The sequence below is a fragment of the Mordavella massiliensis genome (genome assembly GCF_016902415.1).
GTDB classification, from domain to species: domain Bacteria; phylum Bacillota; class Clostridia; order Lachnospirales; family Lachnospiraceae; genus Merdimonas; species Merdimonas faecigallinarum.
The window spans coordinates 1-47,244 of sequence record NZ_JACJLV010000020.1 but is presented as its reverse complement, the minus strand read 5'-3'; the positions used below and the strand labels follow the sequence as shown (position 1 = coordinate 47,244).

Below are 47,244 nucleotides of genomic sequence, written 5' to 3'. Positions count from 1 at the left end.
GGGTGGGCATCTGCGGCGAACTGGGAGCGGATCCTGCGCTGACCGGAACATTTCTGGAGATGGGCGTGGATGAATTGTCAGTGACTCCGGCCAGTGTGCTGCAGATCCGGAAGATAATCCGTGCGATCTAAAATGATTTTCTGCTTTTTAACGATAGAGGGACTATCTGGATGATAATTCATTCAGTAGTTCCTTTAATTTTTGGATTTCCTCTTCCTGTTTATGAATGGTTTCCTTTTGTGCGTCAATCTCTTCCTGCATTTCATCAATCATATATTGAACTGTGTTCTTATCCAGTTCCTGCAATTCTTTTGAAAACATATCCATCACCCGCTCTGTATTCTGGCACAGCGTATAGATCTCTTCATAGTAGCAGCGAAACTGAGGATAAGAAAGAATCAGCTTTTCTATCATTTCAGGTTCATCTGTACTTAGAAATGTAAGCCATGCTTCCAACTGGTTTCTGATACCTTTATTGTGCAAAATCCGGTAGAAGATGTCAAGCGGGATGAATACATATTCCTGAAGCAGATCAATGGAGATGCCGGTATCTGACTGTTGGGAAAATCGATGAATATAATTTTCGGGAAATTGATGAAATTCAGACGTGCTTTTTTCATATAACACAATAGTGTAGACTTTTTTAATATCCTTATAACTGAAAGATTTTGATTTTTCATTCCGCATTCGTTTATACTGTCGAAGGAGAAGATCGGCAGAGTAACAGGCGGAGCGCTGCCCTGGAAATCGATAGCCGAGCTTTTGGACTTCAATATTGACGATACTTCCGGTCTCTAATTTTACAACCAGATCCATGACGATTAGAGAATGTTCGTCTCCGATACGTGGGGATTCCAGGGGAAGTATGTGGAGAATTTTAATATGTTCTCCGAGAATCAGTGAGAGTAGTTCTTCTACACGTCCAGGGGAAAGCTCGGGATTCAGAATTTCTTTAAAGACCGGGTCGTGTAATATATGAAGCCCTTTTTGACCAGTGCAGTATGCAAGAAAAGCATCCTGTTGGTCTTTGTCCCATTTTTGAAAAGCAGAATATAGATCAGGAGTTGTAGTAATTTCCTGTAGGATAGCTTCCCTGGTTCGGATCATAGGGAAATACTTTTGTAAGACAGATGACATAGGCAAATCCTCCTTGCAATATAAAATAAATGATAGAATGGTGATGGCTCCGAACAGGAGCATTTGGAAATAAAGATATTTAGTAGATAAGGAAATAAGAGTGACTCTGATTCCACTGAGAATAAAATAAGGATAGCATAAAAGAGTAAAAAGCGCAATCGAAAGGAAACCCTTGTGCCTCTTTTTCGTGGATGATATGATATTTCTATCAGAAGCGAAAAGAGGCACTTTTTATGTTGACAGAAAAGAACATGCGGGTGGTGGTGCGAGGAGGCGGCGACCTTGCCAGCGGCGTGATTGCAAAATTATATCACAGTGGATTTCAGGTGGTTGTTCTGGAGTGCAGGATGCCTGCAGCTATCCGGCGTACGGTTTCCTTTTCAGAAGCGGTATATCAAAAAGAGGTGACAGTGGAAGGGATCACGGCAAAGCTTGCGGATGAAGAAATCGTAGAAAGAATATTGGCGGAAGAGAAAATCCCGGTGCTTGTGGATCCGGAAGGGGACTGGATCCGCAGATGGAATCCGGACATTGTGGTGGATGCCATCCTGGCCAAGCGCAATCTGGGAACCCGGATAGAGATGGCGCCTGTTACCATCGGTCTTGGCCCCGGCTTTGTGGCGGGAAAGGACGTGCATGCGGTGGTGGAGACCAAAAGAGGCCACGATCTGGGACGGATCTATTACCGGGGAAGCGCCATTCCCAATACAGGAGTTCCGGGTGTGATCGGCGGCGTTGCCGCGGAGCGGGTTATCTACGCGCCGGCAGAAGGGATCCTTACAGGCTGCCGGACGATTGGAGACCTGGTACACAAAGGAGAGGTCATAGCCCGGATCGGAGACTGCCCGGTACAGGCTTCCATCGACGGGATCTTAAGAGGAATACTGCCGGACGGCTTTCCGGTAAAACAGGGGTTTAAGATGGCAGACATTGATCCCAGACTGGAGGAAAGAGACAACTGCCGGAGCATTTCCGACAAAGCCAGATGCATCGCCGGCGGGGTGCTGGAAGCGGTCCTGCACCTGCAAACCCTGGAAGAAGCATTTTCCCTGAGAAACATTCTGAAGATCGATCCGGGGAAGCACCGGCTGATCGCCGTTACCGGAGCCGGAGGAAAGACGACGCTGATCTATGAACTGGCAAAAGAACTGCGGAGCGCGGGATACCGGACGGTAGTTGCCGCCACGGCTCACATGTGGAAAGAAGGCCGTTATGGATTTACGCCCATCGGCGGCGGATATGAGGGGGACAAGATCACAGGACTTGCGCCCGGGGAGCCAAGAAAACTGCTGGATGAATATGATGTGGTGATCGTAGAGGCGGACGGAAGCAGGGGACTCCCTCTGAAATGTCCGGGAGACCAGGAGCCGGTGATCCCGGATGGAACGGATCTGGTGATCGGCGTAGCAGGTGCCACAGCCATCGGACAGACCTTCCGGGAAGCCTGCCACCGGTTTCCGGTTGCCTGCAGGTATCTTGGACGATCCCCGGAGGAAAAGATTACGGCAGAAGATCTGGCGGTTTGCCTGACCAGTGATGTTGGGCAGAAGAAACAGGTAGCCTGCGAATACCGGTATCTGGTAAATCAAGCGGAAGAGCTGGATGAAGAGACCAGAGAAGCATTATGCCATTTGCTGGAAAAGGGGAAAGATTACGGCGCGGCCGTATCATTTTTCCAGAAAAGATGGTACAATGATTCCACGATACAAAAAACAGAAGTCAATGAGGAGAAGAGATGCTGAAAATAAAGAATTATGTAAAAGCAGAAAGTCTGGAACAGGCTTATGAACTGAATCAGAAGCGTTCCAACCGGATCCTTGGCGGAATGCTCTGGATGAAGATGAGCAATGCTCAGATCCAGACAGCCATCGATCTGTCAGGGCTTGGCCTGAATGAGATTGAGGAGACAGACGAATCCTTCCGCATCGGATGCATGGTAACCTTAAGACAGCTGGAACTCCATGAGGGGCTGAATACGTGGTTTGACCATATGATGCAGAACAGTGTGAAGGATATCGTGGGCGTTCAGTTCCGCAATCTGGCAACGGTGGGAGGAAGCATATTCGGACGGTTCGGATTTTCCGATGTACTGACCGCGTTCCTTGCCCTGGATACGGAAGTGGAACTTTTCCACGCCGGGATCCTGCCTTTAAGAGAGTTTGTAACTATGCCAAGAGATAACGATATTCTGGTGCGTCTGATCGTAAAGAAGACGCCGGGCGCTTATGCGTATCTTTGCCACCGCAATGTGCGGACGGATTTTCCGGTGCTGGCGGCAGGATTTGCCTGCACCAAAGAAGGCGTGCGTATTACAGTAGGGGCAAGGCCGAAGAAGGCCATGCTTCTGACGGTTTCGGAAGATATGGCGGCAAAGATCCGGGAGGGCGTCTGTTCAGAGGAAGAGATTGCCAGGATCGCTGCTTCGCTGGCAAAGGAAGTCCCCATGGAAAGTAATCTGCGGGCTGGAAAAGAATACCGCAGCCACCTGGCAGAGGTTCTGATCTGCCGGGGACTTGGAATATTACAGGAGAGGGGGCCGAAGGAATGAAGATCAGTCTGATGTTAAATGGAACAAAGATCGAACGGGAGATCGCTCCGGATCTTCTGCTCATTGATTTTGTAAGGGAAGAAGGCTGCTACAGCGTCAAACGGGGCTGTGAAACTTCCGGCTGCGGCCTGTGTACAGTATTTCTGGATGAGAAACCGGTCCTGTCCTGTTCCGTGCTTGCGGCAAGAGCGGACGGGCATGCAGTGACAACGCTGGAAGGACTGCAAAAAGAAGCAGAGGAATTTGGCGCATTTATCGCCGACCAGGGCGCGGAGCAGTGTGGATTCTGCAATCCCGGCATGATCATGAATGCCATAGCCCTTTTCCGGGAGAATCCGGATCCGACAGAAGAAGAGATGAAGGAATATCTGGCCGGAAATCTCTGCCGCTGCTCCGGATATGAGGGACAGCTGCGGGGAATGAAAGCATTTCTGGAATATAAAAAACAGGGAGGTGCGGTATGAAGACAGTAGGTCAGCCGATCAGAAAAAAAGACGCCATGGCGCTGGTGACAGGCCAGCCGGTATTTACCGATGATATCGCGCCGAAGAACTGTCTGATCGTAAAAGTATTGCGAAGCCCTCATGCCAATGCCATGGTCCGTTCCGTGAAAAAGGATCTGGCAGAGAAGGTAGAGGGGATTGAAGCGGTTTATACCTGGGAGGATGTGCCAGATGAGCGGTTTACGCTTGCCGGACAGACCTATCCGGAAGCCAGTCCTTATGACCGGCTGATCCTGGACCGCCATGTCCGGTATGTGGGAGATCCGGTGGCAATCGTGGCCGGCCGGGACGAGGCTTGTGTGGATCAGGCTCTGAAACGGCTCAAAGTGGAGTATGAGATCCTTCCTGCGATCCTGGATCTTCACGAGGCGAAAGACAGCGAGATCCTGGTGCATCCGGAAGAAAACTGGAAGGCCCTCTGTAAGGTAGGGGCGGATAATAAGAGAAACCTGTGCGCCAGCGGCGAAAGCCATGACGGGGATGTGGAAGCTGTGCTTCAGGACTGCGAGGAAGTGGTAGAAGGCACTTATCATGTGAAAGCCAATCAGCAGGCCATGATGGAAACCTTCCGCACCGTCTGCTATCTGGATCCGTACGGGCGGTTAAATGTAATGAGTTCCACTCAGATTGTTTTTCATGTGAGAAGGATCCTTTCCAATGCCCTTGGAATTTCCAAATCCAGGATCCGGGTATTCAAGCCCAGGATCGGCGGCGGATTCGGGGCAAAACAGACGTCTGTATCCGAGATTTATCCGGCGTTTGTGACCTGGAAGACCGGCAAGCCTTCCAAGATGATCTTTACCAGGGAAGAATCCCAGATCGCGTCCTCGCCCAGACATGAGATGGAAGTCTCGGTCAGAGTGGGCGCGGACAGAGACGGCAGGATCCGTGCGATAGATGTGTATACCTTATCCAATACAGGAGCCTATGGCGAGCACGGCCCCACAACGGTGGGACTGTCCGGCCACAAGTCGATCCCCTTGTACGGGTCCCTGGAGGCCCATCGGTTCCGCTATGATGTGGTTTATACCAATGTCATGTCTTCCGGCGCTTACCGGGGGTACGGCGCGACCCAGGGAATCTACGCAGTAGAAACGGCGGTCAATGAACTGGCCGAGAGGCTTCACATCGATCCTGTGGAACTGCGGCTGAAAAATATGGTGCGGGAAGGCCAGATCATGCCCGCCTACTATGGAGAACAGACCAACAGCTGCGCTCTGGACCGCTGCCTGAAACGTGCGGCAGATATGATCGGCTGGAAAGAGAAATATCCCTGCAGGGATATGGGAAATGGCAAAGTAAGAAGCGTAGGTGTGGCCATGGCCATGCAGGGGTCTGGAATTTCCAATGTGGACGTAGGGTCTGCTACCATCAAGCTGGAGGAGGACGGAGTCTATGCGCTCTCCATCGGCGCTGCGGATATGGGGACCGGCTGTGATACGACTATGGCCCAGGTGGCTGCAGAATGCCTGGATTGCTCCATAGAGCAGATCATTGTCTCCGGGGCGGATACAGATACTTCCCCTTATGACTCCGGTTCCTATGCGTCCAGTACGGCCTACATCACCGGAAAAGCCGTAGAAAAGGCCTGCCGGAAGCTGCAGGAGAAGATCTGCGAAAAAGCGGCATCCATGCTGGGATGCGAAGTGGACGCCGTGGAATTTGACGGACATACCGCTGTGGACCGGACAACCGGAAAACAGGTGACCTTAAAAGAAATCGGCACAGCCGGACAGAGCGGCAATGCAAGAAGTCTTCAGGTAACAGAGACCAACAGTTCTCCGGTATCCCCGCCGCCGTTTATGGCGGGCATGGCGGAGATCGAAGTGGACAAGGCGACCGGCCATGTAGAACTGCTGGATTATGTGGCGGTGGTGGACTGCGGAACCCCGCTGAACCCCAACCTCTGCCGCTGTCAGGTGGAAGGCGGCCTGGCACAGGGCATCGGCATGGCGCTCTATGAGGACGTCCGGTATTCAGCCAGAGGCCAGATGCTGAACAATTCTTTCATGCAGTATAAGATCCCCACCCGTCTGGATGTAGGAACCCTGCGTGTAGAATTTGAAAGCAGTTACGAAGAAACCGGCCCCTTTGGAGCAAAATCCATCGGGGAAGTGGTGATCAACACCCCGGCGCCGGCGCTTACGCATGCGGTGGCAAACGCGACCGGACTCTGGATCCACGAACTCCCCATTACCAGTGAAAAAATCGCCATGGGGCTTTTGAAAAAATGAAAACAGCGTTGATTTATCTGGCGGCTGGAAACAGCCGCCGTTTTGGAAGAAATAAGCTGTTGTACGAGATAGAAGGCCGGCCCATGTACCGGCATCTCCTGGACCGTCTGGTCAGGATCGCAGGTACATTTCCGGATTGTGAAGTGCTGGTAGTGACCAGATATGAGGAAATCCGGGAAAGTGTGGAAGCGCTGCGGACAAACGGAGAGCCGGTCCGCTTTGTCTGGTCGCCGGAAAGTGCGAAAGGCGTATCCTATTCTATCCGGACTGGACTTCTGGAAGCCATCCGGCTGGGAGCGCGGGAAGCTGCATTTTTTGTGGCGGATCAGCCCTGGCTTACCGAAGCAAGCATGCGGGGATTTCTGCAGCTGATGCAGTCCGCCGGAGAAACGCAGGAACCCGGGCAGGAAGACGCGGCCACAGAGTGGCTTGGCTGCGTCAGATACAGGGACCGGGAAGGCAATCCGGTCTGGTTTGGGAAAGCATATTTTCCGGAACTTCTGGAACTGAAAAAAGAGGAAGGCGGGAAAAAGGTGTTCCGGAGACACCGGGACAAGGCCCGGTATTATGAGATACAGGACAGAAAAGAATTAGAAGACATCGATCATTTACAAGGAGGAAGCAGGATGAAGGAATATCTGACCGGGATCCAGCATATCGGGATCCCCACAAAAGACATGGATGCAACGGTGGCATTTTATCAGAAGCTGGGATTTGAGATTGCTTTTGAGACCATCAACGAGGCAAATGGCGCGAGAGTGGTATTTTTGAAGTTGAACAACCTGGTGATCGAGACTTATGAAGAAAAAGAGATCAAAATGGAATACGGCTCCATCGACCATCTGGCCATTGATGTGACAGATATCGAAAAGACTTATGAAGAAGTGTGCGCCCTGGGGCTCAATAATCAGCCGGACGAGATCCATTTCCTGCCATTCTGGGAAAATGGCGTGCGCTATTTCAAGATCGACGGGCCCAACAGGGAATGTATTGAATTCAGCCAGATGCTGTAATATATGACGCTGCCGTACACGCCGCAAAGATACGCGCCCGAGAAAAAGGATTTGCCAAGATCGTCCAAGTATGCTATTATGAAGAATACAGAAAAGAAGAAAAGATTCAATTTGGAGGTTTTTATGAAATTTCTGTTAAAGCATTGGCTGCAGGCGGGCGTTTCAGCGCTGTGTGTATCTGCGATGATCGTTCCCGGGTTCACGGTACATGCCACAGAAATCGACAGCATGGAACAGCAGTCATCACAGCTGAAAAATGAGCTCAGCGGCATCAATCAGGATCTCCTGGAACTGGGATCACAGATCGCGGATCTGGAAGACCAGATCAAAGAGACCAACAACCAGATCGAAGCTACGCAGGCTCAGATCGACATCGCAAAGAACAGCGAACAGCAGCAGTTTGAGGAAATGAAGCTCCGGATCAAATATGTCTATGAAAATGACAGTGCTTCTATGTTAAGCATGATCTTTTCCGTAGACAACATGGCAGACTTCCTCAACCGTGTAGAATTTGTACAGAATGTCAGTGATTATGATCGCGAGCAGTTAGAGGAACTTTGTACTCTTCGTGAAACCATAGAAGAGGAAGAGGCAAAGCTGCAGGACGAGAAAGATTCTCAGGAAAAAATGGAAAAAGAGCTGGCAGATCAGAAAGAAGAGCTGAATGCAAAGGCAGAGGCGACTTCCACAGATCTGGACGCGCTGTCTGACAAGATTGCAAGCCTTCGTGCAGAAGAAGCCGCAAAGCAGGCAGAAGCACAGAAAGCACAGGCACAGGCGCAGGAGACCAGCGGAAATAATAATGCAGGCACAGGCGGCAGCCAGGGCGGCGGTTCCGGTAGTTCTTCCTCCGGATCTTCCGGCGGCGGGAACTATATCATCCCGGACAGCGGCGGTGTGCTGACACCGGAAAAAGGTGTGGTTTATTTTAACGGCCACAGAGAAACCTATTACTCACAGAAAGTTCTTCCGGGACACGGGCTTAACATCCCCGGACGCCATGTGGCAAGCGACGGAACGATCCGTGACAAGGACGGATACATCTGCGTAGCCAGCAGCGACCACCCGAAAGGAACCGTAGTACAGACTTCTCTTGGACCTGGCAAGGTATATGATACCGGATGCCCGTCAGGAACCATTGATATCTACACAGACTGGTAAAAACTGAATAGAAATGAGATAAGGGACTGGAAACAGTCCCTTGTTTTTTTGGAAAAAAGAATACAAAAAAAGAACCCCTGATCAATCAGGGATTCTCATAAGCCATGCGGAGAAAGGGACTTGAACCCTCACAGGATTGCTCCCACTAGAACCTGAATCTAGCGCGTCTGCCATTCCGCCATCTCCGCTCGACAAAAAGTATCATACCATAAAATAATCTGTTTGGCAAATACTTTTTGCATTTTTTTGAAAATTTTTTTGCCGGATATTTGCCGGATGCTTTTCCTTCTTATGGATGGATTTCAATTCCGTTGACTTCCAGGTGGTCGTCAATGGCGATCACCAGACAGCGCCGGCCGTCAATCTCCCGGGTTTCCACCAGGTCGGAACGCTCCGGATTGACTTTGACGATCACATCGGGCGTTTCAATCTGGAAGGTGCGGGTGCTGGCGATGTTGGAGGCAAGCACGGTTTTCTGTTCTCCCATGACATCCTCAAATTCCCGGTCAAAGGCCGACATCTGCTCCTCGGACGCGCCGCTTCTTTCCAGCAGCCGTTTGATGTCGGGACGGGATAATTCCAGCGGCTCCGGCGCCTCTTTGGCTTCCTCCAGCATTTCATTCAGATTGTCGTGGATATTCCGGATGGTTTCATAATCACAGGAAGTTCCCAGAGTATCGCTGACAATGGCCTGGAAGGAGGTTTTCTGGTCGCCTGCACTCAGCGGGATCTCGCTTCCCAGAACATTGCTGATAAAGTCCGGGCTTAACTCTTCGGGCTTTTTGCTGTAGTAGAGAACCTGGTGGACGTTGGACGCCCGGTCAGTAAAGGCCGGGAAGAGGAATCCCTTCACGGGCATATCCACCACCCAGTCACGGATCCGGTCCTCGATATTGTTGGTGTGGGCGTTGTAGCTTAAGCCGGCTTTGCTTAAGTTCACCGGGCAGATGCTGCACATCAGGTGTTCATAGACCGTATCCGAAGCGTCGAACATTTCCTCGCCGTCGGAAGCTTTTCCGGGCACATCGTAGACCGCGTGGATCAGGATAATGTAATAATTTTCCGGGTAATCGTAGGATTCGATGACCTTATCATAAAATTCTTCCACCAGCAGATCGTCTTCCAGTCTGCTGTCCCGCAGCTTCAGGAGAAATTCCTGGGTGCCGCCGGAGAGTTCCTGTTCCAGGGGAAATTCCATGTTGATCATATTTTTCCCCAGGGTGCCGGAAAGGGTATGGCGGAAGATGTCAAAATATTTGAAAGCTTCTTCTTCCGGCAGGGAAAGAAAGGCTTTTTTTAATTCGGATTTTTTCTCTTTTTCGTGATCCACATAACAGCCGCAGATCCGGGTGATGGCGCAGTTTTCCGGAGTAAACTGCCGGCGGATCTCGAGAATCTCTTTTTTGTTCATAACATGCACTTCCTTGTCTGTGAAACTGTTCCGCAGCTTGCGGACGTGAAAATAGAATACCACAATAATTATACATTGTAAACGAATTGTCATTCTATTATAATAGAGAGTAGATACATGTCAAAATAAAGAAAAGAGAGGAAAAACAGATGGGAAGTATATTTGACATTTTAGGACCGGTCATGGTAGGACCTTCCAGCTCCCACACGGCAGGAGCAGTACGTATCGGCCAGATTGCCAGACAGTTGTTTGGCGTGCAGCCGCAAAAAGCCACCGTATATCTTCACGGCTCCTTTGCGGCGACAGGCAAGGGGCACGGTACAGACAAAGCGCTGATCGCAGGACTTCTGGGGATGAAGCCGGACGATATGCGGATTCCGCACAGCTTTGAGATCGCGAAGGAACAGGGGATGGACTTTGTGATCGAGAATAAGGATCTGAAAGGAGCGCACCCCAATACCGCACGGATCGTTATGGATGCGGAAGGGAAAAAGACGATGACGATCCAGGCTTATTCCATTGGCGGCGGACGGATTCGCGTCAGCAGCCTGGACGGGATCGATGTGAATTTCAGCGGCGAGAGCAACACGCTGATCGTGCGGAATGTGGACCAGCCCGGACGGATCGGGGAAGTTTCTGCGGCGCTTAGCAAGGAAAATGTAAATATTGCTACGATGACTGTTTTCCGCGATAAGAGAGGCGGATTTGCGGTAATGGTAGTGGAGACAGACCAGGTGGTTTCCGAAGAAGTGATCCACACGCTGGAGAGTAAGGAAGGCATCCTGAAGGTCATTTTCCTGAAGGCAAATGGAGCGTAGAGTCTAAGAAAGTGGAGGAGCAAGAAGCGTATGTCATATCAATCAGTAGAAGAAGCGTATGCAAGATGTAGAAAAGACGGGATCGAATTCTGGAAAGCCATCCAGCTGGAAGATATGGATGAGAACGGGATCACAGAGGAGGATTCCTGGAGAAGAATGAAAGGCATGTGGCAGGCGATGCTGGACGGGATCGCAGCCTATGAGCCGGACGAGATGTCTGCCAGCGGTCTGGTAGGAAAAGAAGGCGGGCTGATGGAAGCTTATCAGAAGAAGGGCGACACTCTCTGCGGTGATTTCATGGCCAAAGTGATGACCAACGCCCTGAAGATGGGCTGTAACAATGCCTGTATGAAGCGGATCGTGGCAGCGCCTACGGCGGGAGCCTGCGGTGTGCTGCCGGCGGTGCTGGTGACTTATTATCAGGAATATCAGGTTCCGGAAGAAAAGATGATCGAGGCTATGTATGTGGCAGCCGGCATCGGACAGATCATTGCCAACCGGGCATATCTGGCGGGAGCTTCCGGCGGATGCCAGGCGGAGATCGGTTCCGGATCCGGTATGGCGGCGGCGGCCATCTGCTATGTCAGAGGCGGCGCCCTGGAGCAGCTGGGAGACGCTTGCGCCATGGCATTAAAGAACCTGATGGGTCTGGTCTGCGACCCGGTAGGCGGCCTGGTGGAAGTCCCCTGTGTGAAGAGAAACGTAGGCGGCGCAGTCAATGCGCTGGCAGCCGCAGATATGGCGCTGGCAGGGATCGTCAGCCAGATCCCGGTGGATCAGACCATTGACGCGATGAAAGAAGTAGGAGACAAGATGGATGTAAGCCTTCGCGAGACCGGATACGGCGGTGTGGCCAATACGCCGGTGGCGGCAGAAGTCGTGAAAAGACTGGGGCTTACTCTGTAGTCCTGGAACAGAGAAAGAAGTGGTCAGATTATGGAAACAGGTTCCAGACTGGAAGTGCGCGCCTTTCATGTGACGGACGCGGCATACGGAGAAGAAAATAAGATCACCATAGACGGACATCTGACGGTATGCCAGGAGACGGCAAAAGAGATTCTGGAAAAAGAGCCGTTGATCAAGAGCATCGATATACGGATCATTTTGCCGGATGAACATCAGCAGCATACGAATACCATTATGGACGTCATTCCTTTATCCACGAAGGTACTGGGAAAAGTAGGAGAAGGTGTGACCCACACGCTGACAGGGGTATACGTTCTCCTGACAGGCGTAGATGAAAGCGGCAGGCAGGTGTGTAACTTTGGCGCAAGCGATGGGATCCTGGCGGACAAGATCGCCTGGGGAAGAGCCGGGACGCCGCTGGAAACGGATCTGCTGATCTCTTTTGACGTGGTGTTAAAGGAAAATACCTGGGCGGACCGGCCGGGACCGGAGGCGGCGCACCGGGCCTGCGACACCTTCTGCCAGATCTTCCGTGATCAGATGAAGAAGTTCAACGGATATAAATGCACAGAAAAGCATGTATTTCAGGAAACCTATGAGCCGGACCGCAAAGATGTATATATCGTAAAGGAAGTGTCCGGCCAGGGCGCGGTATATGATACCCGCATGTTTGGCGACGAGCCCTGCGGTTTTGAAGGCGGCCACTCGGTGATCGATATGGGATGCATGCCGGCGCTGGTTACGCCCAACGAATTCCGGGACGGCGTAATGCGGGCCATGGATTAAGCGGAAGTTGCGATGGATCAGAGGAGGCGGAAGCGATGGGCATTGGAACAAGCATGAAAGAAACGTCTCTGCATTATTACAGAGATCCTCTGGTGGAGATGGTTTCTGAAGACCAGGATGTAAACTTAAGAGGGATCATCATTGTAGGATCGCCGGATAAAAATGAAGACAAGCTGCTGTCTTCCGAGCGGGTAGGCGTTACACTGGAATGCGCCCGGGCGGATGGAGCCATTTTCTCCTGCAACGGGCTGGGAAATAATCACATTGATTATGCACATGCCATTGAAGCGGCGGAGAAACGGGGCGTCCCGGTGGTGGCTCTTAGCATGGTGCCGGCAAAGGATTTTGTGGTACAGAACGACTGCCTGGACGGCGTGCTCTGCTACTATAAGGCTTTTGAGAAAACGGGAGCCATGGGGGACGAGACCACTGTGCTGGCAGAAAATACAGTGAGCGAACTGGACGCAAGAAAGGCGCTGGCCATGCTGAAACTGAAAATGAGAAAAAAGGGGAACAGCTAAGGCTGTTCCCGCTCTGTGGTTGCCCGTCGGAATACTTTTGGGGCAATGACTTTGTGGACTGGTTCCCGTAAGGGAGCCGGTCTTCTTTTTTTGCGTTCATTCATCTGCTGCACCAGAAGACTGACCGCTTCATAAGCCAGTTTGTCGATCTGCTGTCCGATCGTGCTGATCGGGACCACGGCTTCTCTGGAAACAGGAGAATTGTCAAAGCCGACCAGGAGATAGTCGTCCGGCAGGCACCCGTATGTCCGGAAGAGAAGATTTAAAAAGGTGTTGGCATGCGTATCATTGGAGACAAAGATGCCTTTTTTCTGCCCGTGATACTTTTGTTCCAGTTCTTCGATGATCTTCTGGAGAAGTGGCTGAACCGTCTCGTAACTGTGGCCGAACTCCCGGAAGATCATTTCATGACGGAGGTTCTGCTCCCGGCAGCAGTCTAAAAATCCCTGGATCCGGCCGTAGCTTGGGAGCTTTGGGTCTGTGGGGGAGTTGATATGAAGCAGAATATCGCAATCGTGTTTTGCAAGAAGGCTTGCGGCCTGGTATCCGCCCATGTAGTTGTCTGTGTTGATGCTGCTGACAAACTGGTCCTCCCGTTCGATGGTCACGATAGGAATGGGAAGATCCGCCAGTTCCCGGGAAGGGATGGTGTGGCTTAAAATGATCATGCCCTCGATCTGATAGGCCAGAAGTTCCTGGATATACTGACGCTCGATCTCTTCATTTTCATTGCCTGTAAAGACGAGAAATTTATATCCGAAAGTTTCATAGGTATGTAAGATCTGATTCAGGACCTCCGCGTAATAGTGGTGATAGAGATCCGGGATCAGAAGCCCGATAAACTCCGTCTTGCCGCTGGCTAGGATCCGGGCTACTTTGTTTTCCTGATAGTTCAGTTTTTCCAGTGCATCGGAGATGATCTTCTGGTTTTCCAGAGTCAGGGAATCCGGATGGTTAAAATAACGGGAAATCGTTGTTTTTGAAAAATGAGTATATTTTGCAATGTCATCAAAGGTGACTTTCTTTTTCGGTCCCATGAGTTAAGCTCCTTATTCTTCGTTGTCACTTATTTCCTAAATTATAGCAAAAGACAAACGATCCCGCAAGGAAGAAGCGGTTAAGTAACCGGTTTTGTAAAAAGTAGATAAAGAGAGAAGTCGGGTTTCGGTAACAATTTACAAAAATCATATTTGTTAAAGCAAATGATTGACGGATTCCTGGAGGAGTGCTAAGATAAAACCATAAAGTAACCGGTTACTTTACCGGTTACACAACGAAAAAAGCTTAAGGAGGAGAAACTATGAAGAAACGATTTGCATCAAGAGTGCTGACCCTGGGAATTGCGGCGGCTCTGATGCTGACCATGCTGACGGGCTGCGGCGTCCGGTTTGGATTTGCAAGTGATCCGGATGACCCGAATGAAGAAGAAAAGACAGTTCCCATTGATACATCCATAGATACGTTTGAATATGATACGTCTCTTGAAGGAACCAGCATTACGCTTTTGAATTCCAAGGCAGAGATCCAGACGGCATTAGAAGAGATGGGAAAGGTGTTTGAAGAAAAATCCGGGGTGCATGTGGAGGTTATGCCTGTGACGGACGGCGATTCTCCCTACACAAAGGTGGTAAGCCTTTATAATTCCGGCACTCCGCCCACACTGATGATCCTGGATACTACGGACGTCATCGCCCTGGCCGAAGAAAAAGGCGAGGATCTGTCCGGCGAGCCATGGACCGCGCAGGCAGAAGGCTATCTGACTACGGTAAATGGAAAGGTATACAGTTTCCCACTCTGTATTGAGGGACGGGGCATCATCTATAACCAGAAAGTGATCGAGGATGCGCTGGGAGAGACCTTTGATCCGAAAACCATCCAGACGCAGGATGACTTTGTAGAACTTCTGGACCGGCTGGTGGATGCAGGGATTGAAAAACCCATTTCCCTTGCAAAGGACGACTGGTCTGTAGGAGCCCATCATCTCCAGTATATTTATGAGACCTATGACGGGACTTCAGACGGGGCGGCGGAAGCGATCGAGGAGATCAAGGCCGGAGACCTGGATCTGAACAAGTATGACCGGATGTCGGAATTCCTGGACATGTTTGATATCCTGAAAAAATACAACGTGGCAAAAGCAGATCCCTTAGGCGCTGACTATGATGAGATGGCCATCGACCTGGTAGACGGCAAGACGGCTTTCTGGTTTAACGGCAACTGGGCATGGCCCAACTTACAGGACGCAGGCGCAGAGGAAGACGAAGCATACGGATTCCTGCCATATTTTATGAATAATGATCCGGATGATTTTGCCAATCAGAAGATTCAGGCGTCCCCGTCCAAGCAGGTGATGCTGGACGGACAGGTGGCAACCGAAGAAGAGAAGGCGGCTGCAAAGGAATTTTTAAACTGGATCGTCTTTAGCGAGATCGGCCAGCAGATGCTGGTAAAGACCTGCAACATCATTCCGCCTTTCCAGAATAATCCGTATGAACCTTCGGATCCGTTAAGCAAAAATATCTATGAACAGGTACACGCAGGAACAACCTTCAATGCCTCTGCCATCGTTCCCAACGACCACTGGTCCGTACTGGGCGCCGCGATGCAGAAATACATGGCAGACCGGTGCGACCGGAAGGAACTGATCAGGGATATTGAGGATTACTGGGCAGAGCAGGAGTAAAAGGGAGGAAGAGTTATGAGAACAAAACATGGAGGAAAAGAGTTCTGTATGTTCGCCCTGCCGGGACTGTTTTGTTTCCTGGCGGTCGTGATCGTCCCGTTCATTTACGGTGTCTATCTGACGCTGACAGACTGGGACGGCGTGGCTTCGGTGAAAAATTTTGTAGGTCTTGAGAACTTCGGGGGCGTGATGAGAGACAGCCAGTTCTGGACCTCGCTGTTATTAACATTTAAATATGTTGTGTTTGTTGTGGTAATTGTAAATGTGATCGCGTTTGCTATTGCGTATCTTTTAACCAGAGGGATCAAGGGCCAGAACTTCTTCCGGGCCGGATTCTTTACCCCGAACCTGATCGGAGGTATCGTCCTTGGATATATCTGGCAGTTCGTGTTCTCCCGCGTCTTTGTCAGCATTGGCGAGACCACAGGCTGGAAGCTTTTCGAAGCGTCCTGGCTGTCAGATCCCACGAACGCTTTTGTGGCGCTGGTGGTAGTCAGCGTATGGCAGCTCTCCGGGTACATGATCCTGATCTATGTGGCCGGCTTTATGGGGCTCAATGAAGACGTAATGGAAGCGGCCAGCATCGACGGCGCCACGGGATGGGTTAAACTGAAAAGTATCATCCTGCCGCTGATGATGTCGTCCATCACCATCTGCCTCTTCTTAACCCTGTCAAGAGCATTTATGGTATACGATGTGAACCTGTCACTGACCGGCGGCGCGCCTTATGGAACCACAGAAATGGCGGCAATGCATGTATATGAGAAAGCCTTTACATCCAGACAGTTTGGCGTAGGCCAGGCAGAGGCACTGATCCTGTTCATCATCGTGGCTGTGATCAGCGGTCTGCAGGTATATCTGACCAAGAAGCAGGAGGTGGAAGCATAATGAAGAAATCGACAATCGGAGGAAATAAAAGAAAACTGGCAAATGCGCTGGCAATGATCGGCCTGATCATCGTGTTTATTGCATATATGTTCCCCTTCCTGATGGTAGTGATCAATTCTCTGAAGGAAAAAAGAGACATCATTAAGAGCCCCTTCTCCTGGCTCTTTACCATCAAAGGACTGTCCTTTGATAACTTTGAGAAAGCATTTACCCAGATGGACTTCTTAAATGCTTTTAAAAACTCCCTGATCGTAACCGTGTCTGCAACGGTACTGGTAACGATCCTGGCGGCGATGCTGGCCTACTATATTGTCCGCCATAACAATGCAGTGTCCAAGCTGACATTCGCGCTGATGGTGGCGTCCATGATCATCCCGTTCCAGGCCATCATGATCCCGCTGGTCAGCATTTACGGAGGAACCTTAAATATCCTGAATCACCGGCTGACGCTGATCTTTATGCATACCGGATTTTCCATGGCCATGTCGGTGTTCATGTTCCACGGATTCATCAGAGGAAATGTACCCATCGCGCTGGAAGAGGCGGCCTGCATCGACGGCTGCACCCGTTCCCAGACATTTTTTAAGATTGTGCTTCCGCTTCTGAAGCCCATCATTTCCACAATGGTGATCCTGAATTCCATGGCATTCTGGAACGACTTCCTTCTGCCGTCTCTGGTGCTGACGGACAAAGAACTTCTGACACTGCCGCTGTCCACTTATAGTTTCTATGGTACATACTCGGCAGATTATGGTACAATCATGGCAGGACTTCTGTTATGCGTGATCCCGATCATGATCCTGTATGTAGCTTTGCAGAAGCAGATCATCGGCGGAGTAGTGGCAGGAGCAGTAAAGTAGCGGATTGTGAGAGTGCGGAGCACGGAACAATCCGTTGGAATCAAAAGAATCACAAAATCAAAAGAATCACAGAGATTGCGAAACCAAGAAAAAGAAACGAGGCTTGAGACATCATGAAAGACAGCTTACATTTGAAGGCCCCGGGCGGCTGGATCAACGACCCCAACGGGTTTATCTACTATCAAGGAGAATATCATCTGTTTTACCAGTATTTCCCTTACGGGACCCGCTGGGGGACCATGCACTGGGGCCATGCGGTGAGCCAGGACCTGGTGCACTGGGAGCATCTGGGCGTGGCTTTGTTCCCCACCAAAGGGTACGACCGGAACGGCATATTTTCCGGAAGCGCGCTGGAAGTGGATGGAAAGCTGTACCTCTATTATACAGGAGTGAAATATCTGGAAACCAATGAAGAGGATATCCATTGCAGCATTCATGACAGCTTTGAGTCTTCCCAGGCCATGCTGATCTCAGAGGACGGACGGCATTTTGATAACTGGGGACAGAAGCGCCTGCTGATCCCGGTGATCCGGGATAAGGAAAAAGGCGATCCCAAAGACACCAGAGATCCCAAGGTATGGAGAGAAGACGGAACGTGTTACATGATCCTGGGAAGCACTTATCGGAAAAAGGTCGGAAGAGCCCTGTTTTTCAAAAGCCCGGACGGCCTTAACTGGGAATTTGCCGGGGAATGCCGGGACGAGGCCTTTGGAGAGACCCTGGAGTGCCCGGACATTTTCCGGATCGGAGAACAGTATGTGATCCTGGGCTCCCCCATGAACGTGACTGAAGCCGGGATCGAACACCGCCACCATGCAAAATGCGGGCTGGCAGATTTCAAGCTTCCCCAGTGCGAGATGAAGCTTCGCGGCGACTTCCGGTTTGTAGATTACGGTCTGGACTTTTATGCGCCCCAGACCGCCCTGGACGAAGCTGGCCGCCGGGTGATCATTGGCTGGATCCGGATGCCGGAGCCGGTGAAGGACGATCCGGATGGCCGGGGTCCGTGGATCGGCATGATGAGCATGCCCCGGGTGGTGGAGGTGGAGAACGGACATATTTCATTCCGCGTCCATCCAAATGTAGACGCACTTTACTCCAAAAGATGCCTGTCCCCGGACGACGTCCCGGAAGGCCATCCCTTCCGGATCCGCACATCCATGAAAGAAGGCGAGGCCCTGAATGTCTGTGGTTACAGGATCAGCGTGGAAGACGGCCGCGTGACGACCGACCGCAGCGAAGTATTTCCGGATCTGAAAAATTACCGCACCCGGGCAGAAACGCCGGAGACGGGCCGCGCAGAAAACACACTGGATATCTTCGTGTCGCCCCATCTGGTGGAAGTGTTCGTCAACAACGGGCAGTATGTGATCACCCATGTGGTATACGGATTAAAGAAAAAACTGGCAGGGAAAGTGGAAGAACTGCTGGTGGAAAAAGAATACACAGAATGATCTTTTACCTGGATTTGACCTTGCCTTCATTCGTTTCTCACAATCCTGTGCTAGACTGTCAGCAATGAGACTTTTAGAGATTGTGAGGTAGACGAGTATGCAGAAAGAACGCAGGAACCGGAAAAGGATCAAGGCAGATATGATGAGATCTTACTACATCATGGAATCAAAAGTAGACGCGAAAGCAAGGGAGATTTTCAAGAGAAAGCCTTATGCTGTGGCGCAGTAAAACGTAGACATTCAAATGGGGACGGGGGATTTTTAAAAATCCCCCGTCCCCGTTTACGTAAATTTTTTTGCGCAGGTTCCAAAGTGATTTGCTGGCAATTTGACAAAGGGTCTGGTATTCTGAAGGAAAGATAGTTTCTGAAAGGGAAGAATGCAGCATGGGAAAAGATGGAAATAGAGACAGCGCCGGCTCTCTTGGCGAGCGGCTGGTAGAACTTCGGAAAAAACACGGATACAGTCAGCAGGAGATAGCGGACCGGTTATCTGTTACCAGGCAGACCATCTCAAACTGGGAATGTGGCCAGGGAGCGCCTGCCCTGGATAAAGCGGCGGAACTGGCGGCCATTTACCGGATCAGCCTGGATGAACTGGCAGGGTTTGCAGGGGAGAGGGAAGCGCCGGGCGAAGACGCGCCGAAAGCGCCGGCCGTGGATCTTCATATTCTTAAGAAGCTGGAAGGGCGGCGCTGCCAGCTGGAATTTACGGAAGAGAATACAATAGACGCCGTGATGGACGGCCTGCTAAATAATGCCAATGTCCGGATCCTGGAAGTGGGAGAGCGCCGGGTCAGGATCGAATATGAGAGAAAAAAGGAAGATGCCATCTTTCAAAAGGAAACGGTGGTGCGGGAAGTGGAGCATTCGATGATCATCGGTGCATCTTTTGTGGAAGAAAATGAAAAGGAGAACTGATACTATGACAACTGCGTTGATGGTTTTGATGGTATTTTTGCTGGGATACGGGATATATTTTCTGTGTACGCATTTGGAAAAAGAAGAGAAGGACGCGAAAAAAGCGGCGCAGAAGGATGAAAATGGATGGTCGGAGATCCTGCCGGGGTATCTGGGACGGACCATCGAAGTTGTGGTAAAGGATCCCATGTTCGGGATCGGGGTGATCCACAGCCAGAAGGGTGTTTTGCGGGATCTGGACGATCAGTGGCTGGAAATGGTATGTGAAGAGAAAAAGAAGAAGATAATAAAGATCATCCGTCTGGATCAGATCAGCGGGGTCAAAGAGATCCTGTAAATTTTACCAGATATTTGCATTTTCTCTGCAAATGTATTATAATGACTTTCATGCAGATGTAGTTCATCGGTAGAACACCAGCTTCCCAAGCTGGGGAGGCGGGTTCGACTCCCGTCATCTGCTTGAAAAGAGCCGGAGGCATTGAAGAATCAATGTTTCCGGCTTATTTTGATATGGAAAATCCTACAGGCGCTTACTCTTCAATTACCTGGATCTCCAGATAGTCAAAATCAATGGAATCTACAAAATGGTCCTGGGTAAACCGGGCTTTTGCGTGCCGCTGGAATTCCTCGATGGTAGAGTCCAGCCAGATGGGCTTGCTTAAGTCAAACTGATAGCAGATCTCATCCAGCGCGTGAAAGATTTTATGAGTCCGGGTATCGCTGGAATCATCACAGATGACGGTGTCCCGGACCAGTCGGTTGTCTTTGAATTCTTTTCCCCATAAACGAAACATATGCTTCCTCCTCCGGCCGGGCGGCCTGCGGGCGCAGGATATTTCCCGGTAAGGATAGTATAGAAATTTTAGACAGGCCTGTAAAGACCCAAAATATTTCTTTACTTCTTTGGGGCCTTGTGATACACTTTTTCAGGTGACAAGACACATGTAAACTATTGCTGTAAAGAATGAGGAGAAAATGAAATGGAAAGACTGAAGAAAGCATTGGACCGTTTTTTTATTGACGGATTGAGCGCCATGGCCCACGGGCTGTTCGCGACTCTGATCATCGGCACGATCATTCAACAGATCGGGACGCTGATCGGCGGACCGGCGGGAGATATGATCTATGCGCTTGGAAAAGTGGCGGCCTCCCTTACGGGAGCCGGGATCGGCGCGGCTGTGGCCTATAAATTCAAGGAATCGCCGCTGGTGGTAGTGTCTGCCTCCGCGGCCGGTATGATCGGAGCATTTGCAAGCAACTTGCTGTCCGGCACGGTACTGGCAGAAGGGGGCGCTATGGTTTACGCAGGGCCGGGGGAACCGCTGGGCGCATTTCTGGCCGCTTACATCGGCATCTTTTTCGGACACCTGGTGTCCGGCCGTACAAAGATCGATATCCTGGTGACGCCTCTGGTCTCCATCGGCACCGGCGGAGCAGCCGGACTGATCCTGGGACCGCCCATTTCCGGTTTCATGGCCTGGCTGGGGTCTCTGATCAACTGGGGCACTGAGCAGCAGCCCTTCCTGATGGGCGTGGTCGTATCCGTATTGATGGGCATGATCCTGACGCTTCCCATCAGCTCGGCGGCGCTGGGCGTCATTTTAAATCTGTCCGGCCTGGCGGCGGGTGCGGCTACCGTAGGATGCTGCTGCAACATGGTAGGCTTTGCTGTGGCCAGCTACCGGGAAAATAAAGTGGGCGGCCTTCTGGCCCAGGGCATCGGCACGTCTATGCTGCAGGTGCCGAACATCGTGCGTAAGCCGGTGATCTGGCTGCCGGCCATCATTTCCAGCGCTATCCTAGGCCCGGTGGGCACGATGGTGTTCCATATGACCAGCAACGCCACCGGTTCCGGTATGGGAACCGCAGGGCTGGTGGGCCAGATCATGACCTGGCAGGTGATGACACAGACAGAAGACCCGGTCGTGGTGCTTCTTAAGATCCTTGTGATCCAGTTTATCCTGCCTGCCGCGATCAGCCTTGGCGTGTCCGAATATATGCGGAAGAAAAAATGGATCCGCTTTGGAGATATGAAACTGGAATTTTAGTGCTATACATTTTTCCCGCTTCTGCTTATAATAGATTTTGGCAAGAGAGAAAAAAGCGGAGGGATCGATATGTTAGGAACCGGAAAAATTCATTTATATTATGGAGACGGCAAGGGAAAGACGACGGCGGCTGTGGGACAGGTGGTCCGGGCGGCGGGCGCGGGACTTCGCGTGCTGGTGTTCCAGTTCCTGAAGGACAACGGGTCCAGTGAACGAAAGATCCTGGAGGAGCTGCCGGGAGTGACCTGCCTGCCTGGCAGGGAGCCGGTGAAGTTTGTAAGCCGCATGAACGGCCCGGAGCGCGCCGAAATGCGTCATTACAACAATAAGGCGCTGGATGAGATCGTTAAGTTCTGCGCGCCCTTTGACGTGCTGCTCCTGGACGAAGCCCTCTGCGCCGTCCAGCTGGGGGTGCTGAGTGAGGAGAAACTGCTCAGTTTCCTGAAGCACAAACCCAGGGGCCTGGAGGTGCTTCTTACCGGCCATGAAGCCTCGGAAGCCATGCTGGAGGCGGCGGATTACGCCACTATGCTGACCAAGATCAAACATCCCTATGATAAGGGTGTGACTGCCAGGGAAGGCATAGAATATTAGGGCGGGAAGGAAATTTTATTAAATATACGTGAAATTTATGACATGCATTTTCCCATATGATATACTAGTAATAATGGAATACGCTCTTCGCGAAAAGAGAGGAGAGAGGACAAGTGAGTTTGGAAAATGCAATCAAAAATTACGAAGATGTGGACAGCTGGAAGACGATCATGTTTCTGTACACATCTGCCCTGAAAGAGGTGGGCACAAAGCTGGAGATCCTGAACGATGAGTTTCAGCATGTGCACCAGTACAATCCGATCGAGCACATCAAGACGCGTGTCAAGACGCCGGAGAGTATCGTAAAGAAATTAAGGAAAAACGGATATGAAATTTCCATAGAAAATATGGTGAAATACGTCAACGATATTGCCGGGGTGCGGCTGATCTGCTCCTTTACCTCAGACATTTACCGGCTGGCGGAGATGATCGGAAACCAGAGCGACTTAAAAGTGCTGTCCATCAAGGACTATATCAAGAACCCCAAGGAAAGCGGGTATAAGAGTTATCATATGCTGGTGTCCGTACCCATTTATCTGTCAGACAGTGTGGTGGACACCAAGGTGGAGATCCAGATCCGGACCATCGCCATGGACTTCTGGGCCAGTCTGGAGCACAAGATCTATTATAAATTCGAAGGAAACGCGCCGGAGTACATCAGCCGCGACCTGCGGGAATGCGCGGAAATGGTGTCTTCGCTGGATGAAAAAATGCTGTCTCTGAATGAAGCGATCCAGAAATGTCTGGAAGAGCAGGAGGCGGAAAAGAAGAAACTGCGGAAAAGAGGAAGGTATCAGACATGTGGGGGAAATTAGACGCTAAGAAAAAGACCGGGCTGATCCAGGCATTGTATTCACTGATAGGAAGCCTGCTATTTGCACTGGGAGTCAATCTGATCATCGTACCCTTAAGTCTCTACAACGGAGGGTTTATGGGTCTCGCACAGTTGATCCGGACATTTATCGTAGATTTTCTGCATGTACCTGTGCCGGCGGGAACCGACCTTGCCGGTACCATTTATTTCATCATGAATATCCCGCTGTTTTATCTGGGATACCGGGTCATGGGAAGGCCGTTCGCACTGAAAACTCTGGTGACCGTAGCCATCCAGAGTATTTTTATGATGCTGGTGCCGATCCCTTCCGAGCCCATCATCAGCGATTACCTGACCGCCTGTATCACCGGCGGTATCGTGGCAGGAACCGGAACCGGCCTGATCTTAAGAGGCAGGAGCTCCGGCGGCGGACAGGACATCATCGGCGTATGCTGTTCCAAGAAATGGCCTAACTTCAGTGTGGGCAAGATCAACATTCTGATGAACTTTCTGGTATACGGCATCTGCCTCTTCCTATTTAATATAGAAATCGTAGTGTACTCCCTGATCTACGCGACGGTACTCTCCATCGCCATCGACCGGGTACACATCCAGAATATCAACACCAGCGTCATGATCTTCACCAAGAAGACCGGCATCTCCAAAGCAATCATGGAGCAGACCGGCCGGGGCGTCACCAACTGGGATGGAGAAGGCGCATACACCAACAAAACATCCTATATCCTCTTCGTCATGATCTCCAAGTACGAAGTCAATCAGATCAAGCAGATCGTACACAGCATCGATCCCCATGCATTCATGATCTTTACCGAAGGATGCTCGGTGGACGGCAACTTCGAAAAGCGTCTGTGATTCATTTGGGTACAGGGTAAACTTCAAAAAGGTACAGGGCAAAACGCAATTTGGGACGTAGACCTTTGCAAAAGGTCTACGTCTTATTTTACATAAATTTAACATTCAGCCCGTTTCAGATTTTACATTCCTTTCGTATGATGTGACTTGTGAAGAAGCTAAACAAATTCTAAAACGACAAAGGAGATTAGGATTATGAAATTGAAAAAGTTTATTGCAATTATGGCAACAGTAGGTATGGTTGCAAGCATGGCAGTCGGATGCGGCGGTTCTTCTGAGGAAGATACTTCTGCTGAGGGCGGAGATGCTGCAGCAGCAGAAGAAGGCGGCGACTGGGATTCTTCCATGGACATTACCATCGTTTCCCGTGAGGACGGATCCGGTACCAGAGGTGCTTTCATCGAGCTGTTCGGTATTGAAGAGGAAGTAGACGGCGAGAAGGTGGACATGACCACAGAGGGCGCGCAGATCACCAACAGCACTTCTGTTATGATGACAACCGTGGCTGGTGACGAGTACGCGATCGGCTATGTTTCTCTAGGAACTCTGGACGACAGTGTAAAGGCTCTGAAGATTGACGGCGCTGAGGCGACCGCAGAAAATATCAAGAGCGGCGACTACAAGGTGTCCCGTCCGTTCAACATTGCGACAAAGACTGACCTTGACAACCCGGTAGCAGATGACTTCATCGCATTTATCATGAGCCAGGAAGGCCAGGATGTGGTATCTGCAGAAGGATATATCCCGCTTGACGGCGCAGAGGCTTATGCAGGCGAGGCTCCGGAAGGAAAAGCTGTAGTAGGCGGATCTTCTTCTGTATCTCCTCTGATGGAGAAACTGATCGAAGCTTACGCTGAGGTAAACCCGAACGCAGAGATCGAGCTGCAGACCACAGACTCTACCACAGGTATGGAATCTGCCATCAGCGGAGCGTATGACATCGGTATGGCTTCCAGAGAAGTGAAAGATGAAGAGATCGAGGGCGGCCTGGAGGCACAGGTGATCGCAACCGACGGTATCGCAGTTGTTGTCAACAACAATAACCCGACAGACGAACTCAGCAGCGACCAGGTAAAATCCATCTACACTGGCGAAGCACTTACATGGGATGAGGTAGTAGAGTAATATGAAATCAAATGCATGGACTGAAAAATTCATGCGGGGAGTGTTCTTCATTGCCGCCTGCGCTTCGGTGCTGGCGGTAGCTCTCATTTGCTTCTTCTTATTTGCAAATGGTCTCCCCGCCATGTCAGAGATCGGATTCGTAGAATTCCTGACCGGCACCATGTGGAAGCCGAACAATGACATTTACGGGATCCTCCCGATGATCGTGGGCAGTCTGTACGTAACGGCGGGCGCCATCGTCATCGGCGTCCCGATCGGCATCCTGACCGCCGTATTCATGGCGTTCTACTGTCCGAAACAGATATACAAACCGCTGAAAACCGCCACCGAACTTCTGGCCGGCATTCCTTCCGTTGTCTACGGTTTCTTCGGCCTGGTGGTGCTGGTGCCGCTGGTGCGCCAGCTGGGCAGAGACTTAGGCTTCGGAGGAAATGGAAGCAGCATGCTGACCGCTTCTTTAATCCTGGGAATGATGATCCTGCCTACCATTATCGGTCTGACCGAGTCAGCGCTGCGGGCTGTGCCGGGCCAGTATTATGAAGGCGCGGTAGCCCTGGGCGCCACCCACGAACGGGCCATCTTCCGGGTCGTTCTCCCGGCGGCCAAATCCGGTACCGTAGCAGCCATCGTTCTTGGCGTAGGCCGTGCCATCGGCGAGACCATGGCCGTCATCATGGTGGCCGGAAACCAGACCTGGATGCCGAAAGGACTTTTCAAAGGCATCCGGACACTGACCGCAAACATCGTGATTGAGATGGGATATGCGACAGATCTGCACAGAGAGGCGCTGATCGCCACAGGCGTGGTGCTGTTCGTATTCATCCTGATCATCAATTTCTGCGTAGCACTACTGAACAGGGGGGACAAGAGCCGTGAGTAATACAACCAAAGACAGCCGCCGCCCGGCCAGCAACGAAGTTACGCTGGGACAGAAGCTGAAAAGTTATACCAGAACTCCGGGATCATTGATCGTCATGCTCCTGGTCATGTTAGCAGCGATCATCACATTTGCAGTGCTGATCTTCCTGATCGCCTACATCCTGATCCACGGCGTGCCGTATATTCAGCCGTCACTCTTTTCCCTGGAGTACTCCTCGGAAAATGCATCGCTGATGCCGGCGCTTGCCAATACCGTGATCATGACCGCATTGTCACTGGTGATCGCCGTTCCATTCGGAATCTTTTCTGCCATCTTCCTGGTAGAATATGCAAAACGTGGAAATAAATTCGTAGAAGTTATCCGTCTGACCACGGAGACCCTGCAGGGAATTCCGTCCATCGTATACGGCCTGTTCGGAATGTTGTTCTTTGTAACGACCTGTGGATGGGGCTTCTCCATCCTGGCGGGTGCATTCACCCTGTCCATCATGGTGCTGCCGCTGATCATGCGCAGTACAGAAGAAGCCTTAAAAGCCGTGCCGGACTCTTACCGTGAAGGAAGTTTCGGACTGGGCGCAGGAAAACTGCGTACTGTATTCCGCATCGTGCTGCCGTCCGCAGTGCCCGGCATCCTGGCCGGCGTCATCCTGGCCATCGGCCGTATCGTAGGAGAGACAGCAGCGCTGATCTACACAGCAGGAACCGTAGCAGACTTCCCGAGCAGCGTATTAAGCTCCGGACGTACCCTGGCGGTACACATGTACAACCTGGCAAGCGAAGGCCTTTATATGGATCAGGCCTATGCAACCGCAGTCATCCTGCTGGTGCTGGTAGTAGGCATCAACACCCTGTCCGGTGTCGTAGCAAAGAGATTAACAAAAGCGTAGAGAGGGATAACAATGTCAAAAATAAGCATTAAGAATCTGGATCTTTACTACAGCGACTTCAAGGCGCTGAAAGACGTAAATCTGGAGATTGAAGAGCATAAAATCACAGCATTTATCGGGCCTTCCGGATGCGGAAAGTCCACACTGTTAAAATCCATCAACCGTATGAACGACCTGGTGGAAGGCTGCCGCATCGAAGGTGACATCCTTCTGGATGGAAAAGACATTTTCAAAGAAATCGACGTAAACCTGCTGAGAAAACGGGTGGGAATGGTATTTCAGAAACCCAATCCCTTCCCCATGAGCATTTACGATAACATCGCCTACGGTCCCAGGACCCACGGCATCCACTCCAAGGCAAAGTTGGACGAGATCGTAGAGAAATCCTTACGCGACGCGGCCATCTGGGACGAGTGCAAGGACCGCCTGAAAAAAAGCGCCCTTGGCATGTCCGGCGGGCAGCAGCAGAGACTCTGCATCGCCAGAGCCCTGGCCGTACAGCCGGAAGTTCTCCTGATGGATGAGCCTACCTCGGCCCTTGACCCCATCTCTACTTCCAAGATCGAAGACCTTGCGATGGAACTGAAAAAAGATTATACTATTGTCATGGTGACCCACAACATGCAGCAGGCAGTCCGTGTGTCCGATAATACCGCCTTCTTCCTTCTGGGCGAAGTGGTAGAGTATAATGACACAGAAAAATTATTCTCTATACCGTCGGATAAGAGAACAGAAGATTATATCACAGGGAGGTTCGGTTAAATTATGCGTAATAAGTTTGATATGCAGCTGGGCTTGTTAAATGAACAGCTGATCCACATGGGAGAATTATGCGAGCTGGCCATCAACCGGGCCACCAAGGCTCTGCAGAAAGGCAGCATCGAAGAGGCAAAGCACGTGATCGACGCCGATCAGGAGATCGATCAGATGGAAAAAGACATTGAAAGACTGTGTTTAAAGCTTCTCCTGCAGCAGCAGCCGGTGGCAAGAGATCTTCGCCAGATCTCTGCGGCTCTTAAGATGATCACGGATATGGAGCGGATCGGCGACCAGGCAAGCGACATCGCCGAGATCATCATTTCCGAGAAAAAATCCGAAGTACCGGATCTGAAGAAGATCGGAGCCATGTCAGAAGCCGTGGCAAAGATGGTAAGAGACAGCGTAACTTCCTATGTAGAGAAGGACCTGGAGCTTTGCCGCAAGGTAATGGGCGCCGATGATGATGTAGACCTGATGTTTGAGGATACCAAAAAAGAACTGATCGATTCTATCGCAGAGAACAAAGGCGACCAGGGAAAAGAAGCCATCGACCTTATCATGGCTGCCAAATACCTGGAGCGTATCGGAGACCACGCCACCAATATCGCGGAGTGGGTGGAATTCTCCATCACAGGCATCCACAAGGACAGCCAGGTATAGAGTAGAACAAGGAGAAACCAAATGATATTTTGTGTAGAAGATGACAGCAACATCCGGGAACTTGTCGTATACACACTGGAAACCACGGGCTTTAAGGCGCGTGGTTTTGAGGATGGAAAAGAATTTTTAGAGGCCCTGGCTCTGGAGACCCCGGAGCTGGTGCTGATGGATATCATGCTCCCCGGCGAGGACGGACTGGAACTTCTTGGGCGGTTAAAATCTTCCCCCAAGACCCGGGAGATCCCGGTGATCATGGTGACCGCAAAAGGCGCGGAATACGATAAGGTCAAAGGCCTGGACTTAGGAGCCGACGACTACGTGACCAAACCCTTTGGCATGATGGAACTGGTCTCCAGGATCAAGGCGGTCTTAAGGCGCACCAAAAAAGAGTCCCAGGATCCCCAGGATGTGATCCGCGCAGGCGGCATCGAGATCAACACCAGAAAACACGAGGTCACAGCCGATGGAGAAGTGGTAAACCTGACCCTCAAAGAATACGAGTTGTTAAAGCGGCTGATGAAGAACCGGGGCATTGTCATGACCAGAGACTGCCTTCTGGAGGACATCTGGGGCTATGACTTTGACGGCGAGACCCGCACCGTAGACGTCCACGTGCGGACCCTGCGCCAGAAGCTTGGAAGCTGCGGGGAAATGATCGAGACCGTCCGGGGCGTGGGCTACCGGATGAGCGAATAAAAGAGACGAACAGGAGAACAGCGGATGAGGCTGCAGACAAAAATCCAGAAAAATATGATACTGATCATCCTGGTCACCCTGGCCATCGCCTACGCCGTGACCACACTGCTGGTCTATCGTCAGACCGTAGACGTGATGGAAAAGGAAGTGCGCCAGGAAGCCGGTTACATCCGGGCCGCCATCGAGATCAGCGGCCAGGGTTATCTGACGGAACTGGACGCTGCCGATAAAGACACCCGGATCACACTGATCACGGAGCAGGGCGAGGTCCTCTATGATTCCGACCAGGCCTACGAGGCGGATCTGGAAAACCACGCCGGCCGGCCGGAAGTCAAGGAAGCCCTCCAGGACGGTACGGGCAGCAATGTGCGCCGTTCCGACACCCTGAATGAAGAAATGTACTACTACGCCGTGCAGCTTTCCGACGGCAGCATCCTGCGGGTCTCCAAGACCATGGACACGGCCTTTAGGACCGCGGTGGAGGTTCTGCCCGGCATGGGCGTGATCGGAGCCTGCATGCTGGCTCTGGCCGCGCTTCTTTCCCGGTGGCAGGTCAGGAGGCTCATCCGCCCCATTAACGAACTGGACCTAAATATCCCTCTGGAAAATGAGATGTATGAGGAATTAACACCATTGTTGAAGAGAATCGATGAACAGAACAAACAAAAAGACGCTATCGCAGACATGCGCAAAGAGTTTTCCGCCAATGTATCCCATGAGCTGAAAACTCCTCTGACCTCCATATCCGGATACGCGGAGATCATGAAGAACGGCCTGGTAAGGCCAGAAGATATGAAAGGCTTTGCAGAGCGCATCTATAATGAAGCCAGCCGCCTGATCACCCTGGTAGAGGATATCATCAAACTGTCCAAGCTGGACGAAGGCGAGATTGAGATGGAAAAAGAAGACGTGGATCTCTATGATCTGACCCGGAGGATCGTCAGCCGTCTGGCGCCCCAGGCGGAGAAACGGGCCGTCCACGTGGAGGTTACCGGAGAAAATGTGATCTGCCACGGCGTGCGCCAGATCCTGGATGAGATGATCTACAACATCTGTGAAAACGCCATCAAGTACAACCGCCGGGGCGGTTCGGTCAGCGTCTGGGTGGGCGCGACCCTGAAGGGTAAAAAGATCATTGTCACAGACACCGGTATCGGCATTCCCGAGGATCAGCAGGAGCGGATCTTCGAGCGGTTCTACCGGGTGGACAAAAGCCATTCCAAAGAGACCGGCGGCACCGGCCTGGGACTCTCCATCGTCAAGCACGGGGCTATGCTCCACAACGCCCAGATCCACGTGGAAAGCAAGGTGGGAAAGGGCACGAAGATGGAGCTGACCTTTTAAAAGAAATTTATCTATAGTGGATAAAATGGAAAAAAGAATAGATTTAATGACCAGAGCGGAAGTATTGGACCAGTTCATAGACGAGCTGATACTCCCGCTCTGTGATTCCTGATACATCAAGCGTATTACTGGTATCTGTGCCGAGAAGATAATCGGTAGATACATGGAAGAGCCTGGAAAGCTCCACCAGATAAAATGTAGACGGGCAGGAACTAAGAAATGGTAGTATATTTGTATATATGAAGAATTGACTTTTCCATGTGTGAGTGGTAGTATAAAAAATGCATAAAAAGTCTGCCGTGTCATCGGCAGGGTAGGAGAATGAAAATGGATCAATACATTGATATGCATATTCATATACTGCCAGAAGTAGACGATGGCGCCAACGATGAGAATGAAATGAAAGAAATGCTGAAAATTGCATACAAAGAGGGGATCCGCTGTATCATCGCAACGCCACATCATCATCCCAGACGCGGAAAGGAACCACCGGAAGTGTTGCGGAAAAAGGCAGCGGCGCTTTTAAAAGCGGCCCACGACATTGACGAACATTTCCGTATATATTTAGGTACGGAGATTTTTTTTGGTCAGGACGTGGCGGACAGGCTGAAAAAAGGCGAGATCCTGACCATGAACCGCCGGAACTATGTGCTGGTGGAATTCTCACCTTCAGAGCCCTATGGCTACATCCGCCAGAGCCTGCAGCAGCTCCAGATGGCAGGATACGAAGTGATCCTGGCGCATGTGGAGCGGTACAGTTGTATTACCGATGAGCCGGAGCTGGCAGAGCAGCTCTCTGATATGGGGATCCTGCTTCAGGTCAATGCAGGCAGCATCACCGGCCAGAGCGGGCGAAGGATCAAAAAGTTCATCCGCAGGCTGATGGATGAAGATCTGGTGTTCTGCGTGGGAACCGACGCCCACAGCGCAGGGAAGCGGGCGCCGCGGATGAAAAAGGCGGCGGAATACGTGAAGAAAAAGTACGGCGAAGCATACGCCGCAAAAATATTTTATCAGAATGCAAAGCAGATGCTGAGGAAGGAAACGAGCGAACATGAACCAGGAACGACGGATGACGCAGGAAGTCGATAACGATGAGATTACCATAGATCTGACAGAGCTTTTTATGGCTCTGTGGTCGAAGCTTCATATTATTATCATGGCAGGAGTGCTGGGCGCTTTGATCGCCTTTGTAGGGACCAGCTTTTTCATCACACCGAAGTATACGTCTGAGACAAAGGTGTATGTGCTGACCCGGGCGGACAGCAGCGCAGGCGTAACATATACGGACCTGCAAACAGGAGCGCAGCTGACCCAGGACTACATGGAACTTGCCACCAGCCGTCCGGTGCTGGAACAGGTGATCGCTGTGCTGAACCTGGATCTGACGCCGGAAGAACTGAAAAATATGATCAGTGTAAATACACCCGAGGGCACCCGTATCTTAAGCATAACCGTACAGAGTGAAGATCCCAAAGAAGCAAAAGAGATCGCCGACGCTGTCCGGGAGTCTGTCAGCATCCAGATCACAGAGATCATGGACGCCGACGCGGTCAATACGGTAGAAGAAGGCAACCTGCCCACCAGCCCCTCATCCCCCAGTGTCTCCAGAAACATCGCGCTTGGCGCCCTCCTTGGACTGGTGCTGGCCATGGGCGTGATCACTTTGATCTTTATCCTGGACGACACCATCAAGACGCCGGATGACGTGGAACATTACCTGGGACTGAACACCCTGACCAGCATTCCGTTAAGCGAAGGAATGAAAAAGGGAAAGAAAGTCAAGAAACTTCCGGAAAAGCGGATGATGAAGAATATGAAGAGATAGGAGATACATGGCAATGCAGGAAATTAACTTAAAGAACCTGACAAAAGATTACCGGAGCAACGAGGCCTATAAGACCCTCCGGACCAACATCGAATTCTCCGGTGCAGACAAGCGGGTCATCGTATTTACCAGCTGCACGCCGGACGAAGGAAAGAGCACCGTATCCCTGTCTCTGGCGGCTTCCCTGGCAGAAGGAGAAAAGAAGGTGCTGTTCATTGACGCGGATCTGAGAAAATCCGTCATGATGGGCCGCCATAAGATATACGGAGAACTGAACGGACTGAGCCATTTTCTGTCCGGGCAGGCTGAATTAAAAGATGTGATCTGTAAAACCCAGTATCAGAACCTGGCAGTGATCCTGGCAGGAGTCGTTCCGCCCAACCCGGCGGAGCTTCTGGGAAACCACAGATTTGAGGCAATGATAGAGGGCGCAAGAGAGGCCTATGACTATGTGATCATTGACGCGCCGCCTCTGGGAAGCGTCATTGACGCAGCCATTATCGCGAGACACAGCGACGCCTCTGTGCTGGTCATTGCGGCGTCTACCATCAGCTATAAGTTCGCCCGTTCCGTGAAAGATCAGCTGGAAAAGGCAGACTGCCCGATACTGGGCGTGGTGCTGAACAAGGTGGACATGAAGCAGAACAAATACTATGGCAAGTATTATGGAAAATATTATGGAACCTATGGGGAAAAATAGAAGAGGACATAGAAGATGAAGCATCGTTTGGTGTTAATGACTCTGATCGCAGGCTGCGTTTTATTCGCGGCAGCCGGGGCGCTTGTGTATCTGGGAAAAGACAGGACTGCGCCGGAGATCATCATTAAAAAAGAAGAGATCAGCTATACGGAAGGGGAGGATACCACTGTCCTTCTTACCGGCGTGACAGCAAAAGATAATATTGACGGAGACCTGACTGATCAGGTGTTTGTAGACCGGATCATTCAGACCGGCAAAGATACGGCGGTGGTGTACTACGGCGTTATGGATCAAAGCTATAACGTGGCCACAGCCAGAAGAAAGATCGAGTATCATCCGGCAGAAGGCGCTGCTGCGGAAGATGCAGACGCATCTTCGGAGACGCCGGAAGAGACAGAAAACACTTCGGAAGAACCAGCAGAAGAACCGGCAGCAGAAGAGACAGAGGCTGAGACAGAAGCCGGGACAGAAGAACCCCTTCAGCCTGACGGGGCGCGACCGGCGCTGGCACTGACTGCATCGGAACTTACGATCACCGCGGGAACTGCATTTGACCCCATGAGCGTTGTAAAGGACGCGGTGGATGATGTGGACAGCAGGGATACCCTGTATCAGCGGATCAGCGCCAACGGCTCTTATGACACCGCTACGCCGGGAACCTACACCATCGAATACTTTGTCACCGACAGTTCCGGGAACACCTCGGATCCGCAGATCTTTACCCTGAAAGTACAGTAGAAAAAGGAGAAATACATGGAACATCAGCACTCACACAGATATCGGAAAAGTAAAAACATGGCCGGGAAACTGATCACCATCCTGCAGCTGATCCTGTCAGCCGCCCTGCTGATCCTGGTATGGAACAGCGGCATGGTGCCCAACCTGTATCTGGCGCTGATGGGAGCCGGACTGTTCCTGCTCTTTGCCATTACATTTTTCCTGCAGTACATCCGGAACGGAGTCAGATACCTGGGCATCGTCATCAGCCTTCTGATCAGCATCGGGCTGGCGATCGGGATCTTCGCATTCCTGCGTGTCCAGAAAACCATGGAAGAGGTGGGCGGAGCCACCTACAAGACCGACAACATGATCGTTGTAGTCAAGGCAGACGATCCGGCGGAAAGCATCCTGGACGCGGCAAATTACCGGTTTGGCTGTCAGACCAGCGTGGATCAGGAAAATAATGCACGGATGCTGGAAGATGTGGAAAAGGTGGCTGGCCGGGAACTGAAGCTGGAAGAATTCGACACCGTTACCGACCTGGCAAACGGCCTGTTGTCCGGACAGGTGGAGGCGGCCATCTATAACGAAGCCTTTGACGGCATCATTGAAGAAAATATCGAAGATTACAAAGAGCAGGTGAAGATCCTCTATCAGTACGGGATCGAGACACCGATTGAACAGGAAGATACCAACGTAGAAGAACCGTTTAACGTATACATCAGCGGGATTGACGTATCCGGCCCGATCACGACCAACAGCCGGAGCGACGTCAATATTATCATGACCGTCAATCCCAATACCAAGAAGATCCTTCTGACCACCACGCCCCGGGATTTTTACGTGACGATCCCCGGCATCTCCGGCGATCAGAGGGATAAGCTGACCCATGCCGGCATCTACGGCGTAGATGCTTCCATGGCGACACTGGAACAACTCTACGGCATTGACATCAGCTATTATGCAAGGGTGAACTTTACATCCCTTATCACGATCGTAGACGCCCTGGGAGGCGTGGACGTCAACTCGGAATATGCCTTCGAAGCAGGCGGTTATCAGTTCCAGCAGGGCAGTAACCATCTGGACGGAAAGGCGGCGCTGGCCTTTTCCAGAGAACGGTACAGTTTCGAGAGCGGAGATAATCAGCGTGGCAAGAACCAGGAGGCAGTGCTGACCGCCATCCTGCAGAAAGCCATGTCTCCGGCCATCCTGACCAGCGCAAACCAGATTCTTGGTGAGGTCAGCAGCTGCGTAGAAACCAATATGACCCAGGACGAGATGGCGAAGTTTATCAACATGCAGCTGAACGACGGAGCAAGCTGGACCATTGAGTCGATAGCAGCCGGAGGAACCGGCGACAGCCAGGCCTGCTTCTCTTCCGGATCACAGCTGTTATACGTGATGTGGCCGGATGAGGCCATTGTAGGCGATGTCTCCAGGCGGATGACCCAGATCCTGGAGGGGAACTAAGCAAGGAAGTTTTTCAAAACAAGTAGGAACTAGAGGAAACATACAGAGGGAAGAGGAAGAAAGAGATGGAATACATAGGATTTACTCTGCTGACTGCTTCTGTGGTAGATCCCGGGCGCGCGATTCTGGCTGCCGCGGCAGCTGCCGTCATTGGCGGGATTATCTTCATAAAAAGAAACAGAAGGATCATACAAGAGAGGTTAAACAGGAACCATGGATAAAAAGAAAATAAAAGGCTCCGGGATACGCGAGATCACCTGGGTGCACAAGGCGTTCCTGATTGCCTTTGTAGACATCCTGCTTATACTGGCCGCCTATATGATGGCTTTGATCCTGCGGTTTGATTTTATATTTTCCCGGATCCCGCGGGAATATCTGGAGGGATATCTCTGGTCCATGCCCTACTGGATTGCCTCTACCATTGTTGTCTTTTACGGGTGCAGGCTGTATCACAGTGTGTGGCGTCTGGCCAGTATCTCTGAGCTGCAGATGAGCATCATTGCTTATATTATCTTGATACCGGTCTATGCGGCAGGTGCGTTTTTCATGCGCCTTGCCATGCCGAGATCCTATTATTTTATCGGCTATCTGCTGTCCTTCCTGATGACGACAGGGATCCGATTTTCCTTCCGGTTCTTAAGGTTCTATGTGAGGAAGAGAGAAGACGGTGAGGGAAGCGGACAGGACCGGATCATGATCATCGGCGGCGGCGCTGCCGGACAGGCAGTGATCAAGGAACTGCTCAGCAACCGTTCTTTCCATGTAAAGGTGTGCTGTGTGATCGATGACAGCCCCAACAAATGGGGCCGGATGCTGGAAGGCATCCCCATTGTGGGAGACCGGAACGACATCCTGGCCGCGGTAAAGAAGTATAAGATCAATCGGATCATTTACGCCATCCCTGCCACCACCGGCAAGAACCGCAAGGATATCCTGAACATCTGCAAAGAAACCAACTGCAGGCTCCAGACCGTGCCGGGCGTGGCCCAGCTGGTAAGCGGAGAAGTCAGCGTCACCAGACTGCGGGACGTGGAGATCACAGACCTTCTTGGCAGAGCCCAGGTAAAGGTCAATAACAGCGAGATCTTCAAGGCGCTCCACGACAAGGTGATCATGGTCACCGGCGGAGGCGGTTCCATCGGAAGCGAACTGTGCCGCCAGATCGCCCAGGCAGAGCCGAAACTGCTGATCATTTTTGATATTTATGAAAATAATGCTTATGCCATTCAGCAGGAGCTGAAGCGGAAATATCCGAACCTTCCCATGGAGACGCTGATCGGGTCGGTGCGCAACACCAACCGGGTTAACAGCATCATCGAGACATACCGTCCCGAAGTGATCTACCACGCAGCGGCCCACAAGCATGTGCCGCTGATGGAGGACAGCCCCAACGAGGCCATCAAAAACAACGTGGAAGGCACCTATAAACTGGCCCAGGCTGCGGCCAGGCATGGGGTGAAGAAATTCGTTCTGATTTCCACAGACAAGGCGGTAAACCCCACCAACATCATGGGAGCCTCCAAACGGCTCTGCGAGATGGTGGTGCAGATGATGAACCGGCGGTCGCCGGAGACCGACTTTGTAGCGGTTCGCTTTGGAAATGTGCTTGGCAGCAACGGCAGCGTGATCCCGCTCTTTAAAAAGCAGATCGCAGAAGGCGGGCCTGTTACCGTAACGGACAAAAACATCATCCGTTATTTTATGACCATACCGGAGGCTGTGTCTCTGGTACTGCAGGCTTCCTACTATGCCAAGGGCGGAGAGATCTTCGTGCTGGATATGGGAGAACCGGTCAAGATCGATGACATGGCCAGAAACCTGATCCGCCTGTCCGGTTACACACCGGACGTAGACATTCCCATCGTTTATACCGGACTGCGTCCGGGCGAAAAGCTTTATGAAGAGCTCCTGATGGATGAAGAGGGAATGCAGGAGACGGACAATGAACTGATCTTTATCGGTCATCCAATCGAGATGGATGATGAAGATTTTCAGAAAAAACTGGAACTGCTGGACAAAGAAAGTAGAAAAGAGTCCGGCAGAATCAAGGAGATCGTGGCTGAGATCGTGCCCACGTATCATCCGGATCTGGCACATTAGGCAATCTGAGAGAAATCCACCCTGCCTCCAATCGTCGCTATGCCGCGTTGGAGGCGGGAAATGTGTGTTTCTGGAGAAGAAGATATGAGGGATTGATCCGGAAAATAGAGCGTCACAAGCGGAAGGCATGGGTGGAGATTGTGGCGAAGAAGTTGGGGAGAGAACAAGAGAGGAAGTAATAATTAAATGACTATGAAACCTTTTGAATCAAAAGTATTTCGATATTTATATAATAGGGACAACCAGCAAAACGTAAGTATTTACAAGGGTTTTGCTGCTTAGGCCCGAATTCTTTTTGGTTTTTATTGTGTGCAGTGGGGATTAGCGTTGGCCAGGCAGTAAGACATTGGAAAATGATCGGTGGCACTGGCGATTGCTTTGTTAACCCAAATGATAAGCAATAAAAATCTAAATAGGAGGAAGGACTTAAGCCTGCAGGGATGTACCCACAGGCTTTTTGTCGTGTAGACTTTTTAAAATTTGCAATCAAAAGTACTTAATCTCAGGAGGCGGCTTGCGATTGTTTTCATAGGTAATAAAGGAGCAGGTTGCTGGAGAATAAATACTTTTGGTTGATTGCTACCCTCCTTTAAAACATAAGCCTATGAAAACAGGAGACCTGTGCCTGTGAGGGCATGCGTCTCTATTCTGAGAAAAGACTTATTTAATACATAGTAAAAGAGGGAACTTTATGAATAAGAAAATAGCAGTTGCGGGAACTGGATATGTTGGATTATCGTTGGCGGTTCTACTGGCACAGAACAATAAGGTTATGGCAGTAGATATTGTTCCAGAGAAGGTTGATCTTATCAATAACAAAAAATCGCCTATCCAGGATGAGTATATTGAGAAATACTTGGCTGAAAAGGAATTGGATTTGGTTGCTACAACCGATGCAGAAGAGGCTTATAAAGACGCCGATTTTGTTATAATTGCGACCCCAACCAACTATGATAGTAATCGTAATTTCTTTGATACTTCAGCTGTTGAGGCTGTTATTCAGCTTGTAACGAAGATTAACCCAAATGCAATCATGATGATTAAATCCACTATACCGGTTGGATTTACAGAAAGCGTTAGAGAGAAGTATCAGAGTAAAAATGTTCTTTTTAGTCCGGAATTCTTAAGAGAGTCAAAGGCACTTTACGATAATTTGTATCCTAGCCGCATCATTGTTGGAACAGATAAGAATGATGAGAGACTTGTTGCAGCAGCTCATGAGTTTGCGGCACTTTTGCAGGAAGGTGCTATTAAAGAAGATGTTGAAACGCTCATCATGGGATTTACTGAAGCAGAGGCGGTTAAGCTGTTTGCTAATACATATCTTGCACTTAGAGTTTCATATTTCAATGAGTTAGATACCTATGCAGAAAGCAAAGGTCTTGATACACAGGACATCATCAACGGTGTCTGCCTGGATCCAAGAATCGGATCACATTATAACAATCCATCATTTGGATATGGTGGATACTGCCTGCCAAAGGATACAAAGCAACTTCTGGCAAACTATGCTGATGTTCCACAGAACATGATGTCTGCAATTGTTGAATCAAATCGTACAAGAAAAGACTTCATAGCAGATAGAGTTCTTGCAATGGCTGGTTACTATGATTACTTCAATCGTGGTGATTTTTCTGCAGCCGATGAGAAAGAATGCGTGATTGGTGTTTATCGACTCACAATGAAGAGTAATTCCGATAACTTCCGTCAGAGCAGTATACAGGGCGTTATGAAGAGAATTAAAGCAAAAGGTGCTATCGTAGTTATTTACGAGCCAACACTGGAAGATGGTAGCACATTCTTTGGCAGTAAGGTCGTAAATGATTTGGAGAAGTTTAAGTCTATAAGCCAGGCCATTATCGCTAACAGATACGATGCATGTCTTGATGATGTGAAGGATAAGGTCTACACAAGAGATCTTTATGGAAGAGATTAAGTCCAAATTGATACTGAAAACAAGAGTTTGAATTTTAAGCATAGAGGTAGTAGAAGACATGTTTAAACGTAAAGATTTTAAGCCATTCGACCAGAAAGTTTGGTTAGCAAGCCCAACAATGCATAATGGTGCTGAAATGAAATATGTTATAGAAGCATATGAAACTAACTGGATGAGCACAGTTGGAAAAAATATTAATGAAGTAGAAAAAATTGCGGCAGAAAAGGCTGGAGTTAAATATGCAGTGGCCCTTTCCTGTTGTACAGCAGCATTACATCTTTGCGTTAAGTTTGCGGGCGAGAAACTCTATGGTAAGCCACCTATTAGCCAGGGAGCGCTGTACAAAAAATATGTTTTTTGTAGTGATATGACGTTCGACGCGACTTTAAATCCGGTCGTATATGAAGGTGGTATTCCAATTTTTATTGATACAGATCCTGCTTCCTGGAATATGGATCCAGTGGCTCTTGAAAAAGCTTTTGAGATGTATCCAGATGTGAAATTAGTTGTTTGTGCTGAGCTGTATGGATTCTCTGGAAATATTCGGCAGATCAAAGAAATCTGCGAAAAACATGGAGCACTTCTTGTTGAAGATGCAGCAGAGGCTATGGGCGCTACATGGGAAGGTCAACAGTGTGGCTCTTTTGGAGATTATGCAGCTGTAAGTTATAACGGAAATAACGTTTTGGAGACGGAAGTGAGGGAAATGGGATTGTAAGGGGTGGACAAAAATGGCGGTTTGAAAAGGTGATATGAAGCTCCGTTTTTGTATAGAAGCACTAATGGAATTGTACATAAAAGAGATATGTACAAAGTATGGGCGGTATGGATATCTACAGGCGGAAATGCCGGGGACATAACCGCCTGTGCAGCTTGTTAATGGTTCTATTGGAAAGAGTTATACATGACCGTCTCAAAGAGGCATTGTACATTGAATGAGAATGGGAGTGTCTCAAAGAAGTGGAAGGCATGAGAGCATATATATTTCCATCTCGAAAGTAGCGGTCTTGGAGACGAGAAAATAGCACTAAATAGAGCAAAGAAATAAGATCCTTTATTCCTTCCGAATTAAAGTCTGGGATATTCGGGTGTAAAGGGGGAACACCAGATTTAGAGATCAACAAGCCAGTGTGGATAAATCTAATCAAACACACTGGAGCCTTAATCATAAGAAGTTAATCTTTATCAACAATATTTGAGGAGACAAGCGGCATTATGGACAAGTTTTACTACTTAAACGATCCAAGATTTAAAGGCATCACTCCTTTTGAGAGCAAGATTTGGCTCTCCAGTCCTACCATGCATGGGGACGAGGAAAAGTGGGTTGTGGATGCCATCCGAAAGAACTGGGTATCCACAGTTGGAGAAAATATCAACGAAGTGGAGCGTATGACAGCGGAGAAGATCGGCTGTAAATACGCTGTGGGCCTTTCTTCCGGCACAGCGGCCCTTCATTTAGCTGTGAAGCTGGCAGGGGAAAAATTGTACGGTCAGCCCAAAGTTGGCCACGGCACGCTGGAAGGCCATAAGGTATTCTGCTCAGATATGACGTTCGATGCTACCGTAAATCCTGTTGCATACGAGGGTGGCGAGGCTGTGTTTATCGACACGGAGTATGACATCTGGAACATGGATCCGGAGGCGTTAGAACGTGCGTTTGAAATCTACCCGGATGTAAGACTGGTTGTTTTGGCTCATCTATATGGTACACCGGGAAAAGCAGATGAGATACGCTCCATTGCTAAAACTCATAACGCTCTTGTCATCGAGGATGCGGCGGAGTCTTTTGGTGCTACTTATAAAGGCAAGCAAACAGGAAATCTGTTTGACTACGGTATTTTAAGCCATAACGGTAACAAAATAGTGACATCCAGCAGTTCGGGTATGTTCCTGACGGACTCAAAAACTGATGCAGATAAGGTTCGCAAGTGGTCTACACAGAGCCGTGAGAACGCTCCGTGGTACCAGCATGAAGAACTTGGATATAACTACCGCATGAGCAATATCACCGCCGGGGTAGTGAGGGGGCAGTTACCATACCTTGAGGAACATATCGGGCAGAAGAAGGCAATATATGAGAGGTATAAAGAAAATCTGAAAGACTTGCCCGTTTCCATGAATCCGGTGCCAGATTGCTGTGAGCCAAATTACTGGCTGAGTTGTCTATTAATTGATAAAGATGCTATGTGTTCGCAGATGCGCGGGGAGCAGGAAGTATTGTATAAGACGGAATCTGGCAAGAGCTGTCCAACAGAGATTCTGGAAGCTTTGGACGCTTTCAATGCTGAGGGAAGGCCAATTTGGAAACCTATGCATATGCAGCCGATCTATCGGATGAGCCCGTTTGTGACGAAGGATGGGAATGGTCGAGGCAAAAGTAACGCCTATATCGCTGGGGAGACGGCTGTGAATGTAGGAGAGGATATCTTTGAGAGAGGGTTGTGTTTGCCGAGTGATAACAAGATGAAGGCTGAAGATGTAGATAACGTTTGTGAGATTATCCGCAGATGTTTTGAGTAAATCTAGATTGAATTGGGGAGATGGGAAATGCAGCTCAAGAGAAAAATCGGATTCTATGAAAAGTATATAAAAAGGTTTTTGGATATCCTTTGCTCAGGAGCTGCGATCATCGTTTTTTGCTGGCTCTATGTAATCATAGCCGTTATGGTGAGAGTGAAACTCGGGAAGCCTGTTCTTTTCAAACAGCCCAGACCTGGAAAAATCAATCCTAAGACTGGAAAAGAACGCATTTTTAATATGTACAAATTCCGCACAATGACGGACGAGCGAGATGAGAATGGCAAGTTGTTGCCAGATGAAATCAGATTAACAAAGTTTGGCCGGATGTTACGGGCCACGAGTCTGGATGAACTTCCAGAGGCTTTCAATATTTTAAAGGGCGATATGAGTGTGGTCGGCCCTAGGCCTCAGTTGGTGCGGGATATGGTATTCATGAGCGAGGAGCAGCGCATGCGCCATACGGCCAAGCCGGGATTAAGCGGACTTGCACAGGTTAACGGGAGAAATGCCGTCAGTTGGGAAGACAAGATCAAGTGGGATCTGAAATACATAGAGAAGATCAGCTTTATTAGCGATATCAGGATAGTTTGGCAGACCTTTAAGAAGGTTTTTGTACGGAGTAATATCACGGAAAGTAATGAAGAGATAGATGTGACTCTTGACTATGGTGATGCCTTATTAAAAGAGGGGAAAGTAACTAAGGAAGAATATGATGCAAAGCAGGCCGAGGCGAGGCAGTTATTGGGAGTGTAGAAATGCGAATTTTAAAAGCTATTTATGAAAAAATATATAATAAACCAGCTCCTTACTACTATAACTATTCGCTAATAACAATTGTGTTAAAACCGATAAGGAAGTGGTTGACGAATAGTCTAGCAGCCAGCTGCCCTTTTAACTGTATTCGTATTGCGATATATAGGCTGTGTGGATTTAAAATAGGAAAAGGTACTTTCATTGGGATGAGATGCTATCTAGACGATATGTGTTACGACCTTTTAAAAATAGGAAATAACGTAACAATCTCGTATGGAACTTTTTTTGCTTGCCATGGAAAAGGTCAAGAACATCTTCCTATTACAGTAGATGATGGAGTTTATATAGGGATGAGAGCAAGTATTATAAGTAAGAACGCCAAAAATCACCGGGGGGGGGGTACATATATATCCCCACGCAACGATTGGCGCATGTACACTGGTCAACCAGGATATTCCAGAAGGGGCAACCGCTGTTGGAATACCGTGCAGAATTATTTATCCTGCAGACAGTTCAATTGTGAGGTGTCAGCAGGATGAAGAAGTGGAAGTATTACAATCATGCAATGATACCGATGGCGGCTCCACACGAGGAGATTGATGTTGAACCAAATAAGAAATTCTGGAAAGATAATAAAAAAGCGCTGTTTGCACGATGGACATCTGAATTTGATTGCGGGTATGAAACAAACTGGTGGTATGTGATAAAAGATGAGCCGTTTGATATTACTACGCTTAAGTCAAGTTACAGATACAAAATCAATAAAGGTATTAGGAATTTCGACGTTAGAGTCATAAATCCGATAGATTATATTGACGAATTGCTGGATATTTTTATTGAAGCCTTCGCTTCGTGGCCAGCAAAATATCGTCCACAGTTTACTTATGGTGACGCAAAGGAATTGGCTCAGAAGCTATCTATTGATCCTACAATGATTTGCTTTGGAGCTTTTTATCGAGAAACAGGGGAATTGTGTGGTTTTATGCAGGCTCCGACATACGAGACTTATACAGAACTGCAAGTTCAAAGAGTAAAACCCGCTTATGAGAAACTGCAAATAAATGCAGCTCTCGTATATGGATTGATAGCGAATAATTCTAAGAAATTAGAAACTGGTAATTTCTATATATTAGATGGAGCAAGGAGCATAAGCCATGAGACCAATTTCCAGGATTATCTTGAGAAATATTTTGGTTTCAGAAAAGCTTACTGTAAGCTCCACATTGCTTATAATCCTAAAGTCAAGTGGATCATAACAGTTTTATATCCATTTAGAAAACTATTACATAGATTTGATGACATTGGCTTTGTGCATCAAATTAATTCAGTCCTTTATATGGAAGAATTATACCGGAGCGAGGCGGTGAGTGAGTAATGCATTTGTATAAGTATGATTCTTCAGATGTCAATAGTATAGCAAATTATTGTGATTTTGACTTGAAGATATTTATACCATCACTTAGGGGGCTTTTTCTAAAAGGCGAAAAGACCGGATTAAAAACTGCTCTGATCCGATTGTATTTTCAAACTATAACATTTGGAAAAGCAAAAATTTATTATGTGCAAAAAGGGGAGAATTTAGTTCATCACCTCGTATGTTATTCCTGCCTGCTTTAAGTTTCCGTTTATGGGCAAACATGATTTGGAAATAGGCCCTTGCTATACATATTCATCTTTTCGAGGACAGGGGATTTATCCAAAGGTACTGACGGAAATATGCCGAAGGCAATGTAAGGATACTTCATTGTTTTATATGATTGTGGATGAAACAAATATCCCATCCATAAAAGGTATCGAAAGAGCCGGATTTACAAGATGTGGTTCTGTATATAAAAGCAAATACATGAAGAGGTATAGATTAGTTCGCTAAGAGAGAAACCATAGGAGAGGTTGCATTATGGACGATTTAGTTTCAATCATCATGCCGTCATATAATACGGGGAAATATATAGCAGAAACCATTAAGTCCGTACTAGCACAGTCATATAAGAACTGGGAATTGATTATTGTGGATGATTTCTCAGACGACAATACGGATGAGATTGTTAGCTATTTCCTTGTAGATAAAAGAATTCATTATCTCAAAAACGAAACTAATAGTGGGGCAGCTTTTTCCAGAAATAGGGCGTTGAAAGAGGCAAAGGGAAAATGGATAGCCTTTTTAGACAGTGATGATTTGTGGATGCCAGAGAAACTCGAAAGGCAGCTTTTCTTTATGAAAAATAATGGATATTCCTTTTCTTACACGAATTATGAAGAAATAGATGTAGATAGTATACAGACTGACGTGAAGGTCACAGGCCCGCGAAAAATAACAAAGACTGGTATGTATAATTACTGCTGGCCTGGTTGCTTAACAGTTATGTATAATGCAGAAAAAATAGGATTGATCCAAATAGACAATATTAAGAAAAACAATGATTATGCCATGTGGCTTAAAGTATGTGAAAAAGCTGATTGCTATCTCTTAGACGAGTGTCTTGCGCAATATCGTAAAGGCAGAGTTGGCAGTATAAGTACTAACAGTATAAAGACGATGATTGGTTGGCATTATAAGCTGTTTAGAGAAGCAGAGAAACAAGGTAGATTACGAAGTATTATAAACACAGGGCGGAATCTCTTTTTCGGATTTTATAAAAAACATAAGTATGTTGTGAGGTAAATATGAAAATTCAAGTGCTGGTGGCCGCAATGAATCAAAGCGATCATTCGCTTATTAAAAAGATGAATATTAAGACAGATGCCATTATAGGTAACCAGTGCGGTTTTAATTCTGTGGAGACATTCAATATAGGTACTCAAAGGATACAGTATCTTAATTTTGCGGAGAGAGGCGTTGGATTGAATAGGAATAATACATTGATGAGAGCTGATGCTGATATTTGTCTCTTTGCTGATGATGATATGGTTTATGAGAATAACTATGGAGAAATCATTGAAAATGCTTTTCAAAGGCATCCTGATGCTGATGTAATTGTGTTCAATCTCAAAGAACCCGTAGTCACACGTAAAGTGATTACAAAGGAAAGTAAAGTTGGGTATTTGAATTATCTGAGATATGGAACTGCCAGAGTTGCGATACGCCTTGATAGTATTAGAAAACATGGTATCTATTTTAACCAGTGCTTTGGAGGTGGAACAGAATATAGCCATGGTGAGGACAATCTCTTCTTAAATGCTTGTTTAAAAAATAAACTGAAGATTTATGCTGTCCCAGAGTATATTGCTACTTTAACGGAAGAGCGAGAGTCCAGTTGGAGCAATGGATATGATAAAAAGTATGTCAAAGATCAAGGAATATTATTCTGTACATTGTCCAGAAGATGGTGGAGACTACTCTGTTTGCAGGATGCTTTAAGACGCCACAAATCCTATAACATGGATTTTTTTAGAGCTTTTAAACTAATGGTTGCTGCAGGTAAAGATTATTTAAAAAGGTGTAAGTAACTGATATGAAGTGTTCAATTATTACGATTCATCATATACATAATTTTGGTTCCGTTTTTCAGGCATATGCTTTGGCTCATTTTCTGGATATAAATGGGTATGACACGGAGATTATTGATTATAGACCTGGATATTATAAACTTGGCAGGAATAAATTGAAAACAGCTGTTGGACGGGCTTTAAATTACGGCTCGTATTCCAACAGGAAACAAAAATTTGAGAATTTTATTTCGAAATACGAAACACTTTCAGAAAAATGTTTTAGCAGCGTAGCGGAATTGGAAATGTATTATAAAGACCGCGACAACCATATTTTTATCGCGGGCGGCGATCAGCTTTGGAACACTTATCATCCTTGTGGAAATGACGAAGCCTATAAATTAGTGTTTATGGAAATATGAAGGTTACTGAGGTGAATATCCGTCATATGGCGTATGCAGGTGTTATGGCACATGTGGGTTTTGACCTGATTGAGGATACAATTAAGATTTTGGAAGATGGAAATGCAGATCGTGTTGAAAGAGATCAGTACCACCATTATGAGAAGCCATATATTTTCCTTCGAGATGTAGATGTTGAGCCTATTATTCTTGAAAGTGAAGAAGTCTTCAAAAAAACTGATTTATAAAGGGGGACAGCATGGAGAATAAAACAATATGGATTATGAATCATTATGCTGGACACATGTTTTTTGACCAGAGTGGTCGACATTATTGGTTTGCCAAATATCTCAGTAGAGCTGGTTGGAAAGTAAAAGTGTTTTGTGCCAATGTCGTTAGTGATGATACAAAGTCAAAACATTTTGAAAGTGATGAATTGTATATTGAACAGCAAGATAATAAAGAAAGTATTGAATTTATATTTGTCAAAGCACGTACTTATGATGGAAATGGCATTCAACGTGTCATGAACATGATTGATTTTTATAGAAATATAAAAAAGACAGTAAATGTATATATAAAGCATTATGGAAAACCTGATATAATTCTTGCATCATCTGTCCATCCGTTGACATTGGTTGCGGGTATACAATTGGCACAAAAAATGAAAATTCACTGTATTTGTGAGGTTCGAGATTTGTGGCCGGAGGCAATCGTTGCTTATTCAAGTAGGATAAAAAGAAGTAGTCTAATCGCAAAAGTGATGTATGCCGGAGAAAAGTGGATATATAAAAAAGCAGCGTGTGTTATTTTTACGCAAGAAGGTGGACCACAGTATGTAATTGATCAAAAATGGACGGATATAGAT

50 protein-coding genes and 2 tRNA genes are annotated in these 47,244 nt (G+C 48.8%); 47 read left to right on the top strand and 5 right to left on the bottom strand.

Annotation, left to right across the window (positions count from 1 at the left end; genetic code table 11):
- Positions 1 to 131: putative PEP-binding protein (locus H6A13_RS13415; protein WP_204908993.1), on the top strand; the 131-nt coding region annotated here is incomplete at its 5' end.
- A 31-nt stretch (positions 132 to 162) separates the two neighbouring features.
- Here the strand turns inward: H6A13_RS13415 and H6A13_RS07460 are convergent.
- Positions 163 to 1,137: a PD-(D/E)XK nuclease family transposase gene (locus tag H6A13_RS07460; RefSeq protein WP_204908988.1), complete on the bottom strand. Its 975-nt coding sequence runs from the start codon at positions 1,135 to 1,137 to the stop codon at positions 163 to 165.
- A gap of 233 nt (positions 1,138 to 1,370) precedes the next feature.
- On the opposite strand from H6A13_RS07460, the gene yqeB reads away from it, so the two are divergent.
- The 6 genes from yqeB to H6A13_RS07430 all read left to right on the top strand — a co-directional run bounded on the left by yqeB (position 1,371) and on the right by H6A13_RS07430 (position 8,596).
- Positions 1,371 to 2,879, top strand: a complete 1,509-nt coding sequence (yqeB, locus tag H6A13_RS13500; RefSeq protein WP_204908987.1) for a selenium-dependent molybdenum cofactor biosynthesis protein YqeB — start codon at positions 1,371 to 1,373, stop codon at positions 2,877 to 2,879.
- Positions 2,873 to 3,685, top strand: a complete 813-nt coding sequence (locus H6A13_RS07450; protein WP_204908986.1) for an FAD binding domain-containing protein — start codon at positions 2,873 to 2,875, stop codon at positions 3,683 to 3,685. The genes yqeB and H6A13_RS07450 overlap by 7 nt, the downstream gene beginning before the upstream one ends.
- Complete coding sequence (locus tag H6A13_RS07445) at positions 3,682 to 4,149, top strand: (2Fe-2S)-binding protein (RefSeq protein WP_204908985.1); 468 nt, start codon at positions 3,682 to 3,684, stop codon at positions 4,147 to 4,149. The genes H6A13_RS07450 and H6A13_RS07445 overlap by 4 nt, the downstream gene beginning before the upstream one ends.
- On the top strand, positions 4,146 to 6,422 hold the full coding sequence (locus H6A13_RS07440; RefSeq protein ID WP_204908984.1) for a xanthine dehydrogenase family protein molybdopterin-binding subunit: 2,277 nt from the start codon (positions 4,146 to 4,148) through the stop codon (positions 6,420 to 6,422). The genes H6A13_RS07445 and H6A13_RS07440 overlap by 4 nt, the downstream gene beginning before the upstream one ends.
- Positions 6,419 to 7,435, top strand: coding sequence for an NTP transferase domain-containing protein (locus H6A13_RS13495; RefSeq protein WP_338043032.1), 1,017 nt, complete (start codon positions 6,419 to 6,421; stop codon positions 7,433 to 7,435). Before H6A13_RS07440 ends, H6A13_RS13495 begins: the two co-directional genes overlap by 4 nt.
- Before the next feature lie 123 nt (positions 7,436 to 7,558).
- Complete coding sequence (locus H6A13_RS07430) at positions 7,559 to 8,596, top strand: coiled-coil domain-containing protein (RefSeq protein WP_204908983.1); 1,038 nt, start codon at positions 7,559 to 7,561, stop codon at positions 8,594 to 8,596.
- Between the two features lie 105 nt (positions 8,597 to 8,701).
- Here H6A13_RS07430 and H6A13_RS07425 read toward each other — a convergent pair.
- Both H6A13_RS07425 and H6A13_RS07420 read right to left on the bottom strand, forming a co-directional pair.
- A tRNA-Leu gene (locus tag H6A13_RS07425) sits at positions 8,702 to 8,784 on the bottom strand.
- 101 nt (positions 8,785 to 8,885) lie between these two features.
- Positions 8,886 to 10,007, bottom strand: a complete 1,122-nt coding sequence (locus H6A13_RS07420) for a DUF4317 domain-containing protein (RefSeq protein ID WP_204908982.1) — start codon at positions 10,005 to 10,007, stop codon at positions 8,886 to 8,888.
- A 149-nt stretch (positions 10,008 to 10,156) separates the two neighbouring features.
- Between H6A13_RS07420 and sdaAB the strand changes: the two genes are divergently transcribed.
- From sdaAB to H6A13_RS07400, 4 genes are read left to right on the top strand one after another with little or no spacing between them, the layout of a single operon-like run.
- The gene (gene sdaAB / locus H6A13_RS07415; protein ID WP_204908981.1) at positions 10,157 to 10,825 is read left to right on the top strand and encodes an L-serine ammonia-lyase, iron-sulfur-dependent subunit beta; all 669 of its coding nucleotides are present in this window, start codon (positions 10,157 to 10,159) and stop codon (positions 10,823 to 10,825) included.
- A gap of 30 nt (positions 10,826 to 10,855) precedes the next feature.
- Complete coding sequence (gene sdaAA / locus H6A13_RS07410) at positions 10,856 to 11,731, top strand: L-serine ammonia-lyase, iron-sulfur-dependent, subunit alpha (protein ID WP_204908980.1); 876 nt, start codon at positions 10,856 to 10,858, stop codon at positions 11,729 to 11,731.
- 30 nt (positions 11,732 to 11,761) lie between these two features.
- Positions 11,762 to 12,517, top strand: a complete 756-nt coding sequence (gene prdD, locus H6A13_RS07405) for a proline reductase cluster protein PrdD (protein WP_204908979.1) — start codon at positions 11,762 to 11,764, stop codon at positions 12,515 to 12,517.
- A 35-nt stretch (positions 12,518 to 12,552) separates the two neighbouring features.
- A complete protein-coding gene (locus H6A13_RS07400) occupies positions 12,553 to 13,038 on the top strand; it encodes a glycine/sarcosine/betaine reductase component B subunit (RefSeq protein ID WP_204908978.1) in 486 nt (161 codons plus the stop codon).
- On the opposite strand, the gene H6A13_RS07395 is transcribed toward H6A13_RS07400, so the two are convergent.
- The gene (locus tag H6A13_RS07395) at positions 13,035 to 14,075 is read right to left on the bottom strand and encodes a substrate-binding domain-containing protein (RefSeq protein WP_204908977.1); all 1,041 of its coding nucleotides are present in this window, start codon (positions 14,073 to 14,075) and stop codon (positions 13,035 to 13,037) included. The genes H6A13_RS07400 and H6A13_RS07395 overlap by 4 nt on opposite strands.
- Before the next feature lie 263 nt (positions 14,076 to 14,338).
- Here H6A13_RS07395 and H6A13_RS07390 point away from each other — a divergent pair, with 263 nt between their 5' ends.
- The 8 genes from H6A13_RS07390 to H6A13_RS07360 all read left to right on the top strand — a co-directional run bounded on the left by H6A13_RS07390 (position 14,339) and on the right by H6A13_RS07360 (position 20,303).
- A complete protein-coding gene (locus H6A13_RS07390) occupies positions 14,339 to 15,721 on the top strand; it encodes an ABC transporter substrate-binding protein (protein WP_204908976.1) in 1,383 nt (460 codons plus the stop codon).
- Positions 15,722 to 15,736: 15 nt separating this feature from the next.
- Positions 15,737 to 16,609, top strand: a complete 873-nt coding sequence (locus H6A13_RS07385; protein ID WP_204908975.1) for a carbohydrate ABC transporter permease — start codon at positions 15,737 to 15,739, stop codon at positions 16,607 to 16,609.
- On the top strand, positions 16,609 to 17,469 hold the full coding sequence (locus tag H6A13_RS07380) for a carbohydrate ABC transporter permease (RefSeq protein ID WP_204908974.1): 861 nt from the start codon (positions 16,609 to 16,611) through the stop codon (positions 17,467 to 17,469). The genes H6A13_RS07385 and H6A13_RS07380 overlap by 1 nt, the downstream gene beginning before the upstream one ends.
- 113 nt (positions 17,470 to 17,582) lie before the next feature.
- Positions 17,583 to 18,923, top strand: coding sequence for a glycoside hydrolase family 32 protein (locus H6A13_RS07375; protein ID WP_204908973.1), 1,341 nt, complete (start codon positions 17,583 to 17,585; stop codon positions 18,921 to 18,923).
- Between the two features lie 97 nt (positions 18,924 to 19,020).
- Positions 19,021 to 19,152: a hypothetical protein gene (locus H6A13_RS13410; RefSeq protein ID WP_275553046.1), complete on the top strand. Its 132-nt coding sequence runs from the start codon at positions 19,021 to 19,023 to the stop codon at positions 19,150 to 19,152.
- 157 nt (positions 19,153 to 19,309) lie between these two features.
- Complete coding sequence (locus H6A13_RS07370) at positions 19,310 to 19,843, top strand: helix-turn-helix domain-containing protein (protein ID WP_204908972.1); 534 nt, start codon at positions 19,310 to 19,312, stop codon at positions 19,841 to 19,843.
- 4 nt (positions 19,844 to 19,847) lie between these two features.
- Positions 19,848 to 20,180, top strand: coding sequence for a hypothetical protein (locus tag H6A13_RS07365; protein WP_204908971.1), 333 nt, complete (start codon positions 19,848 to 19,850; stop codon positions 20,178 to 20,180).
- 52 nt (positions 20,181 to 20,232) lie between these two features.
- Positions 20,233 to 20,303: transfer RNA gene (locus H6A13_RS07360), tRNA-Gly, on the top strand.
- A gap of 70 nt (positions 20,304 to 20,373) precedes the next feature.
- Here the strand turns inward: H6A13_RS07360 and H6A13_RS07355 are convergent.
- On the bottom strand, positions 20,374 to 20,637 hold the full coding sequence (locus H6A13_RS07355) for a hypothetical protein (RefSeq protein WP_204908970.1): 264 nt from the start codon (positions 20,635 to 20,637) through the stop codon (positions 20,374 to 20,376).
- A 186-nt stretch (positions 20,638 to 20,823) separates the two neighbouring features.
- Between H6A13_RS07355 and H6A13_RS07350 the strand changes: the two genes are divergently transcribed.
- From H6A13_RS07350 to H6A13_RS07215, 28 genes are all read left to right on the top strand, one after another.
- Positions 20,824 to 21,891 (top strand): PTS sugar transporter subunit IIC, encoded by a 1,068-nt coding sequence (locus H6A13_RS07350; RefSeq protein WP_204908969.1) that lies wholly within the window; start codon positions 20,824 to 20,826, stop codon positions 21,889 to 21,891.
- Between the two features lie 69 nt (positions 21,892 to 21,960).
- Positions 21,961 to 22,485 (top strand): cob(I)yrinic acid a,c-diamide adenosyltransferase, encoded by a 525-nt coding sequence (locus tag H6A13_RS07345; RefSeq protein ID WP_204908968.1) that lies wholly within the window; start codon positions 21,961 to 21,963, stop codon positions 22,483 to 22,485.
- A 170-nt stretch (positions 22,486 to 22,655) separates the two neighbouring features.
- Positions 22,656 to 23,300 carry a GTP pyrophosphokinase gene (locus H6A13_RS07340; protein WP_338043033.1) on the top strand — a complete coding sequence of 215 codons (645 nt, stop codon included), beginning with the start codon at positions 22,656 to 22,658 and terminating at the stop codon, positions 23,298 to 23,300.
- Positions 23,285 to 24,172: a YitT family protein gene (locus H6A13_RS07335; RefSeq protein ID WP_204908967.1), complete on the top strand. Its 888-nt coding sequence runs from the start codon at positions 23,285 to 23,287 to the stop codon at positions 24,170 to 24,172. The genes H6A13_RS07340 and H6A13_RS07335 overlap by 16 nt, the downstream gene beginning before the upstream one ends.
- 195 nt (positions 24,173 to 24,367) lie before the next feature.
- Positions 24,368 to 25,297, top strand: coding sequence for a substrate-binding domain-containing protein (locus H6A13_RS07330; RefSeq protein ID WP_204908966.1), 930 nt, complete (start codon positions 24,368 to 24,370; stop codon positions 25,295 to 25,297).
- Position 25,298: 1 nt separating this feature from the next.
- A complete protein-coding gene (gene pstC / locus H6A13_RS07325; RefSeq protein ID WP_204908965.1) occupies positions 25,299 to 26,177 on the top strand; it encodes a phosphate ABC transporter permease subunit PstC in 879 nt (292 codons plus the stop codon).
- Between the two features lie 94 nt (positions 26,178 to 26,271).
- A complete protein-coding gene (gene pstA / locus H6A13_RS07320; protein WP_243416427.1) occupies positions 26,272 to 27,063 on the top strand; it encodes a phosphate ABC transporter permease PstA in 792 nt (263 codons plus the stop codon).
- A gap of 12 nt (positions 27,064 to 27,075) precedes the next feature.
- Positions 27,076 to 27,825, top strand: a complete 750-nt coding sequence (gene pstB / locus H6A13_RS07315; protein ID WP_204908963.1) for a phosphate ABC transporter ATP-binding protein PstB — start codon at positions 27,076 to 27,078, stop codon at positions 27,823 to 27,825.
- Between the two features lie 3 nt (positions 27,826 to 27,828).
- Positions 27,829 to 28,482: a phosphate signaling complex protein PhoU gene (phoU, locus tag H6A13_RS07310; protein WP_204908962.1), complete on the top strand. Its 654-nt coding sequence runs from the start codon at positions 27,829 to 27,831 to the stop codon at positions 28,480 to 28,482.
- Positions 28,483 to 28,503: 21 nt separating this feature from the next.
- Positions 28,504 to 29,178, top strand: coding sequence for a response regulator transcription factor (locus H6A13_RS07305; protein WP_204908961.1), 675 nt, complete (start codon positions 28,504 to 28,506; stop codon positions 29,176 to 29,178).
- Between the two features lie 24 nt (positions 29,179 to 29,202).
- Positions 29,203 to 30,522: an ATP-binding protein gene (locus tag H6A13_RS07300; RefSeq protein WP_204908960.1), complete on the top strand. Its 1,320-nt coding sequence runs from the start codon at positions 29,203 to 29,205 to the stop codon at positions 30,520 to 30,522.
- Between the two features lie 327 nt (positions 30,523 to 30,849).
- On the top strand, positions 30,850 to 31,614 hold the full coding sequence (locus H6A13_RS07295) for a CpsB/CapC family capsule biosynthesis tyrosine phosphatase (protein WP_204908959.1): 765 nt from the start codon (positions 30,850 to 30,852) through the stop codon (positions 31,612 to 31,614).
- Positions 31,577 to 32,350, top strand: coding sequence for a YveK family protein (locus H6A13_RS07290; protein ID WP_204908958.1), 774 nt, complete (start codon positions 31,577 to 31,579; stop codon positions 32,348 to 32,350). Before H6A13_RS07295 ends, H6A13_RS07290 begins: the two co-directional genes overlap by 38 nt.
- 7 nt (positions 32,351 to 32,357) lie before the next feature.
- The gene (locus H6A13_RS07285; protein WP_338043030.1) at positions 32,358 to 33,050 is read left to right on the top strand and encodes a polysaccharide biosynthesis tyrosine autokinase; all 693 of its coding nucleotides are present in this window, start codon (positions 32,358 to 32,360) and stop codon (positions 33,048 to 33,050) included.
- A 15-nt stretch (positions 33,051 to 33,065) separates the two neighbouring features.
- The gene (locus tag H6A13_RS07280; RefSeq protein ID WP_204908957.1) at positions 33,066 to 33,788 is read left to right on the top strand and encodes an immunoglobulin-like domain-containing protein; all 723 of its coding nucleotides are present in this window, start codon (positions 33,066 to 33,068) and stop codon (positions 33,786 to 33,788) included.
- Positions 33,789 to 33,803: 15 nt separating this feature from the next.
- Positions 33,804 to 35,240: an LCP family protein gene (locus H6A13_RS07275; RefSeq protein WP_243424751.1), complete on the top strand. Its 1,437-nt coding sequence runs from the start codon at positions 33,804 to 33,806 to the stop codon at positions 35,238 to 35,240.
- A gap of 65 nt (positions 35,241 to 35,305) precedes the next feature.
- Positions 35,306 to 35,461, top strand: a complete 156-nt coding sequence (locus H6A13_RS07270) for a hypothetical protein (protein ID WP_204908956.1) — start codon at positions 35,306 to 35,308, stop codon at positions 35,459 to 35,461.
- Entirely contained in the window at positions 35,454 to 37,340 is a 1,887-nt protein-coding gene (locus H6A13_RS07265; protein WP_204908955.1) for a polysaccharide biosynthesis protein, read from the top strand. The genes H6A13_RS07270 and H6A13_RS07265 overlap by 8 nt, the downstream gene beginning before the upstream one ends.
- Before the next feature lie 691 nt (positions 37,341 to 38,031).
- Positions 38,032 to 39,276: a nucleotide sugar dehydrogenase gene (locus H6A13_RS07260; protein WP_204908954.1), complete on the top strand. Its 1,245-nt coding sequence runs from the start codon at positions 38,032 to 38,034 to the stop codon at positions 39,274 to 39,276.
- Positions 39,277 to 39,334: 58 nt separating this feature from the next.
- Complete coding sequence (locus H6A13_RS07255; RefSeq protein ID WP_204908953.1) at positions 39,335 to 39,994, top strand: DegT/DnrJ/EryC1/StrS family aminotransferase; 660 nt, start codon at positions 39,335 to 39,337, stop codon at positions 39,992 to 39,994.
- A gap of 497 nt (positions 39,995 to 40,491) precedes the next feature.
- On the top strand, positions 40,492 to 41,796 hold the full coding sequence (locus H6A13_RS07250) for a DegT/DnrJ/EryC1/StrS family aminotransferase (RefSeq protein WP_204908952.1): 1,305 nt from the start codon (positions 40,492 to 40,494) through the stop codon (positions 41,794 to 41,796).
- 27 nt (positions 41,797 to 41,823) lie between these two features.
- On the top strand, positions 41,824 to 42,549 hold the full coding sequence (locus H6A13_RS07245; RefSeq protein WP_204908951.1) for a sugar transferase: 726 nt from the start codon (positions 41,824 to 41,826) through the stop codon (positions 42,547 to 42,549).
- A 535-nt stretch (positions 42,550 to 43,084) separates the two neighbouring features.
- Complete coding sequence (locus H6A13_RS07240) at positions 43,085 to 43,924, top strand: hypothetical protein (RefSeq protein ID WP_204908950.1); 840 nt, start codon at positions 43,085 to 43,087, stop codon at positions 43,922 to 43,924.
- A gap of 522 nt (positions 43,925 to 44,446) precedes the next feature.
- Positions 44,447 to 45,211 (top strand): glycosyltransferase family 2 protein, encoded by a 765-nt coding sequence (locus tag H6A13_RS07235; RefSeq protein ID WP_204908949.1) that lies wholly within the window; start codon positions 44,447 to 44,449, stop codon positions 45,209 to 45,211.
- A gap of 2 nt (positions 45,212 to 45,213) precedes the next feature.
- Positions 45,214 to 45,996 (top strand): glycosyltransferase family A protein, encoded by a 783-nt coding sequence (locus H6A13_RS07230; protein ID WP_204908948.1) that lies wholly within the window; start codon positions 45,214 to 45,216, stop codon positions 45,994 to 45,996.
- A 5-nt stretch (positions 45,997 to 46,001) separates the two neighbouring features.
- Positions 46,002 to 46,397, top strand: coding sequence for a polysaccharide pyruvyl transferase family protein (locus tag H6A13_RS07225; protein WP_204908947.1), 396 nt, complete (start codon positions 46,002 to 46,004; stop codon positions 46,395 to 46,397).
- 26 nt (positions 46,398 to 46,423) lie between these two features.
- Entirely contained in the window at positions 46,424 to 46,624 is a 201-nt protein-coding gene (locus H6A13_RS07220; protein ID WP_204908946.1) for a hypothetical protein, read from the top strand.
- 11 nt (positions 46,625 to 46,635) lie between these two features.
- Positions 46,636 to 47,244: glycosyltransferase (locus tag H6A13_RS07215; protein WP_420827223.1), on the top strand; the 609-nt coding region annotated here is incomplete at its 3' end.

What these genes read in the sequence shown, in the direction of transcription:
- H6A13_RS07460 (WP_204908988.1), bottom strand. Translation starts at nt 1,137, where the DNA reads ATGTCATCTGTCTTACAAAAGTATTTCCCTATGATCCGAACCAGGGAA.
- yqeB (WP_204908987.1), top strand. Translation starts at nt 1,371, where the DNA reads ATGTTGACAGAAAAGAACATGCGGGTGGTGGTGCGAGGAGGCGGCGAC.
- H6A13_RS07450 (WP_204908986.1), top strand. Translation starts at nt 2,873, where the DNA reads ATGCTGAAAATAAAGAATTATGTAAAAGCAGAAAGTCTGGAACAGGCT.
- H6A13_RS07445 (WP_204908985.1), top strand. Translation starts at nt 3,682, where the DNA reads ATGAAGATCAGTCTGATGTTAAATGGAACAAAGATCGAACGGGAGATC.
- H6A13_RS07440 (WP_204908984.1), top strand. Translation starts at nt 4,146, where the DNA reads ATGAAGACAGTAGGTCAGCCGATCAGAAAAAAAGACGCCATGGCGCTG.
- H6A13_RS13495 (WP_338043032.1), top strand. Translation starts at nt 6,419, where the DNA reads ATGAAAACAGCGTTGATTTATCTGGCGGCTGGAAACAGCCGCCGTTTT.
- H6A13_RS07430 (WP_204908983.1), top strand. Translation starts at nt 7,559, where the DNA reads ATGAAATTTCTGTTAAAGCATTGGCTGCAGGCGGGCGTTTCAGCGCTG.
- H6A13_RS07420 (WP_204908982.1), bottom strand. Translation starts at nt 10,007, where the DNA reads ATGAACAAAAAAGAGATTCTCGAGATCCGCCGGCAGTTTACTCCGGAA.
- sdaAB (WP_204908981.1), top strand. Translation starts at nt 10,157, where the DNA reads ATGGGAAGTATATTTGACATTTTAGGACCGGTCATGGTAGGACCTTCC.
- sdaAA (WP_204908980.1), top strand. Translation starts at nt 10,856, where the DNA reads ATGTCATATCAATCAGTAGAAGAAGCGTATGCAAGATGTAGAAAAGAC.
- prdD (WP_204908979.1), top strand. Translation starts at nt 11,762, where the DNA reads ATGGAAACAGGTTCCAGACTGGAAGTGCGCGCCTTTCATGTGACGGAC.
- H6A13_RS07400 (WP_204908978.1), top strand. Translation starts at nt 12,553, where the DNA reads ATGGGCATTGGAACAAGCATGAAAGAAACGTCTCTGCATTATTACAGA.
- H6A13_RS07395 (WP_204908977.1), bottom strand. Translation starts at nt 14,075, where the DNA reads ATGGGACCGAAAAAGAAAGTCACCTTTGATGACATTGCAAAATATACT.
- H6A13_RS07390 (WP_204908976.1), top strand. Translation starts at nt 14,339, where the DNA reads ATGAAGAAACGATTTGCATCAAGAGTGCTGACCCTGGGAATTGCGGCG.
- H6A13_RS07385 (WP_204908975.1), top strand. Translation starts at nt 15,737, where the DNA reads ATGAGAACAAAACATGGAGGAAAAGAGTTCTGTATGTTCGCCCTGCCG.
- H6A13_RS07380 (WP_204908974.1), top strand. Translation starts at nt 16,609, where the DNA reads ATGAAGAAATCGACAATCGGAGGAAATAAAAGAAAACTGGCAAATGCG.
- H6A13_RS07375 (WP_204908973.1), top strand. Translation starts at nt 17,583, where the DNA reads ATGAAAGACAGCTTACATTTGAAGGCCCCGGGCGGCTGGATCAACGAC.
- H6A13_RS13410 (WP_275553046.1), top strand. Translation starts at nt 19,021, where the DNA reads ATGCAGAAAGAACGCAGGAACCGGAAAAGGATCAAGGCAGATATGATG.
- H6A13_RS07370 (WP_204908972.1), top strand. Translation starts at nt 19,310, where the DNA reads ATGGGAAAAGATGGAAATAGAGACAGCGCCGGCTCTCTTGGCGAGCGG.
- H6A13_RS07365 (WP_204908971.1), top strand. Translation starts at nt 19,848, where the DNA reads ATGACAACTGCGTTGATGGTTTTGATGGTATTTTTGCTGGGATACGGG.
- H6A13_RS07355 (WP_204908970.1), bottom strand. Translation starts at nt 20,637, where the DNA reads ATGTTTCGTTTATGGGGAAAAGAATTCAAAGACAACCGACTGGTCCGG.
- H6A13_RS07350 (WP_204908969.1), top strand. Translation starts at nt 20,824, where the DNA reads ATGGAAAGACTGAAGAAAGCATTGGACCGTTTTTTTATTGACGGATTG.
- H6A13_RS07345 (WP_204908968.1), top strand. Translation starts at nt 21,961, where the DNA reads ATGTTAGGAACCGGAAAAATTCATTTATATTATGGAGACGGCAAGGGA.
- H6A13_RS07340 (WP_338043033.1), top strand. Translation starts at nt 22,656, where the DNA reads ATGTTTCTGTACACATCTGCCCTGAAAGAGGTGGGCACAAAGCTGGAG.
- H6A13_RS07335 (WP_204908967.1), top strand. Translation starts at nt 23,285, where the DNA reads ATGTGGGGGAAATTAGACGCTAAGAAAAAGACCGGGCTGATCCAGGCA.
- H6A13_RS07330 (WP_204908966.1), top strand. Translation starts at nt 24,368, where the DNA reads ATGAAATTGAAAAAGTTTATTGCAATTATGGCAACAGTAGGTATGGTT.
- pstC (WP_204908965.1), top strand. Translation starts at nt 25,299, where the DNA reads ATGAAATCAAATGCATGGACTGAAAAATTCATGCGGGGAGTGTTCTTC.
- pstA (WP_243416427.1), top strand. Translation starts at nt 26,272, where the DNA reads ATGCTCCTGGTCATGTTAGCAGCGATCATCACATTTGCAGTGCTGATC.
- pstB (WP_204908963.1), top strand. Translation starts at nt 27,076, where the DNA reads ATGTCAAAAATAAGCATTAAGAATCTGGATCTTTACTACAGCGACTTC.
- phoU (WP_204908962.1), top strand. Translation starts at nt 27,829, where the DNA reads ATGCGTAATAAGTTTGATATGCAGCTGGGCTTGTTAAATGAACAGCTG.
- H6A13_RS07305 (WP_204908961.1), top strand. Translation starts at nt 28,504, where the DNA reads ATGATATTTTGTGTAGAAGATGACAGCAACATCCGGGAACTTGTCGTA.
- H6A13_RS07300 (WP_204908960.1), top strand. Translation starts at nt 29,203, where the DNA reads ATGAGGCTGCAGACAAAAATCCAGAAAAATATGATACTGATCATCCTG.
- H6A13_RS07295 (WP_204908959.1), top strand. Translation starts at nt 30,850, where the DNA reads ATGGATCAATACATTGATATGCATATTCATATACTGCCAGAAGTAGAC.
- H6A13_RS07290 (WP_204908958.1), top strand. Translation starts at nt 31,577, where the DNA reads ATGAACCAGGAACGACGGATGACGCAGGAAGTCGATAACGATGAGATT.
- H6A13_RS07285 (WP_338043030.1), top strand. Translation starts at nt 32,358, where the DNA reads ATGGCAATGCAGGAAATTAACTTAAAGAACCTGACAAAAGATTACCGG.
- H6A13_RS07280 (WP_204908957.1), top strand. Translation starts at nt 33,066, where the DNA reads ATGAAGCATCGTTTGGTGTTAATGACTCTGATCGCAGGCTGCGTTTTA.
- H6A13_RS07275 (WP_243424751.1), top strand. Translation starts at nt 33,804, where the DNA reads ATGGAACATCAGCACTCACACAGATATCGGAAAAGTAAAAACATGGCC.
- H6A13_RS07270 (WP_204908956.1), top strand. Translation starts at nt 35,306, where the DNA reads ATGGAATACATAGGATTTACTCTGCTGACTGCTTCTGTGGTAGATCCC.
- H6A13_RS07265 (WP_204908955.1), top strand. Translation starts at nt 35,454, where the DNA reads ATGGATAAAAAGAAAATAAAAGGCTCCGGGATACGCGAGATCACCTGG.
- H6A13_RS07260 (WP_204908954.1), top strand. Translation starts at nt 38,032, where the DNA reads ATGAATAAGAAAATAGCAGTTGCGGGAACTGGATATGTTGGATTATCG.
- H6A13_RS07255 (WP_204908953.1), top strand. Translation starts at nt 39,335, where the DNA reads ATGTTTAAACGTAAAGATTTTAAGCCATTCGACCAGAAAGTTTGGTTA.
- H6A13_RS07250 (WP_204908952.1), top strand. Translation starts at nt 40,492, where the DNA reads ATGGACAAGTTTTACTACTTAAACGATCCAAGATTTAAAGGCATCACT.
- H6A13_RS07245 (WP_204908951.1), top strand. Translation starts at nt 41,824, where the DNA reads ATGCAGCTCAAGAGAAAAATCGGATTCTATGAAAAGTATATAAAAAGG.
- H6A13_RS07240 (WP_204908950.1), top strand. Translation starts at nt 43,085, where the DNA reads ATGAAGAAGTGGAAGTATTACAATCATGCAATGATACCGATGGCGGCT.
- H6A13_RS07235 (WP_204908949.1), top strand. Translation starts at nt 44,447, where the DNA reads ATGGACGATTTAGTTTCAATCATCATGCCGTCATATAATACGGGGAAA.
- H6A13_RS07230 (WP_204908948.1), top strand. Translation starts at nt 45,214, where the DNA reads ATGAAAATTCAAGTGCTGGTGGCCGCAATGAATCAAAGCGATCATTCG.
- H6A13_RS07225 (WP_204908947.1), top strand. Translation starts at nt 46,002, where the DNA reads ATGAAGTGTTCAATTATTACGATTCATCATATACATAATTTTGGTTCC.
- H6A13_RS07220 (WP_204908946.1), top strand. Translation starts at nt 46,424, where the DNA reads ATGGCGTATGCAGGTGTTATGGCACATGTGGGTTTTGACCTGATTGAG.